The 57,671-nt window shown below is 62.8% G+C and carries 49 protein-coding genes (1 of these 49 running past the window's edge); 26 read left to right on the top strand and 23 right to left on the bottom strand.

The features are described from left to right. Positions 1 to 218 precede the first annotated feature (218 nt). The 11 genes from pyrH (at position 219) to lpxB (ending at position 11,504) form a co-directional block, all read left to right on the top strand. Positions 219 to 941: a UMP kinase gene (pyrH, locus tag NKH22_RS25010; protein ID WP_023671026.1), complete on the top strand. Its 723-nt coding sequence runs from the start codon at positions 219 to 221 to the stop codon at positions 939 to 941. A 101-nt stretch (positions 942 to 1,042) separates the two neighbouring features. Then, positions 1,043 to 1,597, top strand: a complete 555-nt coding sequence (frr, locus tag NKH22_RS25015) for a ribosome recycling factor (RefSeq protein ID WP_023671027.1) — start codon at positions 1,043 to 1,045, stop codon at positions 1,595 to 1,597. Positions 1,598 to 1,628: 31 nt separating this feature from the next. Beyond that, complete coding sequence (locus tag NKH22_RS25020; protein ID WP_023748403.1) at positions 1,629 to 2,351, top strand: isoprenyl transferase; 723 nt, start codon at positions 1,629 to 1,631, stop codon at positions 2,349 to 2,351. Positions 2,352 to 2,362: 11 nt separating this feature from the next. Beyond that, entirely contained in the window at positions 2,363 to 3,178 is an 816-nt protein-coding gene (locus NKH22_RS25025) for a phosphatidate cytidylyltransferase (RefSeq protein WP_023696555.1), read from the top strand. A gap of 103 nt (positions 3,179 to 3,281) precedes the next feature. Then, on the top strand, positions 3,282 to 4,424 hold the full coding sequence (gene rseP, locus NKH22_RS25030) for an RIP metalloprotease RseP (RefSeq protein ID WP_023688578.1): 1,143 nt from the start codon (positions 3,282 to 3,284) through the stop codon (positions 4,422 to 4,424). Positions 4,425 to 4,641: 217 nt separating this feature from the next. Then, positions 4,642 to 7,008: an outer membrane protein assembly factor BamA gene (gene bamA / locus NKH22_RS25035; protein ID WP_352911435.1), complete on the top strand. Its 2,367-nt coding sequence runs from the start codon at positions 4,642 to 4,644 to the stop codon at positions 7,006 to 7,008. 77 nt (positions 7,009 to 7,085) lie between these two features. Further along, positions 7,086 to 8,144 (top strand): UDP-3-O-(3-hydroxymyristoyl)glucosamine N-acyltransferase, encoded by a 1,059-nt coding sequence (gene lpxD / locus NKH22_RS25040; protein ID WP_023724381.1) that lies wholly within the window; start codon positions 7,086 to 7,088, stop codon positions 8,142 to 8,144. 1 nt (position 8,145) lies between these two features. Next, on the top strand, positions 8,146 to 8,598 hold the full coding sequence (gene fabZ / locus NKH22_RS25045) for a 3-hydroxyacyl-ACP dehydratase FabZ (RefSeq protein WP_023684696.1): 453 nt from the start codon (positions 8,146 to 8,148) through the stop codon (positions 8,596 to 8,598). 15 nt (positions 8,599 to 8,613) lie between these two features. Next, the gene (gene lpxA / locus NKH22_RS25050; protein WP_023706235.1) at positions 8,614 to 9,447 is read left to right on the top strand and encodes an acyl-ACP--UDP-N-acetylglucosamine O-acyltransferase; all 834 of its coding nucleotides are present in this window, start codon (positions 8,614 to 8,616) and stop codon (positions 9,445 to 9,447) included. Then, complete coding sequence (locus NKH22_RS25055) at positions 9,434 to 10,336, top strand: LpxI family protein (protein WP_023706236.1); 903 nt, start codon at positions 9,434 to 9,436, stop codon at positions 10,334 to 10,336. The genes lpxA and NKH22_RS25055 overlap by 14 nt, the downstream gene beginning before the upstream one ends. Further along, positions 10,326 to 11,504, top strand: coding sequence for a lipid-A-disaccharide synthase (gene lpxB / locus NKH22_RS25060; protein WP_023706237.1), 1,179 nt, complete (start codon positions 10,326 to 10,328; stop codon positions 11,502 to 11,504). The genes NKH22_RS25055 and lpxB overlap by 11 nt, the downstream gene beginning before the upstream one ends. 143 nt (positions 11,505 to 11,647) lie before the next feature. Here the strand turns inward: lpxB and gltA are convergent, their stop codons facing one another. Next, the gene (gene gltA, locus NKH22_RS25065; RefSeq protein ID WP_023671037.1) at positions 11,648 to 12,979 is read right to left on the bottom strand and encodes a citrate synthase; all 1,332 of its coding nucleotides are present in this window, start codon (positions 12,977 to 12,979) and stop codon (positions 11,648 to 11,650) included. Between the two features lie 181 nt (positions 12,980 to 13,160). Continuing rightward, complete coding sequence (gene gltX, locus NKH22_RS25070) at positions 13,161 to 14,585, bottom strand: glutamate--tRNA ligase (RefSeq protein WP_023822206.1); 1,425 nt, start codon at positions 14,583 to 14,585, stop codon at positions 13,161 to 13,163. A gap of 462 nt (positions 14,586 to 15,047) precedes the next feature. Between gltX and arr the strand changes: the two genes are divergently transcribed. Both arr and NKH22_RS25080 read left to right on the top strand, forming a co-directional pair. Further along, positions 15,048 to 15,464, top strand: coding sequence for an NAD(+)--rifampin ADP-ribosyltransferase (arr, locus tag NKH22_RS25075; protein WP_023754865.1), 417 nt, complete (start codon positions 15,048 to 15,050; stop codon positions 15,462 to 15,464). A 106-nt stretch (positions 15,465 to 15,570) separates the two neighbouring features. After that, the gene (locus NKH22_RS25080; RefSeq protein WP_023822205.1) at positions 15,571 to 18,027 is read left to right on the top strand and encodes a ComEC/Rec2 family competence protein; all 2,457 of its coding nucleotides are present in this window, start codon (positions 15,571 to 15,573) and stop codon (positions 18,025 to 18,027) included. Here the strand turns inward: NKH22_RS25080 and lexA are convergent. Together lexA and NKH22_RS25090 are read right to left on the bottom strand one after the other, a co-directional pair. Continuing rightward, the gene (gene lexA / locus NKH22_RS25085) at positions 18,021 to 18,803 is read right to left on the bottom strand and encodes a transcriptional repressor LexA (RefSeq protein ID WP_023684703.1); all 783 of its coding nucleotides are present in this window, start codon (positions 18,801 to 18,803) and stop codon (positions 18,021 to 18,023) included. The genes NKH22_RS25080 and lexA overlap by 7 nt on opposite strands. Before the next feature lie 205 nt (positions 18,804 to 19,008). Then, positions 19,009 to 19,773, bottom strand: a complete 765-nt coding sequence (locus NKH22_RS25090) for a GntR family transcriptional regulator (protein WP_023684704.1) — start codon at positions 19,771 to 19,773, stop codon at positions 19,009 to 19,011. A 168-nt stretch (positions 19,774 to 19,941) separates the two neighbouring features. Between NKH22_RS25090 and kynU the strand changes: the two genes are divergently transcribed. Continuing rightward, positions 19,942 to 21,189: a kynureninase gene (kynU, locus tag NKH22_RS25095; protein ID WP_352911440.1), complete on the top strand. Its 1,248-nt coding sequence runs from the start codon at positions 19,942 to 19,944 to the stop codon at positions 21,187 to 21,189. Positions 21,190 to 21,294: 105 nt separating this feature from the next. Here kynU and kynA read toward each other — a convergent pair whose 3' ends face one another. Next, positions 21,295 to 22,131: a tryptophan 2,3-dioxygenase gene (kynA, locus tag NKH22_RS25100; RefSeq protein ID WP_352911442.1), complete on the bottom strand. Its 837-nt coding sequence runs from the start codon at positions 22,129 to 22,131 to the stop codon at positions 21,295 to 21,297. Continuing rightward, positions 22,128 to 23,753 carry an AMP-binding protein gene (locus NKH22_RS25105; RefSeq protein ID WP_023822204.1) on the bottom strand — a complete coding sequence of 542 codons (1,626 nt, stop codon included), beginning with the start codon at positions 23,751 to 23,753 and terminating at the stop codon, positions 22,128 to 22,130. The genes kynA and NKH22_RS25105 overlap by 4 nt, the downstream gene beginning before the upstream one ends. Positions 23,754 to 23,919: 166 nt before the next feature. Here NKH22_RS25105 and NKH22_RS25110 point away from each other — a divergent pair, with 166 nt between their 5' ends. Further along, positions 23,920 to 24,750: a hormone-sensitive lipase gene (locus NKH22_RS25110; RefSeq protein WP_023706240.1), complete on the top strand. Its 831-nt coding sequence runs from the start codon at positions 23,920 to 23,922 to the stop codon at positions 24,748 to 24,750. 45 nt (positions 24,751 to 24,795) lie between these two features. Here NKH22_RS25110 and NKH22_RS25115 read toward each other — a convergent pair whose 3' ends face one another. Genes NKH22_RS25115 through NKH22_RS25135 form a run of 5 tightly spaced genes read right to left on the bottom strand, consistent with a single transcriptional unit; the run spans position 24,796 to position 30,258 of the window. Beyond that, a complete protein-coding gene (locus tag NKH22_RS25115) occupies positions 24,796 to 26,001 on the bottom strand; it encodes a molybdopterin molybdotransferase MoeA (RefSeq protein WP_023693454.1) in 1,206 nt (401 codons plus the stop codon). Next, the gene (gene moaC / locus NKH22_RS25120) at positions 26,002 to 26,484 is read right to left on the bottom strand and encodes a cyclic pyranopterin monophosphate synthase MoaC (RefSeq protein WP_023684710.1); all 483 of its coding nucleotides are present in this window, start codon (positions 26,482 to 26,484) and stop codon (positions 26,002 to 26,004) included. It abuts the gene before it with no gap. Positions 26,485 to 26,486: 2 nt separating this feature from the next. Beyond that, positions 26,487 to 27,299, bottom strand: coding sequence for an indole-3-glycerol phosphate synthase TrpC (trpC, locus tag NKH22_RS25125; protein WP_023688562.1), 813 nt, complete (start codon positions 27,297 to 27,299; stop codon positions 26,487 to 26,489). Positions 27,300 to 27,302: 3 nt separating this feature from the next. Further along, on the bottom strand, positions 27,303 to 28,313 hold the full coding sequence (trpD, locus tag NKH22_RS25130; RefSeq protein ID WP_023822203.1) for an anthranilate phosphoribosyltransferase: 1,011 nt from the start codon (positions 28,311 to 28,313) through the stop codon (positions 27,303 to 27,305). A gap of 49 nt (positions 28,314 to 28,362) precedes the next feature. After that, complete coding sequence (locus NKH22_RS25135) at positions 28,363 to 30,258, bottom strand: peptidyl-prolyl cis-trans isomerase (RefSeq protein WP_023822202.1); 1,896 nt, start codon at positions 30,256 to 30,258, stop codon at positions 28,363 to 28,365. Positions 30,259 to 30,405: 147 nt separating this feature from the next. Here NKH22_RS25135 and tpiA point away from each other — a divergent pair, with 147 nt between their 5' ends. From tpiA to NKH22_RS25160, 5 genes are all read left to right on the top strand, one after another. Then, a complete protein-coding gene (tpiA, locus tag NKH22_RS25140; RefSeq protein WP_023724396.1) occupies positions 30,406 to 31,176 on the top strand; it encodes a triose-phosphate isomerase in 771 nt (256 codons plus the stop codon). A gap of 196 nt (positions 31,177 to 31,372) precedes the next feature. Next, positions 31,373 to 31,873, top strand: coding sequence for a preprotein translocase subunit SecG (gene secG / locus NKH22_RS25145; protein WP_352802801.1), 501 nt, complete (start codon positions 31,373 to 31,375; stop codon positions 31,871 to 31,873). 201 nt (positions 31,874 to 32,074) lie between these two features. Then, a complete protein-coding gene (locus tag NKH22_RS25150; protein ID WP_023693456.1) occupies positions 32,075 to 33,193 on the top strand; it encodes a L,D-transpeptidase in 1,119 nt (372 codons plus the stop codon). A gap of 154 nt (positions 33,194 to 33,347) precedes the next feature. Next, the gene (gene pyrG, locus NKH22_RS25155; protein WP_081725397.1) at positions 33,348 to 34,985 is read left to right on the top strand and encodes a CTP synthase; all 1,638 of its coding nucleotides are present in this window, start codon (positions 33,348 to 33,350) and stop codon (positions 34,983 to 34,985) included. A 24-nt stretch (positions 34,986 to 35,009) separates the two neighbouring features. Continuing rightward, on the top strand, positions 35,010 to 35,546 hold the full coding sequence (locus tag NKH22_RS25160) for a DUF1697 domain-containing protein (RefSeq protein ID WP_023822677.1): 537 nt from the start codon (positions 35,010 to 35,012) through the stop codon (positions 35,544 to 35,546). A gap of 68 nt (positions 35,547 to 35,614) precedes the next feature. Here NKH22_RS25160 and NKH22_RS25165 read toward each other — a convergent pair whose 3' ends face one another. The 5 genes from NKH22_RS25165 to NKH22_RS25185 form a co-directional block, all read right to left on the bottom strand. Further along, complete coding sequence (locus tag NKH22_RS25165) at positions 35,615 to 37,072, bottom strand: NCS1 family nucleobase:cation symporter-1 (protein ID WP_023710457.1); 1,458 nt, start codon at positions 37,070 to 37,072, stop codon at positions 35,615 to 35,617. 199 nt (positions 37,073 to 37,271) lie between these two features. Then, the gene (gene otsB / locus NKH22_RS25170; RefSeq protein WP_023822676.1) at positions 37,272 to 38,060 is read right to left on the bottom strand and encodes a trehalose-phosphatase; all 789 of its coding nucleotides are present in this window, start codon (positions 38,058 to 38,060) and stop codon (positions 37,272 to 37,274) included. After that, complete coding sequence (locus tag NKH22_RS25175; RefSeq protein ID WP_023822675.1) at positions 38,057 to 39,838, bottom strand: alpha,alpha-trehalose-phosphate synthase (UDP-forming); 1,782 nt, start codon at positions 39,836 to 39,838, stop codon at positions 38,057 to 38,059. Before NKH22_RS25175 ends, otsB begins: the two co-directional genes overlap by 4 nt. Before the next feature lie 144 nt (positions 39,839 to 39,982). After that, a complete protein-coding gene (locus tag NKH22_RS25180; RefSeq protein ID WP_023693460.1) occupies positions 39,983 to 42,145 on the bottom strand; it encodes an amylo-alpha-1,6-glucosidase in 2,163 nt (720 codons plus the stop codon). Positions 42,146 to 42,188: 43 nt separating this feature from the next. Continuing rightward, on the bottom strand, positions 42,189 to 43,250 hold the full coding sequence (locus NKH22_RS25185; protein WP_023672687.1) for a glycosyltransferase family 4 protein: 1,062 nt from the start codon (positions 43,248 to 43,250) through the stop codon (positions 42,189 to 42,191). A gap of 189 nt (positions 43,251 to 43,439) precedes the next feature. Between NKH22_RS25185 and NKH22_RS25190 the strand changes: the two genes are divergently transcribed. Further along, positions 43,440 to 43,742, top strand: a complete 303-nt coding sequence (locus tag NKH22_RS25190; RefSeq protein ID WP_023688551.1) for a DUF982 domain-containing protein — start codon at positions 43,440 to 43,442, stop codon at positions 43,740 to 43,742. Between the two features lie 185 nt (positions 43,743 to 43,927). Next, entirely contained in the window at positions 43,928 to 44,086 is a 159-nt protein-coding gene (locus NKH22_RS25195; RefSeq protein ID WP_023672685.1) for a hypothetical protein, read from the top strand. A gap of 600 nt (positions 44,087 to 44,686) precedes the next feature. Here NKH22_RS25195 and NKH22_RS25200 read toward each other — a convergent pair. The 5 genes from NKH22_RS25200 to NKH22_RS25220 all read right to left on the bottom strand — a co-directional run bounded on the left by NKH22_RS25200 (position 44,687) and on the right by NKH22_RS25220 (position 49,725). After that, on the bottom strand, positions 44,687 to 44,887 hold the full coding sequence (locus NKH22_RS25200; protein ID WP_081727376.1) for a hypothetical protein: 201 nt from the start codon (positions 44,885 to 44,887) through the stop codon (positions 44,687 to 44,689). Positions 44,888 to 44,889: 2 nt separating this feature from the next. Next, positions 44,890 to 45,075 (bottom strand): hypothetical protein, encoded by a 186-nt coding sequence (locus NKH22_RS25205; RefSeq protein ID WP_023688550.1) that lies wholly within the window; start codon positions 45,073 to 45,075, stop codon positions 44,890 to 44,892. Positions 45,076 to 45,732: 657 nt separating this feature from the next. Beyond that, positions 45,733 to 47,247 (bottom strand): protein adenylyltransferase SelO, encoded by a 1,515-nt coding sequence (locus tag NKH22_RS25210; RefSeq protein WP_023715805.1) that lies wholly within the window; start codon positions 47,245 to 47,247, stop codon positions 45,733 to 45,735. A 243-nt stretch (positions 47,248 to 47,490) separates the two neighbouring features. Further along, the gene (locus NKH22_RS25215) at positions 47,491 to 48,867 is read right to left on the bottom strand and encodes an NAD(P)/FAD-dependent oxidoreductase (protein WP_023693465.1); all 1,377 of its coding nucleotides are present in this window, start codon (positions 48,865 to 48,867) and stop codon (positions 47,491 to 47,493) included. Positions 48,868 to 48,897: 30 nt separating this feature from the next. Next, a complete protein-coding gene (locus NKH22_RS25220) occupies positions 48,898 to 49,725 on the bottom strand; it encodes a DUF2243 domain-containing protein (protein ID WP_023710464.1) in 828 nt (275 codons plus the stop codon). A 312-nt stretch (positions 49,726 to 50,037) separates the two neighbouring features. On the opposite strand from NKH22_RS25220, the gene ctaD reads away from it, so the two are divergent. Further along, positions 50,038 to 51,696 (top strand): cytochrome c oxidase subunit I, encoded by a 1,659-nt coding sequence (ctaD, locus tag NKH22_RS25225; protein WP_023710466.1) that lies wholly within the window; start codon positions 50,038 to 50,040, stop codon positions 51,694 to 51,696. A gap of 103 nt (positions 51,697 to 51,799) precedes the next feature. Here ctaD and sdhD read toward each other — a convergent pair whose 3' ends face one another. Further along, positions 51,800 to 52,189, bottom strand: a complete 390-nt coding sequence (gene sdhD, locus NKH22_RS25230; RefSeq protein ID WP_027050929.1) for a succinate dehydrogenase, hydrophobic membrane anchor protein — start codon at positions 52,187 to 52,189, stop codon at positions 51,800 to 51,802. 658 nt (positions 52,190 to 52,847) lie between these two features. Between sdhD and cphA the strand changes: the two genes are divergently transcribed. Genes cphA through NKH22_RS25245 form a run of 3 tightly spaced genes read left to right on the top strand, consistent with a single transcriptional unit; the run spans position 52,848 to position 57,345 of the window. After that, positions 52,848 to 55,625 carry a cyanophycin synthetase gene (gene cphA / locus NKH22_RS25235; protein ID WP_050586853.1) on the top strand — a complete coding sequence of 926 codons (2,778 nt, stop codon included), beginning with the start codon at positions 52,848 to 52,850 and terminating at the stop codon, positions 55,623 to 55,625. After that, the gene (locus NKH22_RS25240; protein ID WP_023738739.1) at positions 55,625 to 56,524 is read left to right on the top strand and encodes an isoaspartyl peptidase/L-asparaginase family protein; all 900 of its coding nucleotides are present in this window, start codon (positions 55,625 to 55,627) and stop codon (positions 56,522 to 56,524) included. Before cphA ends, NKH22_RS25240 begins: the two co-directional genes overlap by 1 nt. Further along, positions 56,521 to 57,345 (top strand): cyanophycinase, encoded by an 825-nt coding sequence (locus tag NKH22_RS25245; RefSeq protein ID WP_023710470.1) that lies wholly within the window; start codon positions 56,521 to 56,523, stop codon positions 57,343 to 57,345. The genes NKH22_RS25240 and NKH22_RS25245 overlap by 4 nt, the downstream gene beginning before the upstream one ends. 196 nt (positions 57,346 to 57,541) lie before the next feature. On the opposite strand, the gene NKH22_RS25250 is transcribed toward NKH22_RS25245, so the two are convergent. Further along, positions 57,542 to 57,671, bottom strand: partial view of a hydrolase gene (locus NKH22_RS25250; RefSeq protein WP_023702861.1) — the 3' end only. It continues 368 nt past the right edge of the window; only the last 130 of its 498 coding nucleotides appear in the window; the start codon falls outside the window, past its right edge; its stop codon occupies positions 57,542 to 57,544.

Below are 57,671 nucleotides of genomic sequence, written 5' to 3' on the forward strand. Positions count from 1 at the left end.
GGATCGTCGGCCGGGGCAGATGTGTATAACCCCCCCCCGGCCCGGCGGTCTCCACCACCAGAAACTCCCGGGCCGCGAGGGTACCGCGTTTTGGGGCGCGGGGCGCGGCGTGACATGGCGGCGCCCTTCGTGTATCGGAACTCGGCATCGCGCCAGCGGCGGCGCCCGCGCGAGGGCGGCCTGCCCAGGCTGCCATACGCAACAATGACGAGGTCCAGATGACGGCAAAGCCCCTCTATCGACGTGTCCTGCTGAAAGCGTCGGGCGAAGCGTTGATGGGCGAGCAGCATTTCGGCATCGATGTCTCGGTGGTCGACCGAATCGCCGCCGACATCGCCGAAGCCCGCGCACTTGGTATCGAGGTCGGCGTCGTCATTGGCGGCGGCAATATCTTTCGCGGCGTGGCGGTGGCATCCAAGGGCGGCGACCGTGTCACCGGCGACCACATGGGCATGCTGGCCACCGTCATCAACTCGCTGGCGCTGCGCACCTCGCTGAACAAGATCGGCGTCGACGCCGTCGTGCTGTCGGCCATAGCCATGCCCGAACTTTGCGAGAGTTTTTCCCAGCGCCAGGCCACCGCCTATATGAACCAGGGCAAGGTCGTCATTTTCGCCGGCGGCACCGGCAATCCGTTCTTCACCACCGATTCGGCCGCGGCCTTGCGCGCCGCCGAGATCGGCGCCGACGCGCTGTTCAAGGGCACCCAGGTCGACGGCGTCTATTCGGCCGATCCCAAGAAGGATCCGAATGCGACCCGCTTCGAGCGCATCAGCCATGCCGAAGTCATCAACAAGGGCCTTTCGATCATGGATACCGCCGCAATTGCACTTGCGCGCGAAAACAACATCCCGATAATCGTCTATTCGATCCACGAAAAAGGTGGTTTCGGCGATATTCTGCGGGGCGGCGGCCGTTGCACGATCGTCGCCGACGAGTGACCCGGAGTATACTCTCCTAAAAAGGGGATCAGTTTTCGAAAGCGGGTCCGAATATAGGCCCTAAGCACTGAACCCGGATCAAACGGGTCGAGGAGACTAAGATGAGTGGTGAGTTCGACGACCTCAAGCGGCGCATGGATGGCGCGATCGCCGCCTTCAAGCACGATCTGGCTTCGCTGCGCACCGGCCGTGCCTCCAGCAATCTGCTCGACGCCATCCAGGTCCAGGCCTACGGCACCACCATGCCCATCAACCAGGTGGCGAACGTGTCGGTGCCGGAGCCGCGCATGATCTCGGTTTCGGTATGGGACAAGTCGATGGTCGGCGCGGTCGACCGTGCCATCAGAGAATCCAATCTCGGCTTCAATCCGATCGTCGACGGCACCAATCTCAGAATTCCGCTGCCCGAGCTCAACGAGCAGCGCCGCAAGGAACTGGTCAAGATTTCGCATGGCTACGCCGAGAACGCCCGCGTTGCGGTGCGCCATGTCCGTCGCGACGGCATGGACTTCTTGAAGAAGGCGGAAAAGGACGGCGACATCAGCGAGGACGATCAGCGCAAGCGCTCCGATCAGGTCCAGAAGCTGACCGACGAAACGATCAGCACCATCGATCACCTGCTTTCCGATAAGGAAGCTGAAATCATGCAGGTCTAGGGTCGGCCCACACCGGCCCGAAAGCGAGACAATGGCAACGCCCGCGCATGTCGCGATCATCATGGATGGAAACGGACGCTGGGCCAAAGCGCGCGGCATGCCGCGGCTTGCCGGCCATCGCGCCGGCGTCGAAGCGCTGCGCAAGACGGTGCGCGCCGCGCCCGGTCTCGGCATTTCCTTCCTGACCGTCTACGCCTTTTCGTCGGAAAACTGGTCGCGGCCCAAGGCCGAAGTGAGCGACCTGATGGGGCTTTTGAAGCTGTTCATCCGCCGCGATCTGGCCGAACTGCACCAGAACGGCGTGCGCGTCAGGATCATCGGTGACAGGGCGGGGCTGCAGCCGGACATCAGGGGCCTGCTCGAAGAGGCCGAATCGCTGACTGCGCGCAATGAATCGCTGACCTTGGTCATCGCCTTCAACTATGGCGGGCGCGACGAGATCGTGCGCACGGCACGCAAGCTCGCAGCCGCAGTGGCGCGCGGCGAGATCGACGCAGAGGCGATCACGGCAGACACTTTTGCCGGCGCCCTCGACACCGCAGGCATTCCCGATCCGGAGCTGGTCATCCGCACCAGTGGCGAGCTTCGGCTGTCGAACTTCCTTCTGTGGCAGGCAGCCTACAGCGAACTGGTTTTTCTGCCTTGCTACTGGCCTGACTTCAGCCGCGAACACCTGGCCGACGCATTGCGCGATTTTGCTGGCCGCGAGCGCCGTTTTGGCGGGCTTGCCGCTCAAGATGTCGCTGCCTCGTGATCGGCGGCGGGATGAACAATCTTCAGCTTCGCATCGTCTCGGCGCTGGTGCTGGCCGCAATAGCGCTTGGCCTGACCTGGTTGGGAGGGCTGTGGTTCCGCCTGCTTTGCGCCGGGATATCGGCGGTCATCTTCTATGAATGGGCGCGCATGTCGCGCCCCTTGGCCGGTGCGACCCTCGGCTTCATTCCCGAAGCGCTGCTTCTGGTTTTCGTCGTCGCCCTGGTTGCAGGCGTGCCGGCATCGTGGCTTCTGTCTCTTGTCCTGGCCATGGTTGTGGTCGCTGCTGTCGGCGCCCGTATGCGTGGAGCGGCGCAATGGGATGCAGCCGGTCTTGCCTACGCGGCTTTGTCCGGCTTATCGCTGGCGCTGCTGCGCGGCGGCGACCATCCCGGCCTGGTCGCAATCCTGTTTCTGTTCGCCGTGGTCTGGGCGACCGACATCTTCGCCTATTTCGTCGGCCGCTCCGTCGGTGGGCCCAAGCTCGCGCCATCTATATCCCCCGGCAAGACGCAGAGCGGCGCACTTGGCGGCGCTGTCGGCGGCGTGGCCGCCGGCGTGCTTCTGGCTGCCGCCGCCGGGGCCGGCAATCTTGGCGTCCTCGCCTTGGTTGCGCTGGTGCTGTCGATTGTTGCCCAGGCTGGCGATCTCTTCGAATCCTGGGTCAAGCGCCGCCACGGCCGCAAGGATTCAAGCGCGTTGATACCCGGGCATGGCGGTGTCATGGACAGGGTGGACGGGCTTGTCGCGGCGGCTTTTGCCCTATACGTGATCGGCTGGATTTCGGCGGGCGCCGATCATCCGGCGCAGGGGCTGTTTCCGGCTTGAGTGATATTTCACGGCGAAGAAATGGCGCACGCCACGGATTCGCCTGGATTGATGTCACAGTCGCGGCGACACCTTTTGCCGCGGGTGAATTTGAGGGCACGACTTGAACGAAATTCTTCACGCGTTTTTCAGCACGGAAGGCTTTGTCCTCGGCACGCTGGTGCCGTTTCTGTTCGTGCTGACCGTGGTCGTCTTCATTCACGAAATGGGACATTACCTGGTCGGCCGCTGGTGCGGCATTGGCGTGAAGGCCTTTTCGATCGGCTTCGGCCCCGAACTTCTCGGCTTCAACGACAGCCACGGCACGCGCTGGAAGCTCTGCGCCATACCGCTCGGCGGTTATGTCAAATTCGTCGGCGACATGAGCGCCACGTCGAGCCAGCCGAGTTCGGAAGATCTGGAAACGCTGACTGACGCTGAACGCAAGGTCGCCTTCCACACGCAGCCGATCTGGAAACGCGCCGCCACGGTGGTGGCCGGACCGCTGTTCAACTTCCTTTTGACCATTGCCGTCTTTGCCGTGCTGTTTTCCCTCTATGGCCGCCCTGTGTTTGAGCCGATGGTGGCGGCGGTCACCGCCGGCAGTCCAGCCGAAAGGGCCGGCATTTTGCCAGGCGACCGATTCGTCGCCGTCGACGGCAGCAAGGTTGAGACCTTCGCCGACGTCCAACGCCTGGTCTCAGGCCGCGGCGGCGACGCCATCACCTTCACCATGTTGCGCGACGGCAAGGAGGTCACCGTCGTCGCGACGCCGGAGCCGATGGAGCAGCTGGACGCGCTGGGCAACAAGGTCAAGGTGGCCGTCATCGGCGTCGTCAACAACAAGGATGTCGGCCAGCCCAGGCTGATCACCTACAGCCCTGTCGGAGCAGTCGGCGCCGCGGTCGAGGAGACGGGGCACGTCATTCAGCGCACCGGCCAGTTCCTGCAGCGATTCGTTGTCGGCCGCGAAGACAAATGCCAGCTGGGCGGCCCCATCAAGATCGCCAAGATGTCGGGGCAGGCGGCAAAGCTGGGCTTCCTATGGCTGGTGCAACTCGTCGCCGGGCTATCGGTCGGGATCGGAATTCTGAACCTTTTGCCGATTCCCCCCCTCGACGGCGGCCACCTCCTGTTCTACGCACTCGAAGCCGTTTTCCGGCGTCCGGTATCGGAGCGGATGATGGAAATGGGATACCGGGCCGGCCTCTTTCTGGTGTTGGGATTTATGGGCTTCGTCTTCTGGAACGATCTGTTTGGGTGCTGAAATCATGAAGAAATTTGGCTTCAGCACCGGCAATGTTGAGACGCCGTTTACCATGCACGGGGGTATGCGTGACGCGAAAGCCACGCATCAGGGTTAAGTAATTACAAATTAACCTGAAGCCTTGCGTGTAGGGAAAATCCGGTTAATACGGTAGGAGAAATTACCGCACGTCCGGTTTTCTCGCCGTGGGGACTTCGAGAAAAGGTACAAAAGCCCGATGAAGGCAGCATCCAAATTTTTGAGCGCCGCGTCCGCGGTGGCTATGTCCGCCGCTCTGGTTGTACCAGGTGCGCTCGCCGTGCAGTTCGTTGCCACATCTGCGGCGCAGGCAGCCGTTGTCTCGAGAGTCGAGGTCAGCGGCAACCAGCGTGTCGACGCCGACACCATCCGCAACTACATCACGATCAAGCCGGGCAAGGCGTTTTCCAGCGCCGATATCGACGATGCGGTCAAGGCACTGTTTGGTACCGGGCTGTTCTCGGACGTTCAGATCAATCAGGTCGGTTCGACGCTGGTGGTCAAGGTTGCCGAATATCAGGTCGTGAACCAGGTTCTGTTCCAGGGCAACAAGAAGCTCAAGGACAATGCGCTGGCAATCGCCGTGCAGTTGAAGCCGCGCGGAACGTTCTCGCAGGCAACGCTGGACTCCGATGTCGAGGCGGTGAAAGCTGCCTACAAGCGAATTGGCCGCGACGATGCCGCCGTGACGACGCAGATCATGGACCTCGGCGACAACCGCGTGAACGTGGTCTTCAACATCAACGAAGGCGGCCGCACCAAGATCGCCGCAGTCAATTTCGTCGGCAACAGCGCCTATTCGAGTCGCCGCCTGTCCGACGTCATCGCCACCAAGCGCTCAAGCTTCCTGTCCTTCGTGCTGCGTGACGACGTCTATGACGAGGACAAGCTTCGCGCCGACCAGGAATCGCTTCGCCGCTTCTATTACAATCACGGCTATGCTGACTTCCAGGTGGTCTCTGCTGTCGGTGAGCTCGACGACACGACCAACCAATACACCGTTACCATCACCGTCCAGGAAGGGGACCGCTATACGTTCGGCGACGTCAGCGTCGAGAGCACCATTCCCGAAGTCGACTCGAAGGCGCTGGAATCGGTGGTTCAGACCCACAAGGGCGACGTCTACAACGCCAAGGATGTCGAGGACACCATCATCGCGCTGACCGAGAAGGTGGCGGGTTCTGGTTATGCCTTCGCCCAGGTGACGCCGCGCGGCGACCGTAACTTCGAGAATCACACCATTTCGGTCGTCTACACGATCGACCAGGGCACCAAGGCCTATGTCGAGCGCATCGAAATCCGCGGCAACGACCGCACGCGCGACTATGTCATTCGGCGCGAATTCGATGTCAGCGAAGGCGACGCCTTCAACCAGGTTCTCATTCAGCGCGCGAAGAAGCGGCTGGAAGCGCTGGATTATTTTGAGAAAGTCGACATTTCGACTGTTCCGGGTTCCGAGCCTGACCAGGTCGTGCTTGTGGTCGACGTGGTCGAGAAGTCGACTGGTGAGTTCTCGATCGGCGCCGGTTATTCGACCGGTGGCGAGACTGCCGGTCCGTCCGTCGAGGGATCGGTTGCGGAGCGCAACTTCCTCGGTCGCGGCCAGTACATCAAGGTCTCAGCCGGCGGCGGCAAGAATTCGCGCGACTACAGCCTGTCCTTCACCGAGCCCTATTTCCTCGGGCGCCGTATCGCCGCCGGTTTCGATATCTTCCAGCAGACGCGAAATTATTCGGACTACGACAGCGAGACGCTGGGTGCGACGGTTCGCTTCGGCCTGCCGATCACCGATAATATCTCGACGCAGCTAGCGTACAATATCGCGCAGGAAAAGTATAAATATGATGATGACTGCTTGACCAGCGGCACCTATGATCCCTCGAAATGCGACGTTTCTGCCGCAATTCGAGAGGGTATTGATGAAAGCCCTTGGATCAAATCGTCCGTCAGTCTCGGCTTGGTCTACAACACCATAGACGACATGAAGAGCCCGCATGAAGGCATCTACGCCACCACGACTGTGGAAGTGGCCGGCCTTGGTGGCGATGCCAAATTCGTCAAGGTTACCGGTCGCGGCACCGTCTACCAGACTCTATCAGAACAGTTGGATCTGGTCGGCCTGATCTCCGGCGGTGCTGGCCATATCGCGGGCTATGGCGATAATGGACTGCGTATCTTCGATCAGTTCAAGAGCAGCGACCGCATGATCCGCGGCTTCGAGTATGGTGGCATTGGCCCTGTGGATATTGCAACAGGTGATCACCTCGGCGGCACCACCTATTTCAATGCGTCGGCGGAAGCTCAATTTCCGATACCGGTCATTCCGGAAAGCTTTGGTGTGCGCGGCGCTGTGTTTGCTGATGCCGCCACACTGTACGGCAGCAAGATCGACACCGCCGGCGTCGATCAGGCCTCGGTCGATATGAAGTTGCGCGCCTCGGTTGGTGTCGGCTTGTTGTGGTCATCGCCCTTCGGCCCGATCCGCATTGACTACGCGATGCCCGTCAAGAAGGAAAAGACCGACGACGTGCAGGAATTCAACTTCGGCATGTCGAGCCGCTTCTGATCTTGCGGTAACGATGCTTCCGGGCCGTTGGGGTCCGGAAGAGAATTGATCCGACCTAGCTGGATATTGCTTCTGGAATGACCGATCCGGTGTTCTTCGCGCCATCACGCCGGTATACGGCCGGCGAAGTCGCGAATCTGACCGGCGCGTCGCTCGTTGATTCCGACCTCGCCCACATATCGATCGATGCGTTGGCGCCAGCCAATGAAGGCGGCGAGGGTGCGCTCGTCTTCGTCGACGGCAAGCGCAATTTCGCGCTGATGCAGTCGCTGAAGGCGGCGGCCGTGTTTTGCCCCGCCGAGTTCGCGGGCAAGGCGCCGGCCGGCATCGCGGTTCTGGTGCATCCGCGCCCGCAGCAGGCCTTCGCCATGATCGGCCGGCTGCTGTTCCCGACAGCGGCTACGCCGGGACCGATGACCAGCGAAACCGGGGTCTCGCCGCAAGCTCATGTCGATGCCACGGCGCATATCGAGGCAGGCGCGATCATCGAAGCCGGAGCGGTCATCGGGCCGCGTGCTTCCATAGGCAGCGGAACAGTCATTGCCCCCCACGCCGTAATCGGTCCCTCCTGCCAGATCGGCCGTGACGGCTACATCGGGCCGGGTGTCAGTGTTCAGTACGCGCTGATCGGCAACCGCGTCATCATTCATGGCGGCGCCAGGATCGGCCAGGACGGCTTCGGCTTTGTCGGCGGCGCCAAAGGACCCGAGCGTGTGCCGCAGGTCGGCCGCGTCATCATCCAGGACGATGTCGAAATCGGCTCGAACACGACCGTCGATCGCGGCGCCATGTCGGATACGGTCATCGGTCAGGGCACCAAGATCGACAATCTGGTGCAGATCGCCCATAACGTTCGCATCGGCCGCAATTGCATTATTGCCGGGCTCTCTGGTATTTCCGGCTCCGTCACCGTCGGCGACGGTGTCACCATGGGCGGCGGCGTTGGCCTTGCCGATCATTTGACCATCGGATCAGGGGCCAAGCTTGCTGCAAGAAGCGGGTTCATGAGCAACGTGCCGGCGGGCGAGATCTGGGGAGGCTATCCGGCGCAGCCGATGGCGGAAGCCATGCGCGAGATCGCCATGCTGAGGAAGCTCGCCAGGACGCGCAAGCAGGGCGAAGGGGGAAGTAGCTGAGATGGTGCCGGCGACGCTCGAAGCGGTCGATATATTGGGGTTGATGAAGCTTTTACCGCATCGCTATCCCTTCCTGATGATCGATCGCATCATCGAAATCGACGGCAATGATTCTGCCATCGGCATCAAGAACGTGACCATCAATGAGCCGCATTTCCAGGGCCATTTCCCGGATCAGCCGGTGATGCCGGGCGTGCTCATCGTCGAGGCCATGGCGCAGACCGCCGGGGCGATCTGCATCCGTAACCTCAACACGGAAAAGCCGTCGCTGGTCTATTTCCTGACCATCGATAATGCGAAATTCCGCAAACCGGTCGTCCCGGGCGACCAGTTGAAAATCCACGTCAAGAAAATCAAGATGCGCGGCAACCTGCTCAAATTCGCCTGCGAGGCCATGGTGGAGGGCACAAAGGCCGCCGAAGCCGAGATCTCGGCAATGATGGTTACCGGCTGACGGTTCGAAATGCTCATGAAAATACAGACTTCAATCCACCCCTCGGCCGTCATCGAGGCCGGCGCGCAGATCGGCGAAGGCGCCGCAATAGGACCTTTCTGCTATGTCGGCGCTGACGCCGTGATCGGTGACCGCGTCGAACTGGTCAGCCATGTCTCGGTGCTGGGCGCGACAACCATTGGCGCCGCGACCAAGGTCTATCCAATGGCGACACTGGGCGGACCGCCGCAGAACACCAAGCACAAGGGCGGCCGCACCACTTTGGTCATCGGCCAGAACTGCACGATCCGCGAAGGCGTGACCATGCATCTCGGCACCGATTCCAGCCGCGGCGAGACGACCGTCGGCGACAACGGCAATTTCCTTGCCTATGCCCACATTGCCCATGATTGCGTCGTCGGTAAAAACGCCACCTTCGCTAATGGCGCGACCCTGGGCGGCCATTGCGAGGTCGGTGACAGCGTTTATATTGGCGGCCTCAGCGCCGTTCATCAGTTCGTGCGTGTTGGTGACAACGCCTTTCTCGGCGGCTGCTCGGCTTTTGTCGGCGATGTCATTCCCTACGCCATTGCGGTGGGCAATCGCGCGAGCCTGCGTGGACTCAACATCATCGGCCTGAAGCGCGCCGGGTTGCCGCGCGCCGAAATCTACCTGCTGCGCAAGGCTTACAAGACCATCTTCGACCGCTCCCGCACTGTCGGCGAGAACATCGAATTCGCCAAGGCCGAGTTTGCGTCGTCGCCGACGGCCATGAAAATCATCGATTTCATCACCAGTCGCGGCAAGCGGCATTTTGCCGTCCCGTCGCTTAAGGGTGGCGACGGCGACGATGCCGATGACGAAGGCTGAGGCCACTTCAACGGCCCTCGATCTTGCGCCGGACGCCAGGGTCGGCATCATTGCCGGCGGCGGTAGCTTGCCGGTCGAAGTTGCCGCCGGCCTGGCGGAGGCCGGACATCCGCCCGTCATCATCCTGGTCGAAGGTCAGGCCGACCGTCAGTCCGACCTCACAATCTATGAGCATGAAAGCCTTGCGCTGGAAGACATCGGCTCGCTGGTTGCGTTGCTGAGGCGCCGGCGGATCACCCATCTTGTGCTTGCCGGCGAGATCAGGCGCAGGCCGCGGTTGGTCGACATGCGTCCGAACCTTGGGCTACTGGCACTTATACCCTCGCTCGCCATGGCGCTTGCCCGCGGCGATGACGGGCTGTTGAAGATATTGACCCGCGGCCTGGAGGCACGGGGCGTCAAGGTTGTCGGTGCGCATGAAGTCGTGCCCCGGCTCGTCGCGGCCGAAGGGCCGCTGACCAAAGCAGTGCCGCGAAAGTCCGACTGGCGCGATATCGAGGCGGCACACGCGGCGGCAAAGGCCATCGGCGCGCTCGACATTGGTCAGGCGGCAATTGCCATCGGTGGCCGCACTGTTGCCCTGGAAGGCGTCGAGGGCACCCACGGACTGCTCGAGCGGACGCAGCAGTTGCGCGGCCATGGCAGGCTGGCCGGCAAGACGCGCGGTGTCCTGGTCAAATGCGCCAAACCTGGCCAGGAATTGCGTGCCGATCTGCCATCTATTGGCCCCCAGACCGTCGAGGCGGCGCATGCCGCGGGGCTCGCCGGCATTGCCGTCGAAGCCCGCCGTTCGCTCATCCTCGAAGGCCCCGCCGTTGTCGCGCGCGCCAATGCGCTCGGCCTGTTCGTGTTCGGCCTGCCGGCTGCGGAGTCTGTCCATGGCAGCTGAGAAGCCGCTGAAGATTGCCATCGTCGCCGGCGAAGAATCCGGCGACCTGCTCGGCGCCGACATCGTGCAGGCGCTGAAGCGCATGACCGGGCGCGAGGTGCAACTCGTCGGCACTGGCGGGCGGCATCTGCAGGCGCTCGGACTGGCGCCGCTGTTCGACGGCGCCGAGATCGCGCTGATGGGGCTCAGCGCCATCCTGCGTGACTTGCCGCGCCTGATGCGGCGGATCAGCCAGACGGCAAGTGCTGTCGCCGCCGAAAAACCCGACTGTCTGATCACCATCGACAGCCCCGATTTCTCGCTGCGCGTCGCCAAAAAGATCCGCGCCGCCGATCCGTCGATCCCGATCGTCCATTATGTCTGCCCGAGCGTCTGGGCGTGGCGGCCGGGTAGGGCGGCCGCGATGAAGCCCTATGTCGACCACATACTGTGCATCCTGCCTTTCGAGGTAAAGGAGCTCAGCCGTCTCGGCGGCCCGCCTGGCACTTACGTCGGACATCGCCTCACGCATGATCCAGGCGTGCAGGGCGCGGCCAGGGCGCAAGCCCAGCCACGCGATCTCTCGGCCGATCACGTCAAGACGCTGCTCGTCCTGCCAGGGTCGCGGCGCGGCGAGGTGAGCCGGCTTATCGGTCCGTTCGGCGAGACGGTGTCGGCGCTGCGCGCGCGTGGCCACCGGCTGCGGCTGTTGCTGCCGACGGTGCCGCATGTCGCCGAACTGGTCAAGACATCGGTGGCGCGCTGGGATCAGGAGCCGGAAGTCATCCTCGATCCCGAGCGCAAGTGGCAGGCCTTCGGCAAGGCCGATGCGGCGCTGACCGCGTCTGGAACGGTGTCACTGGAACTGGCGATGTCGGGTGTCCCGATGATCTCTTGCTACAAGTTCGATCCGATCATGCTGATGGCGCAGAGCCTGATCACGGTGTGGAGCGCTGCTTTGCCCAACCTTATTGCCGACCGGCCGGTAGTGCCGGAAAGCTACAACCAGTATGTGCGGCCGCACTATCTGGCGCGGCAGCTCGAGGCACTGTTCTCAGACACCGCCTACCGCGCTTGGCAAAAGGACGGCTTTGGCGAGGTTGCCAGACGCATGGCCACCGACAGGCCCTCCGGCGACATCGCCGCCGATGTCGTTCTTCGCCACATCGGGAGAGCGAATAGGGCTTAGTAAGGAGTGAACGATGAATAGTGAATAGCGAATAGTGAATAGTGAATAGTGATTAATGCGCTCTCGCTATAATCAAGCTGCTACTTACTACCTGCTACTTACTACATGCTATTCACTACTTACCATTCACCATTCACTCTCTTTCACCTTTTCGCAATCGGCACGTAGTCGCGTTCCGGGGCGCCGGTATAGAGCTGGCGCGGGCGGCCGATCTTCTGGTGCGGGTCCTCGATCATTTCCTTCCACTGCGCGATCCAGCCGACGGTGCGGGCGACCGCGAACAGCACGGTGAACATGGTGGTGGGGAAGCCCAGCGCCTTCAGCGTGATGCCGGAATAGAAATCGACGTTCGGATAGAGCTTCTTTTCGATGAAGTAGGAATCGGTCAGCGCGATCTTTTCCAGCTCCATGGCGATGTCGAGCAGCGGATCGTCCTTGATGCCGAGTTCGCCGAGTACCTCATGCGCCGTCTTCTGCATGATTTTCGCACGAGGATCGTAGTTCTTGTAGACGCGATGGCCGAAGCCCATCAGCCGGAACGGATCGTTCTTGTCCTTGGCGCGGGCGATGAATTCCGGGATGTGGTCGACATGGCCGATCTCGCCCAGCATGTTGAGCGCCGCCTCATTGGCGCCGCCATGCGCCGGGCCCCACAGGCAAGCGATGCCGGCGGCGATGCAGGCGAACGGATTGGCGCCCGACGAGCCGGCAAGCCGCACCGTCGAGGTCGAGGCGTTCTGCTCGTGGTCGGCATGCAGGATGAAGATGCGCTCCATGGCGCGCGCCAGCACCGGATTGATCTTGTATTCCTCGCACGGAACCGCAAAGCACATATGCAGGAAGTTGGCGGCGAAGTTCAGCTCGTTCTTCGGGTAAATGAAGGGCTGGCCGATATGGTATTTGTAGGCCATGGCCGCAATCGTCGGCATCTTGGCGATCAGCCGCATCGAGGCGACCATGCGCTGATACGGATCCGAAATATCGGTGGAGTCGTGATAGAAGGCCGACAGCGCGCCGACCACGCCGCACATCACAGCCATCGGATGCGCGTCGCGGCGGAAGCCGGTGAAGAAGCGCGACATCTGCTCGTGCACCATGGTGTGGCGCGTCACCCGGTAGTCGAAATCGTCCTTCTGCGCCTTGGTCGGCAGTTCGCCGTAGAGCAGGAGGTAGCAGACTTCGAGGAAGTCGCCATGCTCGGCCAGCTGGTCGATGGGATAGCCGCGGTGAAGCAGGATGCCGGCATCGCCGTCGATGAAGGTTATCGCCGACTCGCAGCTCGCCGTCGAAGTGAAGCCGGGATCGTAGGTGAAGGCGCCGGTGGTGTTGTAGAGCGCACCGATGTCGATGACGTCGGGCCCGACCGACCCGCTTCGCACCTTGAATTCATGCGTCTTGCCGGCCAGTTCGAGCGTGGCAGTCGACGGGTGCGTCGTCTTGCTGCCGGTTTCCAGTCTTGTCGCAGCTTCGCTCATTCTCAAACTCCTTCATGTTCCTCATGCCGGCAAGGCAATTCCTGCAAACGACACGTCGAAATCACCGGAATGCGCGAACTCGCCACCGCATTTTGGGAGGTGCGTGCCTGATTGGGCCAAGGCCTAATGTTGCACTGCGAAACCCGCCTTTCAATGCCAATCTTTTTGGGCCAGCTCGCTCCTAATCGATTTGATCCGCAATCCGCGCCAGGCTTTCCTCGCGGCCAAGCACGGCAAGCACGTCGAACACGCCGGGCGAGGTGCTACGGCCGGTAAGGGCCGCCCGGAGCGGTTGGGCCACGGCGCCGAGCTTGTGGCCGCCGGCCGCTGCGAACTCGCGCACCGCGGCTTCAGCCGCGGCAGCCGACCAATCGCCCGAAACAGTCTGCAAAGCGGCATGTGCGCCGCGCAGGATCGCGCGCGCGTCGGCACTGAGCAGTGCTGCCGCCTTCTCGTCGATCGGCAGCGGCCGCTCGACGAACAGGAAGGCCGCGCCATCGGCCAGTTCCACCAGCGTCTTGGAGCGCTCTTTCAGACCCGGCAAGGCAGCCAGCAGCTGCGCCTTCCTGGCGTCGTCGAGACGGGCGGCGATAGCCGGTCCGCTTTCCAGGTATGGCAGAGTGGCGACGAAAATGTCGAACAGCTCGGCATCGGCCATCTTGCGCATATGCGCGCCGTTGATCGACTCGAGCTTGGCGAAGTCGAAGCGCGCCGCACCCTTGTTGACATCGCCGATGTCGAACCACGAAATCATGTCCTTGATCGACATGATCTCGTCGTCGCCATGGCTCCAGCCGAGCCTTGCCAGATAGTTGAGCAGTGCCTCGGGCAGATAGCCCATGGCGCGATAAGCCTCGACACCGAGTGCGCCGTGCCGCTTCGACAGCTTGGCGCCGTCGGCGCCGTGGATCAGCGGGATATGCGACATCGACGGGACGTCCCAGCCCATGGCGTTGTAGATCACCGTCTGGCGCGCGGCGTTGGTCAGATGGTCGTCGCCACGGATGATGTGGGTGACGCCCATGTCATGGTCGTCGACGACGACGGCATGCATGTAGGTCGGATTGCCGTCCGAGCGCAGAATGATGAAATCGTCGAGGTCCTTGTTGGGGAAGCGCACCTCGCCCTGCACACGGTCGTGCACCACGGTTTCGCCCTCGGTCGGCGCCTTGATGCGGATGGCGCCCTTGACGCCGGGAGGCGCCTCCGAGGGGGCACGATCGCGCCACTGGCCGTTGTAGCGCGGCGGCAGACCCTTGGCGCGTGCGGCCTCGCGCATCGCCTCGAGCTCGGCAGGCGTCTCGTAGCTGTAATAGGCCTTGCCCAGGCGCACCAGCTCCTCGGCCACCTCACGGTGGCGCGGCGCGCGCTCGAACTGCGATATGGCCTCACCGTCCCAGGAAAGGCCGAGCCAGGTCAGCCCATCCAGAATGGCCTGTGTCGCCGCCTCGTTGAAGCGTTCGCGGTCGGTGTCCTCGATGCGCAGCACCATCGTGCCGCCGGTGTGCTTGGCGTACAGCCAGTTGAACAGCGCCGTGCGCGCGCCGCCGATATGCAGATAGCCGGTGGGCGAGGGGGCAAAACGGGTGACGACCGTGTCGGACATGGAACTCTTGGAACCTTGGAAAGCGGAGCGTGATCGCGCGGACTTTCGCGCTTTGCGCGTTCATGTAGCATAGGGGGTCTGGGGCGCAAGGGGCAGACCCGATGGCTGGACGTGGCCGGGGCACGTCGGCAATTATCGGTTGCGTCAACTGGCGCTGGAGCCTTGTAGCACAAAATCTGTTCGCACCCTCCGCGCAACCTCGTTTGGCAGCAGCGTCAATGTCTGGGTTTCATTCGGCTGCAGCGTCCGTCACAGTGCCTGGAACATCGCTGCGACGGTGGTAGCCCCCTCTGACGAGCGGACATTTCTTCACGGATGCGGCACTGCCCGACTACAACGCCGCCGTGACAGCCTTGGCTTGGTCACGGATATTGACCTTTCTGCAATCATTATCGTGAACACCGCAACTGTGTGCAGGCCGGTCTCGCCACGAAGGAGGCATGATTGAAAGAAGGACTACCGATGACCGAAAACGCCGACCATACGGAGGGTGATCCGTTCTACCATGGTACCCGGGCGGATTTGAAACCCGGGGATCTGCTGAGCGTCGGCCACCCTTCCAATTTCAGAGGTAAACCACTGTCATGGATCTATTTCACCCAGACACTGGAAGCCGCCATCTGGGGAGCAGAGCTTGCAACGGGTGACGGTCGTCAAAGGATTTACATCGTAAAGCCGACGGGGTTTTTTATGGATGACCCTAACCTGACCGACAAAAAATTTCCCGGTAATCCGACGAAATCCTACCGCTCCCGTGATCCGTTGCTCATCCTGGGTGAACTCGGTGAATGGCAGGGTCATACACCGGAACAATTGAAGGCAATGCACGATGGGCTTGCTCGCCTGAGGGCGGAGGGCCGGGATATGATTGAGGATTGAGCGTCCTTGGCGGGTCAATTCCGGCGCGGTGGACGCGACCGCACGGACTTTCGCGCTTTGCGCGTTCATGTAGCATAGGAGGTCTGGGGCGCAAGGGGCAGACCCGATGGCTGGACGTGGCCGGGGCACGAAGGAAGGCGAAGGCGGCGAGGCAAGCGTCAGCGAACGCTCGCTGTTTGCCGATAGTCCCTATGCCGAGCCGCTGCCCCTCGCGCTGCCTGAGCCGCATCCCGGCATAGCGCCCGCGCTGCCCGGTCACGCCTTGCCGGCGCAAGTCACAGCGCCCGGATCTATCGCCCGACTGCGCAGACGGCTTCGCCGCCCGTCATGGCCCGCGCTCCGCCGCAGCCTTGCCGTGGCCGCCAACACGGAGCTCGACCGGGGCGTCGCCTTCCTGCTGGTCCCGGTTTTCCTGGCAGCCGGCGTCATCGTCTACTTCTCGCTGGCCGGCGAGCCGGGCTTTGCGCAGCCAATCGCCATTGTGGTGCTGGCGACATGTTGCGCTGTCGCCACGCGATCGCGGCCGAGGACGCATCTGTTCTGCATGGCCGCGATGCTGTGCGCGCTCGGCGTCGTCGCCGCCAAAGTCGAGACCTGGCGCGCCGGAACGCAGATGCTCGGCTCCGAGATCCAGACACGGCTGACCGGCCGCGTCGTCAGTCTCGAACAGATGGAGAGCGGGCGCATCAGGCTGACGCTCGACGTGGTTTCGACCGCTTACCCCAAGCTGCGCTACGCCCCGGAGCGGGTCAGGCTCTCGGCGCGGACCGTTCCCGCCGATATGACCGCCGGCTCCCTGATCACCGGCTATGCCAGGCTGTTGCCGCCGACCGGTCCGGTGCGGCCGGAGAGCTACGATTTCTCCTTCGACAGCTATTTCACCGGTATCGGCGGCAGCGGCTTCTTTCTCGGCAATCCGAAAACCATTGCTACGCAGGGACCGCCGCCGCTGACCGCGCGGCTCTCCTCGGCAATCGAGAGCGCGCGCGAAAACATTGCCGACCATATCAGGGGCAAGATCGGCGGCGCCGAAGGCGAGATTGCCGCGGCGCTGATTGTCGGCGTGCGCGCCGGCATCCCGGACGAGGTCAACGAAGCGATGCGGCGCACCGGCATCTATCACATCATCTCCATCTCCGGCCTGCATATGGCGCTGGTTGCCTGCACCATCATGGCGTTGCTGCGCGGCGCCTTTGCGCTGTTTCCGGATTTCTCCTCGCGCCGGCCGGTGAAGAAATATGCAGCAGTGGCAGCACTCGTCTCCATCGCCGCCTATCTCGTCATTTCAGGCATCGTGGTGGCTGCCGAGCGCAGTTTCATCATGCTAGCGGTCATGCTTGTCGCCGTGCTGTTTGATCGCGCCGCACTCACCATGCGCAATCTGGCGATCTCCGCCATTGCCGTCATCCTGGTGTCGCCGCACGAGGTGGTCGGTCCCAGCTTCCAGATGTCGTTTGCCGCCACTGCCGCCCTTGTCGGCGCCTATGCCGGCTGGGCCGATTACCGCGCCGACAAGGTGAGAACGCCACCGGCAAAGCGCTCCTTCGTCGGCTTCCTGTCGCGAAAATTCGCGCTGGCCATGGGCGGCCTCGCCATGACCTCGATCATCGCCGGCAGTGCAACCTTGCTGTTCGCCATCTGGCATTTTCAGCGTGTGTCGCCGCTCAGCCTGATCGCCAATCTGGCCGTGATGCCGATTGTATCGTTGATCGTCATGCCGTTTGCCGTGCTCAGCGCGCTGGCGATGCCGTTCGGCGCCGACGGACCGTTCCTCTATGTGATGGGCAAAGGCCTGACGGCGATGATCGCCATATCGGCCTGGATTTCCGAGCGCTCGCCGGTCGATGCCGTCGGGTTGATTTCCATCCGCTCGGTGCTGCTGGTGACGGTCGCCCTCGTCATCGCCACCATGGCCACCACCTGGCTCAGGCTGGCGGCCGTGCCTTTCGCGCTGGCCGGCCTGTTGACGGTGCCGCAGGTGCTTACGCCCGACGTGCTCATATCCGAGGATGCGCATCTGGTGGCCATGCCGATCGGTGGCGGCGAACTCGCCCTCAACCGCGAACGCTCCAACGAATTCACCACGGACAATTGGAAACGGGCGCTGCGGGCCGAAACCATTATCCCACCTGAGATTTTCGAGTCAACAGATACGCGGTTCGATCTCGATCCGCTCGATCTGCCGCCCGGCTCGCCCTTCTATTGCACCGGCGATCTCTGTATCGCCCGGCACCCTTCCGGAGCCATTGTAGCGCTTGCGAAAGACCGCAAGACGGCGCGGCCGGCCTGTGCCTTCGCGAGCCTGATCGTCATCGATGACGCCACCGCCTACAATCCGTGCCGCGACCCGCTGGTGCTGGTCGTGACGAAGAAACAGCTGGCCCGCGACGGCAGCGCCGCCGTCTTCTTCGATCCGCAATCGGCAGCTGCAGCGCCAACCATCCGCTTCGCCGTCGACAAGCCGTATCGCCCCTGGCACGAGCAACGCCGCTTCTCCCGCGAAGCGCGCGGCCTGCCGCCTTACAACCAGCGTGAAAAGTACAAACCCAAGCCGGCTCAGTAGCGCCGGATCAATCCGACAAGCTTGCCCTGCACCTTCACCCTGTCCGGTCCAAAAATGCGGGTCTCGTAGGCCGGGTTGGCGGCTTCCAGGGCGATCGAGGCGCCCTTGCGGCGGAAGCGTTTCAGGGTCGCTTCCTCATCGTCGACCAACGCCACCACGATCTCGCCGGGGCTGGCTGTGTCGGCATTGCGGATGATGACCGTGTCGCCATCGAAAATGCCGGCCTCGATCATCGAATCGCCCTTGACCTCGAGCGCGTAGTGTTCGCCGCCCATGATCATATCGGGCGGCACCGAGATCGAATGGGTCTGATGCTGGATGGCGTCGATCGGCACGCCGGCGGCGATGCGTCCCATAACCGGGATTGAAATCGCGGAAACGGCATCGTCATTGCCGGCCGACATCGAACGCGACGGCGAGCCCGGCTTGATCTGGCGGCCGAGACCGCCTTGGCCCAACGCGCCTTGTCCTTGGCCGCCTTGCCCTTGGCCGGTTTGACCAAGACTGCCCTGAATGACGCTCGGCGAAAACTTCCTCGCCGCATTGAGGCCTGGTGCGATCGAGTCGGGCAGCCGCAGCACTTCCAGCGCGCGCGCCCGGTTCGGCAGCCGGCGAATGAAACCGCGCTCCTCAAGCGCCGTGATCAGGCGGTGGATGCCGGACTTGGAGGCGAGGTCGAGCGCTTCCTTCATCTCGTCGAAGGACGGCGGGATTCCGCTCTCCTTCAGGCGTTCATGGATGAACATCAGAAGCTCATGTTGTTTGCGCGTCAGCATCGCGGCCCCCAAGGGTTCTGAAACCAGAATCAGAAAAAACAAACCCAGAACAAACACTATCTGTTCCAGTTGTGTTCCGCAACCTTTTAAAGTTTAATGAATGTGTTGACGTTTTGTTCAGCGTAACGTTCGGCGCTGCGAGCGCCGCCTGCGCCCAGTTGCCAGCAACGGGGTGAAACGAAGACAAAGTGCCCTGCGTCGTCGGCTACGATCGCCGCTTCCTTTTCGGACGGGGCTGCGCAGCATCCGCGCGGGGTTCTCTCTGGGCATAGACCCGCAGCGTGTAGCCGATGTGAGCGGTCATCAGAGTTTTCGCACGTTCGACGTCGCGATCGAGGGCCGCTTCCATCAGGGCGGTATGGTGTTCGATCGCCACGGCGTCGCGCAGGGCCGCCACGGCCTTCCGGTGTCCGTCCGTGCGGCCGGCGGCGGCGCGCAGCGTCGGGGCCAGACCCAGAAAGCGGTGATGGCGATGCAATTGGTCGGAAATCGTTGCATTGAAGCGCAGCAGCCAGCTGGATGTCGCGGCACTGAGCAGCGCCGCATGGAAGGCATCGTGTTTTTCGTACCACGCGTCGACCGCATCATCCGATGGATCGTCGAGAACAGACCCGCACCGTGAGAGACGATAGTGGGCGGCAACGACCGCGTCTTCCCACTCACGGTCGCCCTTCTCGATCGATTCCACCAGCAGGGGCAGTTCGACCACCAGCCGCGCACGTGCCAAATCCTCGAGCTCCGCCCGAGAGACGGGAGCGACCGCAAACCCGCGGTTGCTGATGGCGGTCACAAGCCGTTCCGCCTCCAGCCGCGACAGCGCCTCGCGCAACGGCGTCCAGCCGATGCCGTAGGTGTTGCGCAGCGTGCTCAGCTTCAACGGCGCGGCAGGCGCCAGCCGGGTCGCAAGAATATCGCGCCTGAGCAGGCGATAGGCCACTTCCGTCTTCGAGGTCTGCTCGTCATCCAGCATCGTGATCCATCAGACATAAACGCTCGGGCGGATCATTATATATCAAAGCCTTTCAATGGGTGAATTATATATAATGTTTGACAGTTCAAGGGCGACCACTCAAGATCGCCGGCATGTTTGGGCGGCAGGCTCCGCCGCGCGCGTTTGTCCATGGAGGGGCGCCGGATCATGAGCACGACACCCGATCTCGCTACAATCGAAGCAATGGATGCCGCCGATCCGCTGCGCTCCATGCGTGAACGCTTTGTCTTGCCGCAAGGCGTGATTTATCTCGACGGCAATTCCCTGGGCGCCGCGTCAGCGGTCGTCTTCAGCGAACTGCAGCAGGCCGCCACGCAGGAATGGGCGCACGACCTCATTCGCGCCTGGAACACCGCCGGCTGGTTCAACATGCCGGTGGAACTCGGAGATCAGCTCGGGCGACTGATCGGCGCGGCTGATGGGCAGACGGTGGTCTGCGACACAACCTCGATCAACATCTACAAGCTGCTGCACGCAGCGCTCGGCATGCGGCCGGATCGGTCGGTCATCGTTGCCGAGGGCGACAGTTTCCCGACCGACCCCTACATGGCCGAAGGCGTCGCCTCGACCCGGCCGGGAACGCGGCTGCGGCTGGAGGGCGTCGACGCGGCCGCAATCGAGGAGCTGATCGACGACAGCGTTGCCGTCATCCTGGTCAACCACGTCAACTACAAATCCGGCCAGTTGCGCGACATGGCGGCGCTGACGCGCAAGGCACATGACGCCGGCGCGCTGATCATCTGGGATCTCTGCCACACGGCCGGCGCCTTGCCGGTCGAACTTGACCGTGCCAATGCCGATTTCGCCGTCGGCTGCACCTACAAATACCTCAATGGCGGCCCGGGCTCGCCGGCCTTCATCTACGCGGCCGAGCGCCACCATGACGATGCCCACCAGCCGCTCAGCGGCTGGTGGGGCCATGCGCGGCCCTTTGCCTTCGAGCAGGGCTTTGCCGTCGGCAGCGGCATTCGCCGCTTCCTGTGCGGAACGCAGCCGGTGCTGTCGATGCGGGCGCTCAAGGGCGCGCTCGATATCTGGAACGACGTCGATATGGCGGCGGTGCGCAGAAAAAGCATCGCGCTGACCGACCTGTTTATCCAGCTCGTCGAAGCCAGATGCGGCGCCTACCGGCTTGAACTGGAAAGTCCTCGCGACGGCAGCCAGCGCGGCAGCCAGGTGTCGTTCCTCCATCCGCATGGCTATCAGGTGATGCGCGCGCTGATCGAGCGCGGCGTGATCGGCGATTTCCGGGCGCCGTCGACCATCCGTTTCGGCTTCACGCCGCTCTATGTCGGATATGGCGATGTCTGGCAGGCGGTCGAAGTCCTGGAGGATATTCTGCGCACCGGCGCCTGGCAGGACGCCCGCTTCGCGGTGAAGACCGCGGTTACGTGAGAAACCAGAGCAATTTCAGGAAAAGTGTGAAGCGGTTTTCCGTCCGAAATTGCGTCAATCAAAGAGCTAGAGCATTTCGCCGTTTCCGTTAAACGGTGAAATGCTCTAGAGCCGGGTGCGGACCGTCCAGAGCTCCGGAAACAGCACGACCTCCAGCATCTTCTTCAGATAGGAGGCGCCTGAGGTGCCGCCGGTGCCGCGCTTCAAGCCGATGATGCGCTCGACCGTTGTGACGTGGTTGAAGCGCCAGCGGCGGAAGTAATCCTCGAAGTCGACCAGCTTCTCGGCCAGTTCGTAGAGCATCCAGTAGCGCTGCGGGTCGCGGTAGACGGTTTGCCAGGCAGCCAGCACGTCTTCGTTCTCACCGCGCGTCTCGCGCCAGTCCGTGCGCCCGGCATCGGCGCCGATGTCGAAGCCATTGCGCGCCAAAAGCAGAAGCGCCTCGTCGTACAGCGACGGCGTGGCCAGGATCGCTTCCAGCCTGTCCGTAAGATCGCGCCGGTGCTTGTGCGGCCCGAGCATGGCTGGGTTGCGGTTGCCGGCCATGAACTCGATGGCGCGGTACTGCCACGACTGGAAGCCCGAGGATTGGCCGAGCGCGTCGCGAAACTCGGTGTATTCGCTTGGCGTCATCGTGCGCAGCACGTCCCAGGCATTGTTGAGCTGCTCGAAGATGCGCGCGACGCGCGACAGCATCTTGAAGCTCGGTTCGAGGCGGTCGGCGCGGATCGAGCGGATCGCGGCGCCGATCTCGTGCAAAGCGAGCTTCATCCACAATTCCGATGTCTGATGCTGGATGATGAACAGCATCTCGTCATGGGCCGAAGACAGCGGCGCCTGCGCATCGAGCACCTTGTCCAGCTGCAGATAGTCGCTGTAGGACATCCGCTCCTTGAACGACATCTGCGCGCCATCGGACGCCGGATCGTGCGGCTTAATCAATTGCTCTTCTCCGCGCGCAACCGGAAGCGCTGGATCTTGCCGGTCTGGGTTTTGGGCAAGGCGTCGATGAACTTCACCGAACGCGGATATTTGTAGGGCGCGATCGTTGCCTTGACGTGGTCCTGCAGGCGTTTGACGGTCAATGCGTCCGGCGAAACACCTTGCACAAGCACGATATGCGCCTCGACGATCTGGCCGCGTTCACCGTCCTCGGCGCCGGTCACCGCGCATTCGGCGACGTCGGGATGCGAGAGCAGCGCCGCTTCGACCTCGGGGCCGGCGATGTTGTAGCCGGCGCTGACGATCATGTCGTCGGAACGCGCGGCGAAGTGGAAGAAGCCATCCTCGTCCTGCGTGAACGTATCGCCGGTGAGATTCCAGCCGTCGCGGACATAGTCCTTTTGCCTGGCATCGGCCATGTAGCGGCAGCCGGTCGGGCCGCGCACCGCCAGCCGGCCAGCAGAGCCGCGCGGCAACTCCCGCATCTCGTCATCGACGATGCGTGCCAGATAGCCGCCGACTGGTTTGCCGGTGGAGGCCGGCTTCATGTCGTCGAAGCGGTTGGAGATGAAGATATGCAGCATCTCGGTGGCGCCGATCCCATCGAGGATCGGCTTGCCGGTCTTCTCAGTCCATTCCTCGAAGACAGGCGCCGGCAGCGTCTCGCCCGCCGAAACCGCGACGCGCAGCGAGGACAGGTCAGCGCCTTGATCCATGGCCTTGAGCATGGCCCGATAGGCGGTTGGAGCGGTGAAGGAAATGGTCGCTTTGTAGGTCTCGATGATGTGGATCATGTTGGGTGGCGTCGCCTGTTCCAGCAACGTCGCCGCGGCGCCGAAACGCAGCGGGAAGATGGCGAGCCCGCCAAGACCGAAGGTAAAGGCAAGGGGCGGGGAGCCGACGAAGATGTCGTCGGGCGTCACCTCCAGGATTTCGCGAGCATAGGCGTCGGCGACGATCAGCAGGTCGCGGTGGAAATGCATCGTCGCCTTCGGCACGCCGGTGGTGCCGGAGGTGAAGCCGAGCAGGGCGACATCGTCGCGGCCGGTGTTGACGGCAGTGAAGGTGACCGGCTTGTCGAGGGCGGCGCGGTCGAGTTCCGCGTCATGGTTGGCCGTGCCGTCGAAGCCAATGACCTGCTTGAGATACGCACTGCCCTTGGCGCAGGCGGTCATCTCGTCCATCAGCCTTGTATCGCAAAGCGCAACCGTGATTTCCGCCTTGTCGACGATCTTGGCGAGTTCGCCGGCGCGCAGCATCGGCATGGTGTTGACGACCACCGCGCCAACCTTGGTGGCGGCCAGCCAACAGGCGACCATGGCCGGGTTGTTGGCCGAGCGGATCAGCACCCGGTTGCCCGGCTTGACGCCATAATTCTCGACCAGGGCATGGGCGAGCCTGTTGGTCCAGTCGGACAGTTCCTTGTAGGTGCGGCGGCGGCCATTGCCGATCAGCGCGGTGTGGTCGCCGAACCCTTTTTCGACCAGCCTGTCGGTCAATTCGACGCCGGCATTTATGTGGTCGGGATAGTCGAAGCCGTCGAGCAAAAACTCCGGCCATTGCTCCGGCGGCGGCAGGTTGTCGCGCGTGAATGTGTCGATATGCGCTGATGGCCCAAGCATTTTCGGCTGCCCCTGTCTGCCTCGCGCCCATGGCTGAACAAGGCGCAGGATCGCACCAGTCGAAATTTGTTTCAAGCCTAAAATGTTTTTAGGTCGCAGGATTGACGCCGCCCTGTTCGGCGGCCATTCCTGTCGACTGAACTGAAGCCATCCGGGAGGGATGCAGATGCTCCAACATCGTGTTGCCGATTGGGACAATGCCTACGCCAACGGCGACAACATTGCCGGCAGCAATCGCTGGCCGGCCGCGTGGGACACACCGGCACAGGCTTTTCGCGACACAATGTCGGCGTCCGGTCGGGCCAAGCTCGACATCGCCTATGGCGACAGCCCGCGCAACAGGCTCGATCTGTTCCTTCCCGATGTCATGCCCAAAGGGCTCGTCGTCTTCATCCATGGCGGTTACTGGAAGGCGTTCGACAACAAGCCATGGTCGCATCTGGCCAACGGCGCGGTTGCCAATGGCTTTGCCGTGGCAATGCCGACTTACACGCTTTGTCCCGACATACGCATTTCCGGCATCGTCAGGGAAATCGCGGCGGCGATCGGCAAGGCGGCGACGATGGTCGGCGGGCCGGTGATCCTGACCGGGCATTCCGCCGGCGGCCATCTCGCCTCCAGGATGGTGACGACAACGACGCCTCTGGCCGCCGATGTGGCCGGCCGCATACGCAATGTCGTCTCGATCTCCGGGGTTCATGATCTGCGGCCGATCATGCGGACGGGGATGAACGCGACACTGGCCATCGATGAAGCGGAAGCACTGGCCGAAAGCCCGGTTCTGCTGCGCCCCATGCAGGGCGCGCGCATCACCTGCTGGGCCGGCGGCGGCGAGCGGGCGGAGTTCCTGCGCCAGAATGCGCTGCTTGCCAACATCTGGATCGGCCTCGGCGCCACGACCAGCACAGTGGTCGAGCCGGACCGGCATCATTTCAGCATCGTCGACGGGCTTGCCGATCCGACACATCCGCTGACGCGGACATTGCTGGCGGAGTAACAACCAGTCTTATCTCTTGGAATTAACGGCTTGGATCCGCGACCTTCAGCGCAACATCAGAACGCTGCAAGCAGCGCCTGCTTCTGCCGCCGGAGCGAAGGGCTCGCGCACGATCAGGCCGGTGGCGTCGGCCAGCATTCTCAGCATCGAGGAATCCTGGATGCCGAACGGCGTCGCCACCAATGCGCCGGCTTCTTCCCGGACCACGGCGCGCACATAGTCTTGCCTTAGATCATTGGCCGGCATCGCGGCGCCAAGCTGAGCCTGGCGGATGTCCTGCCGGTGGGGACGGCCGCCGAGCTGCGCCAATAACGGCTTCAGGAACAATTGCGAGCAGACCAGGCTCGCCACCGGATTGCCGGGCAGGCCGATGCACCTGATATCGCCCAGCCGCCCGAACATCAGCGGCTTGCCCGGGCGCATGGCGAGCTTCCAGAAGTCGAGGTTCATGCCTTCGCCGGTCAGCACGTCATGGACGAGATCATGGTCGCCGACCGAGGCGCCGCCGAGCGTGACGATGACGTCGGCTTTCGCATCGACCGCCTTTTTCACCAGCGCCGCGATCGCTTCCTTGCGATCGGCCGCTATACCGAGATCGAGCGCGCGAGCGCCGACCGACTGCGCCACAGCAGCGACGCCATAGGCGTTGGACGAGATGATCTGGTCGGGGCCAGGTTCGCTACCCGGTGGCAGCAATTCGTCGCCGGTGGCGATGATGGCGACCAGCGGCCGTTGCACCACGTTCAACCGGGGATGATTGGCCGACGCCGCCAGCGACAATGCAGCCGGATCGAGCACGCGGCCTTTCTCCAGCAGCACGTCGCCTTGGGCAAAATCCAGTCCAAGGCGGCGGATGTTACGGTTCTTCGCCGTCGGTTCGGTGACCTCGATCCGGCCACCGCCGAGATCGCGGACATTCTCCTGGATGACGATGGTGTCTGCGCCTTCCGGCAGCGGCGCGCCGGTGAAGATGCGCACAGCTTCCGCCTTACCTACAGCGCCGTCAAAGCCTCGCCCTGCAGGCGCCTTGCCGATCACCGAAAGCCTCGCCGGGAGGGTCGCCACATCCCGCGCCCGTGCGGCATAGCCGTCCATGGCAGATGCATTGAAAGGCGGCTGGGTACGCAGCGCCACGACCGGCTCCGCCAGCACCCGGCCGGCCGAATCCGCCAGCGCGACGCTTTCACCGGGCAACGCCACAGCGCCGTCGAGTAGGCGTTGAAGCGCCTCGGCGACCGGAACCAGCGCCATTTACGAACCCGCCTTGTAGTCGCCGGACTTGCCGCCGGTCTTTTCCACCAGCTTTATACCGGAAATCACCATGGCGCGGTCGACCGCCTTGGCCATGTCGTAAATGGTCAGGCACGCGACAGATGCCGCGGTCAGCGCCTCCATCTCGACCCCGGTCTTGCCGGTGACGCGGGCGAGCGCGGTGACCCTGAGGCCGGGCAGCGTGGTGTCCGGTTCGATGTCGACCGACACCTTGGTCAAAAGCAGCGGATGGCAGAGTGGGATCAGCTCATGCGTTTTCTTGGCAGCCATGATGCCGGCAATGCGCGCGGTACCCAGCACATCGCCCTTCTTGGCGTCGCCGTCGAGGATCATCTTCAGGGTTTCGGCCCGCATCGAGACAAAGCCCTCGGCGACCGCCGTGCGCGTCGTCTCCGCCTTCTCGCCGACATCGACCATGTTGGCCTCGCCCTTGGCGCCGAGATGGGTGAGGGCGGCTGCCATCCTCAGATGGCCTCTGCTTTCGCCTTGCCTGTCAAAAGCAGCCGCGTTGCCGCAGCGACATCCTCTTGCCGCATCAGGCTCTCGCCGACGAGGAAGGTGCTGATGCCGGTCTTTTGCATCCTGAAGCAATCGTCGTGGGTGAAAATTCCGCTCTCGCTGACCAGCAATCGGCCGCCCGGCACCATCGATGCCAGCCGTTCCGAGGTCTCGAGGCTGGTCTCGAATGTTCTGAGATTGCGGTTGTTGATGCCGATCAGCTGCGACGAGAGTTTTACCGCGCGCTGCGTCTCGGCCTCGTCATGCACCTCGATCAGCGCGTCCATGCCGAGTTCGAATGCGGTCGCTTCCAATTCGCTCGCCAAGGCATCATCGACGCTGGCCATGATGATCAGGATGGCATCGGCGCCCCATGCGCGAGCCTCGTAGACCTGGTAAGGGTCGAACAGGAAATCCTTGCGCAGCGCGGGCAGGGACACTGCCTTCCGTGCATTGGTGAGAAATTCCGGCGCGCCCTGGAAGGATGGCGCATCGGTCAGCACCGAAAGACAGGCGGCACCGCCTTTCTCATAGGCCTGCGCCAGTGCGGGCGGGTCGAAATCGGCACGGATCAAGCCTTTGGATGGGCTTGCCTTTTTGATCTCGGCGATCAGGCCGAAGCTGCCCGATCTGCGCTTCGCCTCAAGCGCCCTCAGAAAGCCACGCGGTGCGTCGGCATCCTTGGCTCGCGCCTTGATCTCGGCCAACGGTATCCGCGCCTTCGCCGCCGCGATCTCGTCGCGTTTGTAGGCCTCGATCTTGCGCAGAATGTCAGCCACGGCTCATCCGTTCGAAATCTCGACCAGCCTGTCGAGCACGCCCAGCGCCCGGCCGCTGTCGATGGCCTGTGTGGCCGCGGCCATGCCGTCGGCAAGCGTCGTCGCCTTGCCGGCTACCACCATGCCGGCGCCGGCATTCATCAGCACCGTATCGCGATAGGCGCCGGCAGCACCGCCCAGCATGTCGCGCAACGCCTTGGCGTTGTAGGCGGCGTCGCCGCCGCGCAACTCGTCCTTGGTGTGGCGCTGCAGGTCGACGGCTTCCGGGGTGAGCGTGAAATGGCGGATCTCGCCGCCGGCCAGTTCCGCCACCTGCGTTTCGCCGGTGGTGGTGATTTCGTCATAGCCGTCGCCATGGACGACCCAGGCATGCTCGGTGCCCAGCGCCTTCAATGTCTCGGCCACCGGCACGATCCATTCAGGCAGGAACACGCCGACCATCTGCCTGCTGACGCCGGCCGGATTGGACAGCGGTCCGAGCAGGTTGAAGATGGTGCGCGTGCCGAGCTCGACGCGGGTCGGGCCGACATGCTTCATCGCAGGGTGGTGCGCCGGCGCGAACATGAAGCCGACGCCGGCCTCCTGGATGCAGCGGCCGATCACCTCTGGCAGGATATCGATCTTGACGCCGAGCGCGACCAGCACATCGGCAGCGCCCGTCAGCGACGACAGGCCGCGATTGCCGTGCTTGGCGACCGGCACGCCGCAGCCGGCAATGACGAAGGCCGAAGCGGTCGAGATGTTGACTGAATGCGAATTGTCGCCGCCCGTGCCGACAATGTCGATGGCGCCCTCAGGAGCTTCGACGCGCAGCATCTTGGCACGCATGGTGGCGACGGCGCCGGAAATCTCGCTCACCGTCTCACCGCGCACACGCAAGGCCATCAGGAAGCCGCCGATCTGGCCCGGCGTCGCGTCGCCAGACATGATGATGTCGAAAGCTTCGCGCGCTTCGTCGAAGGTAAGCCCGGTTCCCGTAGCGACCTTGGCGATATGGGTCTTTAGGGCGCTCATTGGGCCAAGACGTTCATTGGGCTAGGGCCATTCATTGGGCTAGGGCCATTCATTGGGCGAGGGCTTGGGCAACGGCGGCCTGGTCGACGCTGACGGCGTACTGCGTCTGCAACTGCGCCACCAACTGGTCGAGCAGATCGTCGGACATGCCTTGCGTGAAGGATTTTTGCGCATCGTCGGGTACCGAGCTGGCGTCGGCTCCGGCCGGCTCGAACACTTCGGCGACCTTGAACAGGATCTGGCCGTCGCCGGTGGGCGAGGGGATCAGCCCGGTGCCGCCTTCGCCGACGCCGAACATCGCAGCAGCACCCTCCTTGCCGAAATCGACATCGTCGGCCTCGCGCTTCACGCCGCGCTTGGTCTGCTTTTCAAGCTTCAGTTCGCCGGCGATGACGTCGAGTGTGGTGCCAGCCTTGAGGCGCTTGTCGAGTTCGTCTGCTTTCGCGGTCAGCCGCTTGGTCGTTTCCTCTGTCGTCCAGTCCGCCACCACGCGCTGGCGGACTTCGTCCAGCGTGCGGTCGCGAGCCGGCGTGATCGATGTCAGTTCATAGAACACGAAGCCGTTGTTAGGCGTGGTCAGGGCTTGATTCTCGGTGTTGGGCTCGGCTTCGAACACCGCCTTGATCAGGTCCGCCGATGCCGGCAGGTCCTTGATGATGGTGCCGTCCGGCTTGAGGCCGGTGCGGTCTATGGCCTCGACGGTGACGTCCTTGAGCTTGAGTTTGGCGGCGGCTTCGGCCAGCGTGCTGCCGGCGGCGCGGGTGTCTTCGTAATTGTCGTGCACGTCGAGCAGGATGCGGCTTGCTTCGCCAAGCGCCAGATCCTTGCGGATCTGGTCTGACACTTCCGCCAGCGGCTTCACCGTTTCCGGTTTGATCTCGGTAACGCGCAAAAGCACCCGACCGAACGCGCCCTGGACGACCGGGCTGACTTCGTTGACGGCAAGCGCGAATGCGGCATCGGCGACCGCCTTGTCGGTGATCTTATCCTTGGAGAGCGTGCCGAGCAGCGTGTCGGCCGGGGTCTTGCCCTGCGCGGTGACGATCTTGTCGAAAGTGGCGCCCGTCTTCAGCGAATCGGATGCCGCCTTGGCGGCGTCCGCGGAAGGAAACACCAGCTGTTCGATGGTGCGCATTTCCGGCGTGGTGTAGCGGCCCTTGTTCTTGTTGTAGTCGTCGCTGACCTGCTGGTCCGTTACGGCGCTGACATCCATGATGTCTTCGGGCTCGAGCCGGACATAGGAGAATTTGCGGTATTCTGGCGCCGCGTAGGTTTTCTTGTTGGCCTCGAAATAAGCCTGAAGCACGCTGTCGGATGGCGCCTCGATGGGCTCCACCAACGCCTTTGGCAAGATCAGATAGTCGATGGTGCGGTCTTCGCCCCGATAGAGCGCAACTGCCTTGAAGAAGGTGTCCGGAGCCTTGAGGCCGTCCGAAACCGCTTCGACGATCTGCTGGCGCACCGCCACCTGAGCCCGGTTCTTCAGATAATCCTCCGGCCGCATTCCCAGTTCGCGCAGCCGGGATTCGAACAGCCGGCGGTCGAACTGGCCATTCGGGCCCTGGAAGGCGGGTTCCTGCCGCGTCAGTTCGGCCAGCCTGTCCTTGGAGAAGCCAAGCCCGAGCTTGCGCGCCTGTTCGTCAAGGACGGCGCCGGACACCAACTGAGCCAGCACCTGGTTGTCGATGCCATAGGCCTTGGCCTGGTCGCGGCTGATGCGCTGGCCGATCTGCTGCTGCAGCATGGCGATCTGGCGATCATAGGCGAGGCGGTACTCGGTGATCGACACGGTGGTGCTGCCGGCGGTGATCACCGCATGATGGCCAGCCAGGAAGCCGCCCGTCATCCGCGTGGTGACGCCCCAGGCAAGGAAACTCAACACCAGCAGCGACAGCAGGGCTTTCGCGACCCAGGTCCCTGCCGCGCTTCTCAATATACCAAGCATTGTTACTTCCGATTTTTGCGCAGTTTTGCGTGCGCCCGAGTCTGAAACAAGCGCAATAGCGCCCTTCCGGCTCACTGTCGATTGCTTTGTGGCCTGATTTTGATAGGGAGGGCGAGACCCCAATGTCGCCCGGAGAACCAGATCCCCATGACGCCAGGAATTCGACCGCTCGTTGCCGGCAACTGGAAAATGAACGGCACCAGCGCTTCGCTGAACGAGCTCAGGATGATCGGCAACGGCTTCATGAGCGGGCTCGACGCAGAGACCGAAGCATTGGTCTGCGTGCCGGCGACCTTGCTGTCGCGCGCCGTCGAAATCCTGTCGCGCACGCCGGTGCGGGCCGGTGGCGAGGACTGCCACATCAAGGAAAGCGGCGCCTTCACCGGCTGTGTCTCAGCCGAGATGCTGAAGGATGCGGGCGCCAGCCACGTCATTGTCGGCCATTCCGAGTGCCGCGAACAGCGCAGCGAGGACGATGCCATCGTGCTCGCCAAGGCCTCGGCGGCGTGGCGGGCAGGGCTCGTCGCCATCATCTGCATCGGCGAGACCAAGGCGGAGCGTGAAGCGGGCACAGCACTCGACGTGTTGTCGCGCCAGGTCGCCGGCTCGGTGCCACCGAGCGCAACGCCCGCCAACACCGTTGTCGCCTACGAGCCGGTATGGGCTATCGGCACCGGCCTGACGCCGACCGCCGAAGACGTGGCGGAGGCGCACGCGCATATCCGCCAAAAACTGGCGGAAGCGCTCGGCGCAGCCGTGGCCGGCAAGATGCGCATCCTCTATGGCGGCTCGGTCAAGGCGTCCAACGCGGTCGAACTGCTGGGCGTCAAAAACGTCGATGGCGCGCTGGTTGGCGGCGCCAGCTTGAAGGCGTCCGACTTTCTCGCCATCGCCGAGGCATACCAGAATATCGCGTAGGCCCCGGAATCTCGTTGCCGACCAGTTCCGTCATCGACTTATGAACGCAGCAGTTCGGCGGAAATCTTTGCAAAGGGCGCATTGCTTCCCATATTCTGGCCACGGGCTTGGAAATGCCGTTAAAGCATTGTATGGAGCCGCCTCCAAATCACCGGCCCTGATCGCCAGGGAGCGGCAGGGCTTGCCAGGATAAAATATGGAAACCGTACTGATCGTCATCCACCTCATGGTCGTGCTCGCCCTTGTCGGCGTCGTGCTGCTGCAACGCTCCGAAGGCGGTGGTCTCGGCATTGGCGGCGGTTCCGGTTTCATGACCGCGCGTGGCGCCGCCAATGCGCTGACGCGGGCGACGGCGATCCTGGCCGCGGCCTTCTTCGTGACGTCGCTGACACTCTCGATCGTTGCCCGCTATGGCGAAAAACCGATCGACATTCTCGACCGCGTGCCGGCCGACAGCGGCAACGGCGTGCTCAATCAGTTGCCCGGCACGACGGCGCCGTCGCCGCCTTCGGGCAACACCGCACCGGCCGCGCCCGCGGCCAACGGCGCCGCCACGCCGCCGCCCGCGACGGCTCCCGCCACCACGGCCCCGGCGACGGCTCCATCTCCGGCGACGCCACCTGCAACCGATTCGGCTGCGCCGCCGGCTACCAATGGCGTTACCTTGCCGGTCACACCGCAGGTTCCGAACCAGTAGTCGGTAGCGTCCGGTGCCGCGATCTGTTGTTGTTTCAACACAGTCGCGGCAAATGGCACACGATCACGAAGATTCGACCGCACCCCGTGCTTGAGGCCCGTACGCCACTTCGATTATAGATTGCCGGCGGCACTTTCTGCGCCCTTGGGGGGCGCCGGGCGACGCCGTGGGCAACAAGCATTGAACGATCGGATCTTCGCCATGCAGCTTCGCAGCTTCATTTTCATGGGGTTTTGTGCCGTATTCGGCATGAGCTCCGCGGTCTTCGCCGGCACTCCGGCAATGACCTCACCGCAGGCGGTTGGCAAAACCGCTGTCATCAACGTCGCCGCCAAGAGCGATGCGACGCAGCTGAAGCTTCTCAAGAAGAAGAAAAACCCGAGCCCGGATGATCTGGCTCAGATCAGCAAGCTCGAAGACAAGATCGCCGCCGACAGGGATCTCGCCCGCGTCAAGGCGCTCGAGGCCCGCAAGCTGGCGATGCGCGATGCGGCGAAAGCCAGGGCCGATGCCCAGCGCCAGGCGTTCCTGGCAAGCAAGGGCAAGCCGGTCGTGGTTGCCGACGCCAAGCCAGGCAAGAAGACCACCAAGATCATCGCTCCGGTTGACCCGATCGCGCCGATCGAGCCGATCGAATCGGCTGAACCGCTTCCGGCCGAAGCGATGAATATCGCGCTGACCGGCAACAATGGCGAATTGCGCAGCGAGGCCCCGGGCCAGAAGCCGACGAGTGGCGGACTGTTCGCCGGCCTGTTCGGCGGCACGTCCTCTGCCTCGTCGATTGCCTATCTCCCCGAAACGCGCGCGCTCGACCAGGCTCTCGCCAAGCGGCAAGCCAAGAAGCAGTTCAAGGTGAAGCCGGAATTCGTGCCGCAGGACGTCGAATTCAGCGGCTATGAGCCGGGTACGATCGTCATCGATACCAGCGCGCGCCGCCTCTACCTCGTCGAATCGGCTTTCACCGCCCGCCGCTATGCGATCGCGGTCGGCCGCGAAGGCCTGCAGTTCAAGGGCAAGGTTGCCGTTGGCGACAAGCAGGAATGGCCGCGCTGGATCCCGACGCTTGACATGCAGAAGCGCGAACCCAAGCATTACGGCCAGTACAAGGACGGCATGCCCGGCGGCGGCCAGAACCCGCTCGGCGCCCGCGCCATCTATCTCTACGACGGCAAGAAGGACACGCATCTGCGCATCCACGGCACCATCGCGCCGCAGTCGATCGGAACCAGCGCTTCCAATGGCTGCTTCCGCATGATCAACGAGCACGTCATGGACCTCTACAGCCGCGTCAGGGTCGGCACCAAGGTCGTCATCATCTGACGCTTTCACAAACCTGCCGAAAGGGCCGGCTTTTGCCGGCCCTTTTGTTTTGACCAAAACACCAGTCTCGAACCTCGGGACTATCGCGCCTTCTCTGGAAAAAGCCTCAGCGGCGGTTTTTTCTCTGGCGGAATCAATTCGGCCGCGTTAAGCGATGACTCCCATGGCGCGATATGTATTCATCACAGGCGGCGTGGTTTCCTCACTTGGAAAAGGCATCGCTGCAGCGGCCCTTGGGGCTCTCTTGCAGGCGCGAGGCTATCGCGCACGCATCAAAAAGCTCGATCCCTATCTCAATGTCGATCCCGGAACGATGTCGCCTTACCAGCATGGCGAGGTTTTCGTCACCGATGACGGCGCCGAGACCGATCTCGATCTTGGCCATTACGAGCGCTTCACCGGCCGCTCGGCCAACCAGCAGGACAACATCACCACCGGCCGCATCTACAAGAACATCATCGAGCGCGAACGGCGCGGCGACTATCTCGGTGCCACCGTGCAGGTCATTCCGCATGTCACCGATGAGATCAAGAATTTCGTGCTCGACGGCAATGACGACTATGATTTCGTGCTGTGCGAAATCGGCGGCACGGTTGGCGATATCGAGGCGATGCCGTTTCTCGAGGCGATCCGCCAGCTCGGCAACGATCTGCCGCGCAACAACGCCGTCTATGTCCACCTGACCTTGATGCCTTACATCCCCACGGCCGGCGAGCTGAAGACCAAGCCGACCCAGCATTCGGTCAAGGAACTGCGCGGCATCGGCATCGCGCCCGATATCCTGCTGGTCCGCGCCGACCGCGCCATCCCCAAGGAAGAGCGCAGAAAACTGTCGCTGTTCTGCAATGTGCGCGAAAGTGCCGTCATCCAGGCGCTCGACGTGCCCCACATCTATGACGTGCCGATGGCTTACCACAAGGAAGGGCTCGATTCGGAAGTGCTGGCCGCCTTCGGTATCGATCCGGCGCCGAAGCCGCGCATGGAGCCCTGGCAGGCCGTGTCCAACCGCATCCACAATCCGGAAGGCGAGGTAACGATCGCCATTGTCGGCAAATACACCGGCCTCAAGGATGCCTACAAATCGCTGATCGAGGCTTTGTCGCATGGCGGCATGGCCAACCGCGTCAAGGTCAAGCTCGACTGGATCGAGAGCGAGATTTTCGAGAAGGAAGACCCGACGCCGTGGCTGGAAAAGGTGCATGGCATCCTGGTGCCCGGCGGCTTCGGCGAGCGCGGCTCGGAAGGCAAGATCCTGGCGGCGAAATTCGCCCGCGAGCGCAAGGTGCCGTATTTCGGCATCTGCTTCGGTATGCAGATGGCCTGCATCGAGGCAGCGCGCTCGCTGGCCGGCGTCGAACACGCCTCGTCGACCGAATTCGGTCCGACCGACGAGCCGGTCGTCGGCCTGATGACCGAATGGCTGAAAGGCAACATGCTGGAGAAGCGCCGCGAAACGGGCGATCTCGGCGGCACCATGCGGCTTGGCGCCTATCAGGCTGAACTCGCCAAGGGTTCGAAGATCGCCGACATCTATGGCGACACCCAGATTTCCGAGCGCCATCGCCACCGCTACGAGGTCAATATCGACTACAAGGAGCGGCTGGAAGATTGCGGCCTGGTGTTTGCCGGCATGTCGCCCGACGGCGTGCTGCCGGAAACGGTCGAATACCCCGACCATCCCTGGTTCATCGGCGTCCAGTACCATCCGGAGCTGAAGAGCCGGCCGCTTGAGCCGCATCCCCTGTTCGCCAGCTTCATCTCGGCCGCGGTGGACCAGTCGCGACTGGTCTAGGGCCACGGTGAGGTTTCGCAGCTGATGCAGACCTATGTTGCGCTGCTCTACAGCATTATCCTCGGCGAAGGCCGCCGGGTCGTCATGGCCGACCTCAAGGCGATGGCTGAACAGCTTGGGCTGAAGAACCCGCGCACCCTGGTGGCGACCGGCAATCTGGTCTTCGAGACACGCGCGACCGGCATCGCCAAGCTGGAACAGCGGCTGGAAACGGCCTTCGAAAAAACCTTCGGCCGCAACGTCGTCATCATCGTGCGCACTGCCGAGGATTGGCTGAAACTTGCCGCCGGCAACCCATTCCCGGCCGACTCTGCCGAGGCAGGCGATCAGGTGGCTGTGCGGGTGATGCGCAAGCCAGCGCCAGCGGATGGTGTGGCCGCGCTCCAGACCTATGCCGCCGAGGACGAGAAGGTGGCTTCGGTCGATGGCGACATCTGGGTCGTCTTTTCGCGCGAGCGGCCAAGCTCGCGGCTGCTCGCTGCCATGAACCACAAGCGCATGGGCATCGGCACCGCACGCAACTGGAACACGGTGCGGAGATTGGCTGAGATGGTGGAGTAGGGAGTAGGGAGTAGGGATTATACTATTCCCACTGACTACTGACTACTGACTACTCCCTATCTCTCATTTCACGCCTTTGCCGTCCTGGCCCCTGCGCCAAGGGCGGCGGTGCGAAGGACGTAGTAGATGACCCCTGCAATGCCGACACCGAAGAACCAGCCATAAACGCCCCACCATGCCGGCAGCAAGTTGGTGAAGTTCGGCAGGACCGAGGAGAAGATGGCGCCGATGCCGGCGGCTATGAAGGCGTTGACGTGCCAGCCGCCCTGGAAGCGGAACTCGCCATGTTCGCGGTACAGTGCCTCGACGTCGACCTCGCCCTTCCGGATCAGATAGTAGTCGACCATCATCACCCCGAAGATCGGCCCCATCGTCGCGCCGATGACGTTGACGAAAGACGCGGCACTGCCTTCCCACGGCGCGAAGGGATAAAGCACCAGCGCGATCACGGCCGCGATATAGCCGCCCTTCTTGAAGTCGATCTGCCGGGGAAAGACATTGGAGAAGTCGAAGGCCGGCGAGACGAAGTTTGCCACCACATTGATGCCGAGCGTCGCCACGGCAAAAGTCAGGGCTGCAAGCGCTGCCAGGAACCAGCTGTCGAATTTCGCCGAGATCTGGTCGGGATGCAGAAGCACTTCGCCATACACGTCGAAGGCAGCGATGGTGGTCACGCCGGCGACCAGCGAGAACAGGATGAGATTGATCGGCAGGCCCCAGATGTTGCCCTTGCGCAGCGATGCCTTGTCTGGGGCATAGCGGGCGAAATCGCAGAAATTGAGATAGAGCGCCGAGAAATAGGTGACCCAGATCGCCGCCACCGCAAACAGCGACGTCCAGGAGCCAGGGGTTCCGGGTACGCCGGCATCCTTTGTCTTGTCGAGCAGCACATCCATCGGGATGTCGCTGGTGAAGGCAAATCTCCCGGATTTTACACAGAGATAGATCGCCAGGATCAACATCATCACCCACACCGCCGGGCCGGCCCAATCCTGGAAGCGGCGCACCGTTTCCATGCCGTTCTGGATGATCAGCAATTGCAGTGCCCAGATGACCACAAAACAGATCACTTCCAGACCCGTATGGCCGAGGAAATGCGTGTTGGCGTTGAAATCGGCGAACCATTGCGAGCGGATCAGCAACGCCACGATCGCGCCCGATGCCGCCGCCGTCTGCGCGCCGTACCAGAAGCAGGCTACGATGGCGCGCACCAGGGCCGGAATGTTGGCGCCCCAGATGCCGAAGGAGGCGCGCGCCAGCACGGGGTAGGGCACGCCGGTCTTCACGCCGGCATAGCCGACCATGTTCATCAGCGCGTAGATGATCAGCGAACCGATGCCGATGGCGATGATGAAATTGACGAAGCCGCCGCAAAACAGGAACAGGCTTGCGGCGAGATAATAGCCCCAGAGGCTGTGGACGTCCGACGTCCAGACGTTGAAGATAGAGAACGGCCCCCAGTTTCGGACTTTGGCCGGAGCCAGATCCTCATTGTATAGATCAGGTGATGCGCCTTGTATGGTCACTGCGATGTCCTCCCCTTGATGCCGCACGCGCCCTCACGCGTCGACTGCGCAGGTTATGCCTGACGCAGGGGAACCGGCAAGCAATCCATTTGCCGGCTTTGGCCTTAAAGATATTCAATGAGAACAGCGCTTATCGATCGGCTTTTGGCGAAGGTCGGCGCAAACGCGGCGATCTTGATTCGATCCGCAGGGGCAGCGATCAGGACGCTTTGCGGTTGAGGGCCGGTGATGCGTCGAAATTGGCGGCAAGCCAAGCTATCGCGCAGGTGACATCATCGAGCCTGTATTGGGCCACGGTCGGCCCACGCGGCTTGACCCGGATCGAGATGCCGCCGGCCTCGTTGATCGCCTCGAAACCGTTTTCGTCGGCGGTGTCGTCGCCGAGAAAGACCGGCCGCCGTCCGGCAAAGGGCGGGATTGCCATGAAACGCCGCACGGCAGCGCCCTTGGCCGCTTCGAGCGGCATGAGTTCGACGCCGGCGTTGCCCGGGATAACCCGATAGCCCTTGGGAAGCTCGGTCAATGCCTGTTCGGCGAGATGCGTTGCCCTGGCCAGCAGATGCGGCGCCGCACGCGTATGGATGGCGAGGATCGGACCCTTGCGCTCGATATGAACAAGGCCATCATCCAGTTCGGCTTCGATGGCGTCGGCAAGGGCAGCGATATCGGCGGGAGCATCGGCGGTAACGACCGGGCCGTCCGGCGTCAGCCGGTGTTCCAGCCCATAAAGACCCGCAACACGCAGCTTCAACGGATGAAACAGGCGGTCGGCGCCTTCGACCGAGCGGCCGGTGATAAAGGCGACAGCGCCGTCCAGCCGTTCATCGACGATGCCGAGGAGGTTGCGCAGTTCGTCGCTCACGGACACGGCGTCGGGGTGCGCGGCGTGCTCCAGCAACGTGCCGTCGATGTCGAGGAAAAGCGCCCATTGTCCTTCCGGCAGGTCGGGTGCGGTTGGCAGGCCCGGTGCTTTCGACAGGCTATTCATGACGCCACCTTCCGCATGCGGTCGAACAGTGAGACGATGTTGCTGCCTGTGTTTGCGGGCCGCTCGGCGACACTTGTCGCTCTTTCGAGGTCGCCGCGTTTGCGCAGGCGCGCCGCATCGAGCAGCATGCTGCCGGCCCAGCGAAAGACATTGTTGTCGCGCACTATTTCGCGCATCGGGCGCATGCGCTCGCGTTGTTCGTCCGGTGACATGGTCAGCGCCTGCAGCAACACCTGGCTCATCATCGCCGCGTCGTAAGGATTGACGATCAGTGCTTCCAGCAGTTCGCGCGACGCGCCGGCAAACGTGCTGAGCAACAGCACGCCCTGTTCGTCGTTACGCGCGGCGACGAATTCCTTGGCTACGAGGTTCATGCCGTCATGCAGGCTGGTGACCATGCAGATGTCGGCGGCGCGATAGATCTCATAGATCTGTTGCTGCGAATGGTGCTCAGCCACCATGACCACGGGCTTGTAGCCGTCATGACCGTAGCGCTGGTTGAGCTCGTTGGCATAACGCAGGCATTCATCGTGCAATTGCTGGTAGGCCGGCAGCGTGCCGCGGCTTGGGGCAGCAATCTGCAGGAACACTACCTTGCCGATCCACTCGGGGTGGCGCGTAAACAATTCGTCCAGCGCATGGAAGCGGTCGAGGATGCCCTTGGTGTAGTCCAGGCGCTCGACGCCGACGCACAGCTTGACGTCCGCCGACAGGCCGAACCGCTCACGCAGGCGGGCGCGGCTTTCCTCGACCGGTGGCAGTTTGGCCAGGAGTTCGGCCGGCCATTCGATGGAGATGGGATAGGCGTGCACCAGGGTCGTCCGCCCGCCATACGAGATCGCGGCGTCGGCGCGCTCGATGCGGCTTTCCAGGAACCGGTCTACGCTTTCAGTGAAATTATTGGCATGAAACTGGGTGTGAAAGCCGATGATCGAGCTCCCGAGCAGTCCATCAAGAACGCGTTCGCGCCATGGGCAGATGCTGAACACTTCGGAGTTCGGCCACGGGATGTGCCAGAAGGTGATGATGATCGCCTCCGGCAGGCGCTCGCGGATCATGCGCGGCAGGAGCGCGAAATGGTAATCCTGAACCAGCACGATCGGCCGCTCATTGCGCGCCTCGGCAACCACCATATCGGCGAATTTGCGGTTGACGGCCTCATAGGCCTCCCAGTCCGAGGCACGGAAGACCGGCCGGGTGAAGGCGATATGGCAGAGCGGCCAAAGCCCTTCATTGGCAAAGCCGAGATAGTAGCCCTGATATTCGTCGTCGCTCAGCCACACGCGGCGCAGCGTATAGGACGGATTGTCCGGCGGCACCTGAACCCGATCGTTGCTATCGACCGTCAGACGATCCGCCGTTCCGCCGCCATAGGCGATCCAGGTGCCGCTGCAGGCGCGGGTGATAGGCTCAAGCGCCGACACCAGGCCGCTGGCCGGCACCAGAAGCTCGACGCCGTCGTCCTTGATGTTGTGGATATAGGGTTCTCGGTTCGAGACGACGATGACCTGCGCGTCCGGCAGGTCGTCGGCAAGTATCTTGCGCAAGGTGTCGGGCGACCAGTTCACCAGCGCCGCGTCGGGAGATTGTCCATTCTTCTCGAACTCCCGCAAAACCTTGCGCGTCGCTTCCGATGCGACGTCCTCGCCGGCAGTCGGTGCAACCGTCAAGCTATGGCTACGACGTTGCCTGGAGATCGATAACAGAACGGCTAGAATCGAAAGGCCAAGGCTTGCAAGGATCAAGACCCAGAGCAGGGCCATGCCATAATCGGTCATTCCAATTCCAACTCAATTTTGGCCGTCAGGGCCTTTTTCTTCATGGTTCCATTTGAGTGTTCGCAGCCGACGATCGCCCGTGAGAACCTGTGTTTTTTGCAACGCACAAACCCTGGGATCGGTTCCCGTTGAAAGCCGTTCCGATCATGTCCGCACGATCAGCGGAACCAGCCCTTCATGGCGGTCGGCGAGAAAGGCGACGACGCGGTCGCCGACACGCTGGAAGGTAAGATCGACCCTCTTTTCGCCGACACCCAGATGCCTGAGCGTCAGCGTATCGATGCCGATCGGCAAACGGGGTCGAGTGACGTGGATTTCGCCGTTCCAGCCGTCGATTTCCAGACCGAGGCACGCCTGCATCAGCATGAAGGCCGAGCCTGCCGACCAGGCTTGCGGCAGGCAGGCGACGGGGTAGGCGATCGGTGCTTCACCCGGCGAGCGGGTAAAGCCGCAGAACAGTTCCGGCAGTCGCATGTTGAAATGCACGGCGGATTCGAACGTGCCGCTCATCAGCCGCACCACGCTGTCACGCTCGCCGAACCGCGCCAGGCCGGCGCCGCACATCGCCGTGTCATGCGGCCAGATGGAACCATTGTGGTACGACATCGGGTTGAACAGCACAGCATCGTCGGAAAGCGTTCGCACCCCCCAGCCGGAGTGGAAGGAAGCCGAAAGCAACTGGTCGGCGACCATCTTAGCCCGCGCCGGTTCGGGCAGGCCGACATAGAGCAGGTGTCCGGCATTCGACGTGCGCACCTTGCACGGCTCTCCGGCGCCGTCGATCGCCAGCGCATAGAAGCCGAGATCGTCCAGCCAGAAATCACGCTCGACGGCGATCCGCATCTCTTCGGCGCGATTTTCCCAGTGCTCGGCCTGCGCGAACTCGCCCCGGCGGCGGGCGAGAGCGGCAAGGCCCCTGAAGGCTGCGAAGACATAACCCTGCACTTCGACCAGCGCGATCGGCCCCTTGGGAATGCGCCCGTCGGCGTGGAAGACGGAGTCGAAGCTGTCCTTCCAGCCCTGGTTCGCAAGGCCGGATTCGGCGGCGCGCTGATAGGTGACGAAGCCGGTTGCGCGGCTCGCCTCTTCCGTCCACTTGGCGGCGGCGCAGAGAGATGGCCACAGGCTGGCGATGAAGTCCATGTCGCCGGTGCGCTCGGCATAGGCGCAAGCGAGGTGGATGTAGAGCGGCGTGGTATCGACGCCGCCATAGTAGCGGCCGAAGGGTAGCTCCTGCAGCGCCACCATCTCGCCCTTGCGCGTCTCGTGCATGATCTTGCCGGGCTGCGAGTCGCTGAAAGGCGATGTCTCGGTCGCCTGGTGCTGGGCGAGGAAGGCAAGCACGCCGCGCGCCAGGCCGGGGTTGAGCCATAGCATCTGCAGCGCCGAGATGACGCCGTCACGGCCGAAGGCCGTCGAAAACCAGGGGATGCCGGCATAGGGGTAAGGGCCGGTCGACAGCTCGGTGGTCAGCAAGGCGACATCGGCGCGAGCGCGTTCGACCCAATCGTTGAAGACGCGGCCCGAACTGTGCACCGTCGCTCCATGGCGGCGCTTGGCCCGCATGCCGAAACGGGCGCGCGCCGCGGCCGCCCGGAAGCGGTCGCGGTCGGGCGTTTCGGTCAGTTCCGCGCCGACCTCGACGTAAAGCATCTTGCTGCTGCGCTTGGTCACTGCGATGAGGAAATCCGCGCGCTCGGCGCTCAGCTGGTCCGGCGGCTGCGAGAACGTGATCGCAGACACCCGCGCCAGCCCGTCCAGTCCGTCATAGCGCAGCAGCACCGAGGCAGGCTCGATCTCCGCTGCATGCGCCATTCCGCGCTTCGGCCGGGTCGAACCGCGCACCTCGAACATGTCGCGGAAATCGGCGGCAAAATGCAGCGAGACGCGGATTGCCGAATGCTCCTGGCTGTAGTTGGAAAGGGTGATGCGCTCGAACAGCCGGTCCTGCCACAACAGCCTGACGCGCTCGATATGGATGGCGCCCTGCGGGATGTCGCGGCCACCGACGCTTTGCATCGGCAAATTGGTCATATTGCTGGTGAACAGCACATTGTCCTGGCTGAGGGAGGCGCCGAGCAGCGATGTCTGCCGGCCGCCGACGGTGAGCCTGAACTCCGACAGCACCCGGGTGTCGTCACGGAAGAAACCGTCGCCCGCACCCCTGATATCGCCGTAGGCATCGGCCACGGCAAAACAGTCGCCTTGCTTCAGGGCAAACAGCCGGTGCGGCTCGCGCGGCGCGGTTTCGTCCAGGGAGGCAAGGGCCACGGCAGGGTCGAGCTTGCGCTCGTCAAGTTCGGTCATCAGTCACAAATCTCTGTTTCGGGCTCGGAACGTCCGCCGTCGTTCACGACGCTTTCGATTCAGCCGGGGCGCCGATGAGACGCGCATAGGCAGTGAGATAGTCGCGCGCCATCCTGTTGGCGGAGAACCGACTTTCGAAGACGGCGCGCACCTTTCGCCGGTCGAGTTGCAGCAAGGCCGGCACCGCGGCGACCGCGGCGTCGAGAGAATCGACGACAAATCCGGTAACGCCATGGTCGATGACTTCCGGCAACGCACCGCAGTTCCAGCCGATGGTTGGCGTACCGCACGCCATCGCCTCGATCGCGGCAAGGCCGAACGGCTCGGGCCAGTCTATCGGAAACAGCAGACCAGCGGCATTGCCGAGGAATTCAGTCTTCTCACTCTCGGCGATCTCGCCGACATAGTCGATGCGGTCGCCATCGATCAACGGCTCGATCGTCTCATGGAAATAGGCGCGATCATCGTCGCCGATCTTGGCCGCCAGCTTGAGTTTCATGCCCGAGCGCAAGGCGATGTCGATGGCCCGGTCCGGCCGCTTGTCGCGCGAAAGCCGGCCGAGAAAGGCGAGGTATGGTTCGCCTGCCGCCGTCTCGAAGGTCGGCTGATAGAGACCCGTCGGCAGCCCGTGATGGATGGTGGCCAGCCAATTGGCATTCGCAAGCCCGGTCTTCTGGCTATGCGAGATCGAGATCAGCGGAAAGCGCGGAAAACGCTCATAGGCTGGCGCCAGATCGACATAATCGAGCCGGCCATGAGGCGTTGTCACCGTCTTGTCCGGCATGGTCTCGAAGAACGAGAAATGCAGGAAATGGCTGAGATGAAAATGAATGATATCAAAGTCGTGGGCTCGGTTCCTCACATCGGCAAGCATCGCAAGATGCGCCGCCGTGTCCGATTTCAGTGGACGCGGATCGAGGCGTAGCGCGCGTTCGCGACCTGGTATCAGTCTGGCCGACGTCCGGCTGTCGCCGCTGGCGAACAGCGTCACCTCATGGCCGAGTTCGACCAGCCCTTCGGTCAGATAGGAAACGATGCGCTCGGTGCCGCCATAGAGAAGGGGTGGCACCGATTCGTGCAAAGGGGCGACATGGGCTATGCGCATGGTTTGAACGTGTCCCTCAAGGCAATCACGAGAGCGAAATGCATCAGCCGGCCTAACGTTCCGGACAAAAGCGGGCGTCGGCAACCCAAGCCCACCAGCGCAGATTTTTTTGCAATAAGCGGAACAAACGCGCCATCCGCGAATTTAGTAGGGTTGGTTCGCGCTGCGGCCGACCAGGGAGAGAACAAAATGGACCGCTTGCATTTCTTTACGCCCGTGCGCATTGCGCGCGGGCAGGGACACCCCGTCGAGGAAGTCGATAGCGTTGCCGAAGCGATGGTCTTTTTGCAGAAATGGCCATTGGGACGGCGTGGGCCTGTGTATCAGTGCGCCGTGAATTGCTGCTCCGCGGCCCTGTCGGGCAGAATGTCGGCCGAAGCAGCCAGGAAGGCGTTTACGGGCTTTGCCCGCATCACCCGGCTGCTCGATGATGACATGGCCCTGCCGATGGGCGGCGAAAGCATGGCGGAAGTCCACGCGCTGAGGCGCTAGGCGCCGGTCCAGCCATTTGGCTATTGAACACCCGGGCTTTGGCGGCGCGGGCATCATCTTTTCCGCACCGGAGTATTCCGGCGCGGCCCTTCACCTCATGGGCCACACTGTGCTTTCATGCGGCGTTTCGCATGACCGGTGGGTGACGACCATCCACGGGCGGCCCGAACGTGGAGGGGTAGACAATGCCGAGACTGATCCTGGGAACACTCGGCGCTATCGTCATCGCCCTCATCTGGGCGGTCTTTGCCAGTTTGATGGGCGCGCCATCGATCGTGATCACGGTCGGCGCGGTCGCCATTGGGGCCGGCGTCTACACCTACGTCGACCGACGCTCGACTTGACGCGTCCCCGGTCTGCCGCGCGCTCGACCAATTGCACGCCGGTGTTTGACGCGCGCGGCAGTCGCGGCGGGCATTCTTCAAAGATGAGCTTGCTGGCCGCATAGAGAGCCAAGACGCAGACAGGGCGCCACACGTCGGACCGGGCTCCGCGAGAACTTGGGAGAGATCGTCAAAGATCTTTCAATCCGGCCAATGTAGATCGAAACGGCGAATCCGTGGATTTCCGGTGGAACATCGTCGCCTCGAAACACTTCGGGCGTTGCACTGCCCCATCAGTGCACGTTCCCTTGTTCTGTTGGAACTGGCCGGCTGCCGAAAGGTGGCCGGCTTTTTTGTATATTAGCGGAACCTGAAATTACGGGGCTTGTTCTGCATGCGGCAGCGAGCCCCTCGCTGCTGGTCGAGGGCCGTAACCCTTGGCCGGGCCCGCATCGCTCCGCCAGTGGTGCGGGCCCACGGCCTCCGGTTTTTCCGGGCGTCTCGACTCGCTGATCCTCACCCTGGTCCGGCTATGCATGTCACTCAAAAAAAGGCTCGGTTGTGAGACAATGACATGCACACGCGGCGCGCTTTAGCACAATCATTCACAAAGCCGTGGGTTCAACTGTTGCTACCCTTCTTGGCTGGATTGTGCGAATGATGACTGTCCTTTTCACCGCCACCCCCTGAAACTCGGCTTTTGGATCGACGGTCTTCATCCGCCGGGGGTTTGTTGACCCGCAGGGGTTTTCTGGCGTTCTCGTGCGATGCGCCTGGCCCGCCCTGCCGGATCGTGTTCGGGTGTTTCTTCGATGTGGACATGATCACCGATCCTGCTGACGGCCCTGATGAGTGGTGTTGACCTTGGTGTTGGCTTGCTGCCCTTGGCGCTCCGGATCCGGCGCTCCGTGAGTGCCGTGCTGGGCATCATCGTGGCTAACCTGTCGCCCTTCTCCTCGACCCTTCTGGCTCTGGTTCTCAGGCGGCACGGGCGGCATTTTGCTCGACATCTGCATCTCCTTGGGTTGGTCTCGTGACTCGAAACCGTGATCGTGGGGGGAAGTTCCGTCTGCTTCGTCAGCACCTGTGATTTCGGTGCCGACGGAATCTGATTCCCAACGCGGATTTCAACGAACGGCAGCGGCCTGCCCGCGTCGCCCCGCCAGTGGTGCGGGCCTGCAATATAAATCCTAAGCCTGGGCTGCTATCGCAGTTTATTGCGAGCTTCCGGCGACTTGCGTAGCGGGCTGCAGTGGCTTTCAGGAGAGCAGCGTGTTGTACCCGGTCAATTGGAGCGACCGAAATACAGTGCTTGACCACGTTGCTGACATGATCGGTGACGAGCGCGGTGTCGCGCCTGGATCGCGGCAGCAGCCTCTGGTCCGATCTGCCTGCAGCTGATGGCAGCTAAAACGACGTCAAAAGACCTAAGCCTCTTTGATCGCCCTCGCTGCTCGCACGAGCGATGACCAGTCAGCTCCCATGGCTGAGACAAGGTCTCGAGCATCTTCGTCTGATATTCCGGTACGGTCTACGAGCTTCCGTGCCAGCAATTCGAATGCCAATTCTATGATCGTCATAGCTCAGCCCCTACGAGAGTGCCCGTGACGATAGCTTGCAAATGGGTCTTCCGCATTTGCACATGTTAAGCGACCATCACGAATGTCTCATGTACCGCAGAATGTCTGCAGGACGCGCTCATCCGGGCGTGGCGGCTCAGCATAGCGTTCCATTCCCGGCTGCTCATCGAAGGGACGGCTGACGACCGCCAGGATCTCCTCGAACGGTGTGAAGTCGCCGCCCAACGCCGCCTGGATCATCGCCTCGATGCGATGATTGCGGGGGATGAATTTGGGATTGACGGATTGCATGGCTGCCCGGCGCGTGGCCGTGTCGGCTGCTTCGCTTGCAATGCGCTGGCGCCACCGCGCCGACCAGGCATCGAATGAGCCTGGATCCTTAAACAACTGCCGCGCCGTGCCTTGGCCGTCCGCAGCGTCGAGGTCATCGCCCAGGCGCCGAAAGCCGAGCGTAAAGTCCGCTTCGCCGTGAGCCAGCACGTCCAGAAAGTCGGCAGCGAGCTGCAAGTCGCCTTCCGCTTCGGTCAGCAGTCCGAGTTTTCTGCGGAAGCCGCGCTGCAACACAGCCTCATAGGAGGCCTGGAACGACCTCAGCACCTCTTCCGCTTCAGACACTGCTTCATTCTCGTCCGTGCTCATGAGCGGCAGCAGGGTCTCGGCATAGCGCGCAAGGTTCCATGTGGCGACACGAGGCTGGTTGGCATAGGCATAGCGACCGGCGCGGTCTATCGAACTGAACACCGCGCCGGGGTCGTAAGCGTCCATGAAGGCGCATGGGCCATAGTCGATCGTCTCGCCCGAGATCGACATGTTGTCGGTGTTCATGACGCCATGGATGAAGCCGACCAGCATCCAGCGCGCCACCAGGTCCGCCTGTGCGGCGACAACGGCCTCCAGCAAAGCCCGGTACGGCCGTGCTTCCCCCGCCAGCTGTGGGAAGTGACGCTGAATGGCATAGTTGGCCAATATCTTGAGCGCCTCGGTGTCGTGGCGCGCGGCGAAATATTGGAACGTGCCGATCCTGATATGACTTGCCGCCACCCGTGTCAGGACGGCGCCGGGCAGCCGGACCTCGCGATAGACCGGGTCGCCGGTGAGCACCGCCGCAAGGCTTCGCGTCGTCGGAATGCCGAGCGCCGCCATCGCTTCGCTGACGACATATTCGCGCAGGACAGGGCCGAGTGCGGCGCGGCCGTCACCGTTGCGCGAGAACCGCGTTGGTCCCGATCCCTTCAGCTGGATGTCACGGCGAATGCCGTTGACGTCCACCACTTCGCCAAGAAGCAGAGCGCGCCCGTCGCCAAGCTGAGGCACGAAGTTTCCGAACTGGTGGCCCGCATAAGCCAGGGCGATTGCCTGCAAGCCTTCCGGAAATCTGTTGCCGGCAAGCATCGCCACTCCATCCGGGCTGGTAAGCTGGTCGGCATCGAGCCCGAGTTCCTCCGCGAGGGGCCGGTTGAACCGGATCAGCCGCGGTTCGGATACCGGCTTCGGATCTGTTTGCGAGAAGAAGCGCTCCGGCAATTGCCCATAGCTGTTGCTCAGGGCGGGAAGCCCCGTCTGAATGACCGGGGGTTGTTCAGCAGTCGCAGGTGACGTCATGACAAGCTGTCTCTGAAGAGGAGGGTTCAACAGCTCCCGTTTCGAGGAGCCTGTGTTCATTTGAGCATATAGGGACGCAACGCCGCTGGTGCCATCCGGATCCCATCAGGCCGGCACCGGATACAAGCTGGGAACCACCCGCCTCGATTTTCGAGGTTCAGGCTGCCGTGGGACGACGGGCCGTGGCGGAATCCAGAGATGACCCCCGCATCGCCACTGTCTCCGAACTGAGCACCCGGCAATCTAGTCAGTGCGGGCGTGCAATGCCGGGGCGGCGTCTGCCTTGGTTGGCAGCGGCTCTCTCGGGGCCGCTCCCGGCGATGATTTCGAACCCGGTTCGACTCGCTCCTCGGCGATGAGCCGGGCGCCACGCTCATAGGTCAGGTAGCGCCAGAGCCACTGGATCGAGACCTGAACGCGGTGCTGAAAACCGACGAGCAGGTAGACATGGATGAGCGCCCAGGCAGACCAGGCGAACCAGCCTTTCAGTTTCAGCCTACCCGATTCGAACACGGCAGCGTGGCGGCCGACAATGGCCGTGTTGCCTCGATTGCTGAAGACAAAAGCGGGCAGCGTATCGCCAGCATCTATCCGGCGTGCCAGTGCCTTGCCGAGGTGCTCGCCCTGCTGCTTGGCGACCTGGGCAAGACCCGGCAATGGCTGGCCGTTCCCATCGAGGACCAGTGCGACGTCGCCAAGCGCGAAGACATCGGGATGGCCGACGACCTGCAGGTCGGATTCGACCTTCACCCGACCGCCGCGGTCGAGCCCGACACCAAGCTGGGCGACCAGCGGAGAAGCCGCCACCCCGGCGGCCCAGAGCGTCAAGGCCACCGGGATCACCTGGCCGCCGACGGTGATCTGATGCGCTTCGATCGCCTCGACCCGGTTGCCGAGCGCGACCTCGACGCCCAGGCTTTCAAGGCGCAGACGTGCATATCTGGAAAGCTCCGGGGCGAATCCGGCGAGCAGACGCTCGCCGGCTTCTACCAGTATGATCCTTGTCTTCTCGGGCCGGATGTTGCGGAAGTCGCGCGCCAGTGTGTGCCGGCTGAGTTCGGCGATCGAGCCCGCCAGTTCGACACCGGTCGGGCCGCCGCCGATAATGGCGATCGTCATCAGCCGGGATTGCTCGACTGGATCGGTGGTCCGTTCCGCGTGCTCGAACGATAGCAGCAGCCGTGACCGGATCGTGCGCGCGTCCTCGATGGTCTTCAAACCGGGACAGACCCGAGCCCAGCTCTCCTGGCCGAAATAGAATGGCTGCGAACCAGTGGCCAAGACCAGGATGTCGTAGGGGACCGTGGTCCCATCGGCCAGCACCAGTATCCTGGCCTCGGTGCCGATCTCGGTGACATCGCCGAAGAGGACCTGAACCGAGGGATAGCGGCCCAGGATCTTGCGGATGGGCTCGGCGATGTCAGGCGCCGACAAGGCGGCGGTTGCAACCTGATAGAGCAAGGGCTGGAACAGGTGGTGATTGTGGCGGTCGATGATCGTCACCCCGATTTCCGCCTTGCCGAGCGCCTTGGCAACCTCCAGACCGGCAAAGCCTCCGCCGACCACGACGATGCGCGGTGTCAGGCTCCGGCCGTGGCTGCTCTCGGTGGCGAATTGCATGCTTGATACTCCCCTATCCCTGTCCGGAAGTCATAGCCTGGCAGGAGTGCCTCGCTGCTGGCTGGAGCTACTGCTCACTCCGGCGGCATCGGTCCAGGCAAGGCATCCGGCAATGACAGGCGTCGTGCTGACCACAAGGGCGCCGCGCGCGTGAAGAGCTACCAACCCGCGCCATGAGACGCGGTCGACCGCCCAGATGGTGCCGCTGGCGTCGACCCATTTGAGATGGGCGTCGGCGACTTCAACGGCCCGCATCATCGCCGCCGGTTCCATCCCGGCCCGAAAGACGATGATGGAATTGGCGGCGCCGTTGAAGAACGGGCCGGCGCCGGCTGCCAGTCCCGCAAGCAGGACGATGCTGGTCAGCGCTGCCGAAGCACCGCGTGCCGGTCCGCCGCGGTTGGGCAGCACCAGCACCAACACAAGCGGCACGATGCCGAAGATGACCAGCCACGCAATATCCCAGGCGAGCGGCAAGTCGCTGTTCATCTTGATCCGGTGCAGACCCAGCAGCCAGTGAAACACGACGGCATCGACGACATGCCAGACGCCGAACCCGGCGAAGGCGAGCCGCAGGATCTCCGTGGTGGTCCCGGGCCGCGCGCCGGCCGCCCTCGCGGCCACCAGCAGCACCGTGCCGGCGACGGCGAGCACATACATGCAAAGATGGAAGAGGCCGTCGGCCATGATCTGGAAGCGCAGGTCGGAACCCACCGGATCGGCGACGCCCGAGAGAAGATGATGCCATTGCAGGATCTGATGCAGGACGATGCCGTCGAAGAAACCGCCGAGCGCGAAGCCGAGCAGCAGCCAGCCGGCTCGCGTTCTCGGGTCGAGTGTCGCGGTGATCGCGTCCATGTCAGGACCACCGGCTCCAGGCCGGGGCGTTCAGTTGCCTGCGCACCGACATGTCCGGCGGCATGGGGTCATGGAGACCATGACGCGCCTCGAGCCAGAAGGCGGATATCAGCCCACCAACCACCGTCGTCAGAACCAGTGTCGCAGCAATTATCGCCAGCATGGACGTCGATCCTCAGCCGCGCAGGGTCGGCCGCGCGGAACCTAACAGCGGCTTCCGTGGAATGTTCCTGGCTGTCGGTTCGGTGGAGGGAACAATCAAGTTCCAGCACGGTTCGATGCTGGCGACGGACGGCTCAAGCGGAGAAGGTCATGAACGAATATACGGCGGCAGATCCGGGCGGTCTCGACGGCCATCAGCCGAGCGGCATCACCCGATGGCTGTTTTCGACCAACCACAAGGACATCGGCACACTCTATCTGGTCTTCGCTTTCATCGCGGGGGTGATCGGCATGCTCTTGTCGGTGAGCATGCGAATCGAGCTGCAGCAACCCGGGATCCAGTTTTTCCCCGGACTGGCGTCGATGATCTACGGTTACCAGGGCGACGCGGCGATCGACGCCGGCAAGCAGCTTTACAACGTCTTCACCACGGCCCACGCGCTGATCATGATCTTCTACACTGTGATGCCCGCCCTGATCGGCGGCTTCGCCAACTGGATGGTTCCGATCATGATCGGCGCCCCCGACATGGCCTTCCCGCGCATGAACAACATCTCGTTCTGGCTGCTGCCGCCGGCATTGATGTTGCTTTTATTGTCGATCTTCATGCCCAGCGTCCCCGGCGGCTATGGCCCTGGGACCGGCTGGTTCCTGTACCCGCCGCTGTCGACCTCCGGCCATCCCGGTCCCGCCGTGGATCTGGTCATCCTGTCTCTGCACATTGCGGGCGCCTCCTCGATCCTGGGAGCCATCAACTTCATCACCACCATCTTCAACATGCGCGCGCCGGGGATGACCCTGCACAAGATGCCCCTGTTTGTGTGGTCGATCCTCATCACCGCCTTCCTGCTGCTGCTGGCTCTGCCGGTGCTGGCCGGCGCCATCACCATGCTCCTGACTGATCGCAATTTCGGAACCACGTTCTTCGCGCCGGACGGCGGAGGCGACCCGCTGCTGTACCAGCATCTCTTCTGGTTCTTCGGCCACCCGGAAGTCTACATCATGATCCTGCCGGCGTTCGGCATCGTCAGCCAGGTGATCTCGACCTTCTCGCGAAAGCCGATCTTCGGGTATCTCGGGATGGTCTACGCAATCGTGGCGATCGGGGTGATCGGCTTCGTCGTCTGGGCCCACCATATGTACACCAGCGGGATAGGCCTCGACACGCAGCGCTACTTCACCTTCGCCACGATGGTGATCGCAGTGCCGACCGGGATAAAAGTGTTCTCCTGGATTGCAACCATGTGGGGCGGCTCGGTCGGCCTGCGGACGCCGATGCTCTGGGCCCTCGGCTTCATATTCCTGTTCACCGTAGGCGGGGTGACGGGCGTTCAACTCGCAAATGCCGGCCTCGACCGTGAACTGCACGACACATACTTCGTCGTCGCGCATTTCCACTACATACTTTCACTGGGAGCGATCTTCGGCATCTTCGCGGGCTGGTATTACTGGTTTCCGAAAATGACGGGATATCTCTACAATCCGCTTCTGGCTGGGGTCCATTTCTGGACGACCTTCGTCGGCGTGAACCTCGTCTTCTTCCCCCATCACTTCCTTGGATTGGCGGGCATGCCGCGTCGCTATGTCGACTATCCCGACGCATTCGCCGGCTGGAACATGGTGTCCTCGTATGGATCGTACCTGTCGGCCGCGAGTGTCGTGATTTTCCTCTTCGGCATCTTGGAAGCTTTCTACCGGCAAAGAGCCGCCGGCATGAACCCATGGGGGCCAGGAGCTACCACATTGGAGTGGGAGCTGACCTCTCCACCCCCTTTCCATCAATGGGACAGGCTGCCGCAAATCAGATGAGGCCGGGTTGTCGAACTCCTGTGCGCAAGCCAGCCCGGTTCGCCGCTGAGGCGAACTTCAGCCTGCCGGTGGCAGACGTTGGCTGCAGCTGAGAACCGGATCGCTATCTGAAGCTGATTAACAGCACAGCGAACAAGCTTGCGAGCGCGACTGCCCAGCAGAATAACCAATTGGCGATCAGAAGAAGCGATTTGAGCACGGTGGCATGGCAGTAATCTTCGATGATCGATTGCATTCCAAGCCGCATGTGAACGCAGCTTACGAGAATGAAGCCAATAAGGGCTGGCGCGACATAGATCGATCCTACGACGCTGAGGACGGCGTCTCGAGGCTCACCGACCAGCATTATAACGACCGCGACGATGTAAATGACAAGGATCAACAGGGCAGCAGATGTCAGCCGCTCCAGCATGAACGTTTCGGTTCCGTGTTTCGCCGATCCAAGGCCCCGCACTCGAGCTAGCGGAGTTCTGATTGAGGGTCTGTCAGCCATGGCGTTTCCCCAAAATTACTTGGTTGACTTGCGGGCAACTCAAGCTGTTGCTGTTTCGATGCCCGGGCCGTCGGTGCCGACGGATAGTGGGCAAGCACGGTCTCCAGTCGAGCAAGGCGGGCTTTGTGGGCGTTCAGTTCGTATCCTGAACGCCATCCAATTTGCCTGGGTCTGCCATCTCTGCATAGCTCGCTTTCAAGCAGCGAGATACGAAGGCGGACCGCGTCGATCTCCTTGACGAGCGCGGCCTTCACCGATTTTCGACTCTGCATGGCTGTAGTTCCGGTGCAAGGATGGTTCCAAACCTGACGCGTCTGGAAATGTTCCCGGGTGCCGAAGGCGTGCTGAAGATTAATGCCTCAGTGCTGGACCCGCACAATGGGTCGCCATGAGCTAAAGCCGGGCACTAGCTCAACGGGCGCGATGTGCCCGGCGAATGCTTGTGAAAACGAGCGAATGCCTGGCCCGCCTCGTCCCGAGAGATAAGTAGCCCTCAGAACAGCGACCGCACGTGGCCGAGATGACCAGAGGGTGTTCTTGGGCCAACATATGTTAACGGCCACTTTTGTTTCTCTCTCCTGCAAAAATATTTGGGCTGAAAGAGCCGGGAACTAACCGATCCTCCGGATGTTGCGGAGTTAGTCAGGAGAAACGGACTATGTCGGACAAAGAAATTCATCGGGGCGCCTCGCGTTTTCGCCCTATCCGCGTCGTGGACGCCCGCGTGTTTCGCGGGCCGCACCTCTATAGTATGACGCCAATGGTCCAGATTCGGATCGACCTCGGAGCCCTTGAGGCGTTCCCGACAGACAAACTGCCCGGGTTTTCCGAACAAATCGTCCGACTGTTGCCCGGCCTTGCGGGCCATGGCTGCAGCTATGGCGCCGCCGGCGGCTTCGTCCGCCGCATGCAGGAAGGAACCTGGCTCGGCCACGTCGTCGAGCATGTCGCCCTGGAACTGCAGAGCATGCTCGGTCACCGGGTGACACGAGGAAAGACACGGTCGGTCAAAGGCAGTCCCGGCACTTATAACGTCATGTTCGCCTACAAGGATGAGCTTGTCGGGCTGCTCGCCGGACGCGTCGCGCTCGAACTGGTGGACAGCCTGCTGCCGGCCAATCTGCATGGTGTCGAGGGGCTCGGCGACATTGCGGAAACGCAGGGGCCATTCGAGTTCGCAGCCAGGCTGCAGCAGCTCAAGCGTCTGGCCGCCGAGCGTGCCTTGGGGCCTACGACTGCTTCCTTGGTGCGCGAGGCCGAGAGGCGGGGCATACCCGCCGCGCGGATCGACGACAGCAGCCTCGTGCTGTTTGGTCACGGAAAGCATCAGAAGCGGATCCGCGCCAGTTGCAGCGACCTCACTTCCGAGATTGCGACCGAGATCGCCTCGGACAAGGACCTGACCAAATTCCTGCTGCAACAGGCCGGCCTGCCGGTGCCACGCGGGGAGCTGGTGCGATCGGCGCAGGACGCAGTCGCGGCGGCAGCACGGCTGGGCTACCCCGTGGTCACCAAACCACTCGATGGCAATCATGGAAGCGGCGTCAACATCGGTCTGGCAACAGAAGACGAGGTCCGCTGGGGCTTCGAACAGGCGCGAGAACACAGCCGTAGCGTTATAGTCGAGCAGCATTTCGTCGGCTCGGACCACAGGATCCTGGTGATCGGCGGAAAGGTGGTGGCGCTCGCCGAGAGGGTTCCGGCCCATGTGGTCGGCGATGGCCGGAGTTCTGTCGCCGAGCTCGTCGAGGAGACGAACCGCGACCCACGAAGGGGAGAGGGCCATTCCTCGGTATTGACCCGCATCGAGATCGACGAATGTGTCGAGCATTTCCTGTCAAAATCGCAGCTCACCCTGGCGAGCGTTCCAGCGCCGGGTCAAATGGTGCTCTTGCGGCCCACCGCCAATCTCTCCACCGGTGGGACCGCGATCGACCGAACGGAAGAAATCCATCCCGAAAACGCGCTGATCGCCAGGCGGGCGGCACAGATCGTCGGCCTCGACATTGCCGGGATCGACTTCGTCTGTCCCGACATCTCACGGCCGGTGAGCGAAACCGGCGGCGGCATCATAGAGGTGAATGCCGGTCCTGGCTTTCGCATGCATCTCGAACCCTCGTCGGGGCGCGCCCGCAACGTCGCACGGCCCGTGCTCGATCTTCTCTTCAAAGGCGGCAAGGACGGCCGGATTCCGATCTTCGCGATCACCGGGACCAACGGCAAGTCGACCACTGCCAGAATGCTGGCGCACATCCTGCAGGCGAATGGCGCAACCGTCGGGCTCACCTCGACCACCGGCGTGTACCTGAACGGCGAACGAATCATCACAGGCGATTGCTCAGGCCCGCAGAGCGCCAGGATCGTGCTGCGCGAGCCGGGTGTCGATGTCGCGGTGCTGGAATGTGCACGCGGCGGCATCCTGCGCGAAGGGCTTGCCTTCGATGCATGCGATGTTGGCGCGGTGCTGAACGTCCACGGCGATCATCTCGGGCTGAGGGGCATCGACACAATCGAGGACCTGGCGGAGGTGAAATCGGTCGTGGTCGAGTCCGTCCGCCGCGGCGGATGGAGCATTCTCAATGCCGACGACGTCCATACGTCCGCAATGTCGCGCGATGCCGGCGGCAGGATCTGCTACTTCTCGCTGGCGAGCAGGAGCGAGTGGCCCGGTTTCTTGCGCAGCCACCTGGCGGAAGGCGGCCGCGCCGTGACGCGGGAGCCCAGCAGCGACGGCTGGGACATTTTCATCCACGAGGATGGGGAATCGATGTTCTTGATGAGCGTCGACGAAATTCCCGCGACCTTCGAGGGTTCGGCCGAATTCAACGTTGCCAACAGCCTGGCAGCCGTCGCCATGGCGCATTGCCACGACGTTCCGGCGGCAACGATCCGGGCGGCGCTGGCCGAGTTTGGCACCTCGTTCGAGCAATCTCCCGGTCGCCTCAACGTCTTCGACGGACATGGTTTCCGCACCATCGTCGACTATGCGCACAATCCGGAGGGGCTGAAGGCGCTCGGAAAGCTCGTTTCCCACATGAGGCGCGGCTATCAGCGCACGATCGGCCTGGTCGCCATACCGGGCGACCGCCGCGATTGCGACATACGCGAGATGGGCGCGATCGCTTCGCGGATATTCGACGTCATCGTCTTCAAGGAGGATGAGCAGGAGCTGCGCGGCCGAGCCCCCGGAGCGATCGCCGGCTTGCTGCGGGAAGGTGCCTTGAACGCCGGCTGCGCCCCAGGCCGCATTCACGCCGTCTGTCCCGAGAAGGAGGCCGTCGACGTGTGTCTCCGGCTTGCACGGGAAAACGACCTTGTCGTGCTGACCGTCGACGACGTTGAAGCCGTGTGGCGGCAAGTAACCGGCTTCGGAGGCGCGACGCCTTCGAGGGGAGGGCCCGATCAGACCCATATTCGCCATCTGAGGGCTGGCTGATGTGGTCGCTGATCCTGCACGGCGGCGCCAAGGAGATCGATCCGCAAGAGGAGGAGGCGCATCGCAACGGATGCATCGAGGCGCTCGAGGCAGGTCGGGCCGTCCTGGCCGGCGGCGGAACGGCGGTCGATGCCGTGGAAGCTGCCGGTCGCGTCCTCGAGGCCGACCCGACATTCAATGCGGGATATGGAAGTGCCCTCAATTCGGACGGCGAGGTCGAGATGTGCGCTGGCCTGATGGAGGGCAGGGACTTCAATGTAGGTGCCGTCGCAGTGATCAAGGGCGTGCGCCATCCAATCAGTGTCGCGAAGGCCATGCTGCATGAGGAGCCGATCCTGCTGGCGTCGGAGGGGGCCCGGCGTTTCGCCGCCGACAAGCAGCTGGAGCTTTGCGATCCGGCGGATTTGATCACGCCGCAGCAGCGCGACGCCTCCAGCAAGTCGGAGGCGAAGGATACGATCGGTGTGGTTGCCCTGGATCAGTACGGGGACATCGCCGTGGGCACTTCGACCGGCGGACTGGACGGCAGTGCTCCGGGTCGTGTGGGGGATTCTCCGCAACCCGGTTGCGGCTACTATGCCGACAACCAATTGGGAGCCGTCGCCTTCTCGGGAGACGGTGAGCATATTGCGCGAAAGGCTCTCGCGGCCCGTGTCATGCAGGCACTCTCGGCGCGGCAGGCATTGTCCTCGGGGCAGGCTGAAGGCGGCCTGGAGCAGGTGCTGAATCCCGCGCTCAAGGAAGTCGAGGCGATCGGCGGCGAAGCCGGAGCCATCGTGCTTACCGCGACCGGCGTGTCTGGATGGGCGCATAACAGCAGGGAGTTCGCAGTCGCATTCATGACCAGCGAGGACAACCACCCACACGTTTTCCTGCGCAAGAAAGACGTGGACAAATGACCGACAAGAAGAAAAAACGATCCTCGAACGGTAAAGCCGGAACGCTCGTCATCATCGGCGGCCACGAGGACCATGATGGCGATCGTGTCATCTTGAAGGAGGTGGCGAGCCTGGTTCCGAACGGCCGCCTGGTGCTTGCCACCATCGCGTCTCATGAGCCGGATGGCTATCTCGAGAAGTATCAGAGGTCCTTCGGTGAACTGGGCATCAAGGATGTCATCGAGCTCTACGTCAACGACCGCCTCGAGGCAGCTCATGAAAAGAAAATAAGTGCGCTCGCAGACGTGAGTGCGGTGTTCTTCTCCGGCGGCGACCAGCTCCGGATCACCAGCCAGATCGGCGACACGCCCATCGACGAGCGGGTGCACGAAATCTATGAAGCCGGAGGCGTCATTGCCGGCACCTCCGCGGGCGCGTCGGTCATGAGCGACACGATGATGGTGAAGGGGCCGAACGCAGCGTCCTTTCGGATCGGCCACATTCGGATGGCGCCGGGACTGGGCCTGCTGCCGAATGTCATCATCGACCAGCACTTTGCGGAACGGGGCCGCATTGGGCGGCTCATCGGGGCGGTGTCGCAGAACCCGCGCGTCCTCGGCATCGGCATCGATGAAGACACGGCGATCGTGGTGAAGGGCGAGATGTTCAAGGTCATCGGCAGCGGCGCTGTCTATCTGGTCGATGCAGCCGGCGTGACCCATTCCAACATCGCGGAAGGTGAGCCTGATGCCGCCCTTTCGATTCATGATCTGAGGGTTCACGTGCTGAGCTCAGGCGATGCGTTCGATCTCGCGCTGCGACGGCCGGTGGGGCTTCCGTAAGACTTCGCCACACTCAAGCTGATGGTGTGGCGCGGTCCGCGTACCGCGAAAACCGCATATATGAAGCAGTTCTCCTATTTGAAGTCGCCCAACCAGGATTGTCGCGTTGTGGCAGGCCCGGCAGGATTACAGACGGCCTCTCGTCGGCTCGAATCCCGCAAAGCTGAGACCTTCGCTCGCCCGGCGTTCTGCCGGGCTAACCCCGCCGGCGACTGGCCTGAATGGCAGCAAAGGTTACCGGACGAAACCCCCAGGCGTCGACGCCGACATCATGCTGGCGCGTCATCGGCTTCAGACGACCGTGCGAATGACCGTGCAGGTTTACC

Source organism: Mesorhizobium sp. M1252, from assembly GCF_040318265.1.
In the GTDB taxonomy this organism is placed as follows: domain Bacteria; phylum Pseudomonadota; class Alphaproteobacteria; order Rhizobiales; family Rhizobiaceae; genus Mesorhizobium.

Coding starts and splice junctions, on each gene's coding strand:
- trpD (WP_023822203.1), bottom strand. CDS start 28,313: ATGAGCGCCCTAAAGACCCATATCGCCAAGGTCGCTACGGGAACCGGG.
- fabZ (WP_023684696.1), top strand. CDS start 8,146: ATGGTGCCGGCGACGCTCGAAGCGGTCGATATATTGGGGTTGATGAAG.
- NKH22_RS25175 (WP_023822675.1), bottom strand. CDS start 39,838: ATGACCGATTATGGCATGGCCCTGCTCTGGGTCTTGATCCTTGCAAGC.
- gltX (WP_023822206.1), bottom strand. CDS start 14,585: ATGTCCGACACGGTCGTCACCCGTTTTGCCCCCTCGCCCACCGGCTAT.
- lpxB (WP_023706237.1), top strand. CDS start 10,326: ATGGCAGCTGAGAAGCCGCTGAAGATTGCCATCGTCGCCGGCGAAGAA.
- cphA (WP_050586853.1), top strand. CDS start 52,848: ATGTCGGACAAAGAAATTCATCGGGGCGCCTCGCGTTTTCGCCCTATC.
- NKH22_RS25105 (WP_023822204.1), bottom strand. CDS start 23,753: ATGCTTGGGCCATCAGCGCATATCGACACATTCACGCGCGACAACCTG.
- pyrG (WP_081725397.1), top strand. CDS start 33,348: ATGACTCCCATGGCGCGATATGTATTCATCACAGGCGGCGTGGTTTCC.
- gltA (WP_023671037.1), bottom strand. CDS start 12,979: ATGAGCGAAGCTGCGACAAGACTGGAAACCGGCAGCAAGACGACGCAC.
- frr (WP_023671027.1), top strand. CDS start 1,043: ATGAGTGGTGAGTTCGACGACCTCAAGCGGCGCATGGATGGCGCGATC.
- NKH22_RS25110 (WP_023706240.1), top strand. CDS start 23,920: ATGCTCCAACATCGTGTTGCCGATTGGGACAATGCCTACGCCAACGGC.
- NKH22_RS25055 (WP_023706236.1), top strand. CDS start 9,434: ATGACGAAGGCTGAGGCCACTTCAACGGCCCTCGATCTTGCGCCGGAC.
- NKH22_RS25200 (WP_081727376.1), bottom strand. CDS start 44,887: ATGTCCACATCGAAGAAACACCCGAACACGATCCGGCAGGGCGGGCCA.
- NKH22_RS25240 (WP_023738739.1), top strand. CDS start 55,625: ATGTGGTCGCTGATCCTGCACGGCGGCGCCAAGGAGATCGATCCGCAA.
- moaC (WP_023684710.1), bottom strand. CDS start 26,484: ATGGCAGCCGCCCTCACCCATCTCGGCGCCAAGGGCGAGGCCAACATG.
- arr (WP_023754865.1), top strand. CDS start 15,048: ATGACCGAAAACGCCGACCATACGGAGGGTGATCCGTTCTACCATGGT.
- NKH22_RS25025 (WP_023696555.1), top strand. CDS start 2,363: ATGAACAATCTTCAGCTTCGCATCGTCTCGGCGCTGGTGCTGGCCGCA.
- bamA (WP_352911435.1), top strand. CDS start 4,642: ATGAAGGCAGCATCCAAATTTTTGAGCGCCGCGTCCGCGGTGGCTATG.
- NKH22_RS25180 (WP_023693460.1), bottom strand. CDS start 42,145: ATGACCGAACTTGACGAGCGCAAGCTCGACCCTGCCGTGGCCCTTGCC.
- NKH22_RS25215 (WP_023693465.1), bottom strand. CDS start 48,867: ATGCAATTCGCCACCGAGAGCAGCCACGGCCGGAGCCTGACACCGCGC.
- NKH22_RS25195 (WP_023672685.1), top strand. CDS start 43,928: ATGCCGAGACTGATCCTGGGAACACTCGGCGCTATCGTCATCGCCCTC.
- NKH22_RS25190 (WP_023688551.1), top strand. CDS start 43,440: ATGGACCGCTTGCATTTCTTTACGCCCGTGCGCATTGCGCGCGGGCAG.
- NKH22_RS25115 (WP_023693454.1), bottom strand. CDS start 26,001: ATGGCGCTGGTTCCGGTCGCCGAGGCGCTTCAACGCCTACTCGACGGC.
- NKH22_RS25245 (WP_023710470.1), top strand. CDS start 56,521: ATGACCGACAAGAAGAAAAAACGATCCTCGAACGGTAAAGCCGGAACG.
- lpxA (WP_023706235.1), top strand. CDS start 8,614: ATGAAAATACAGACTTCAATCCACCCCTCGGCCGTCATCGAGGCCGGC.
- ctaD (WP_023710466.1), top strand. CDS start 50,038: ATGAACGAATATACGGCGGCAGATCCGGGCGGTCTCGACGGCCATCAG.
- secG (WP_352802801.1), top strand. CDS start 31,373: ATGGAAACCGTACTGATCGTCATCCACCTCATGGTCGTGCTCGCCCTT.
- NKH22_RS25150 (WP_023693456.1), top strand. CDS start 32,075: ATGCAGCTTCGCAGCTTCATTTTCATGGGGTTTTGTGCCGTATTCGGC.
- lexA (WP_023684703.1), bottom strand. CDS start 18,803: ATGCTGACGCGCAAACAACATGAGCTTCTGATGTTCATCCATGAACGC.
- NKH22_RS25210 (WP_023715805.1), bottom strand. CDS start 47,247: ATGACGTCACCTGCGACTGCTGAACAACCCCCGGTCATTCAGACGGGG.
- pyrH (WP_023671026.1), top strand. CDS start 219: ATGACGGCAAAGCCCCTCTATCGACGTGTCCTGCTGAAAGCGTCGGGC.
- NKH22_RS25135 (WP_023822202.1), bottom strand. CDS start 30,258: ATGCTTGGTATATTGAGAAGCGCGGCAGGGACCTGGGTCGCGAAAGCC.
- NKH22_RS25220 (WP_023710464.1), bottom strand. CDS start 49,725: ATGGACGCGATCACCGCGACACTCGACCCGAGAACGCGAGCCGGCTGG.
- otsB (WP_023822676.1), bottom strand. CDS start 38,060: ATGAATAGCCTGTCGAAAGCACCGGGCCTGCCAACCGCACCCGACCTG.
- NKH22_RS25160 (WP_023822677.1), top strand. CDS start 35,010: ATGCAGACCTATGTTGCGCTGCTCTACAGCATTATCCTCGGCGAAGGC.
- NKH22_RS25080 (WP_023822205.1), top strand. CDS start 15,571: ATGGCTGGACGTGGCCGGGGCACGAAGGAAGGCGAAGGCGGCGAGGCA.
- NKH22_RS25090 (WP_023684704.1), bottom strand. CDS start 19,773: ATGCTGGATGACGAGCAGACCTCGAAGACGGAAGTGGCCTATCGCCTG.
- tpiA (WP_023724396.1), top strand. CDS start 30,406: ATGACGCCAGGAATTCGACCGCTCGTTGCCGGCAACTGGAAAATGAAC.
- NKH22_RS25205 (WP_023688550.1), bottom strand. CDS start 45,075: ATGTCGAGCAAAATGCCGCCCGTGCCGCCTGAGAACCAGAGCCAGAAG.
- NKH22_RS25020 (WP_023748403.1), top strand. CDS start 1,629: ATGGCAACGCCCGCGCATGTCGCGATCATCATGGATGGAAACGGACGC.
- lpxD (WP_023724381.1), top strand. CDS start 7,086: ATGACCGATCCGGTGTTCTTCGCGCCATCACGCCGGTATACGGCCGGC.
- kynU (WP_352911440.1), top strand. CDS start 19,942: ATGAGCACGACACCCGATCTCGCTACAATCGAAGCAATGGATGCCGCC.
- sdhD (WP_027050929.1), bottom strand. CDS start 52,189: ATGGCTGACAGACCCTCAATCAGAACTCCGCTAGCTCGAGTGCGGGGC.
- NKH22_RS25185 (WP_023672687.1), bottom strand. CDS start 43,250: ATGCGCATAGCCCATGTCGCCCCTTTGCACGAATCGGTGCCACCCCTT.